Below are 54632 nucleotides of genomic sequence, written 5' to 3'. Positions count from 1 at the left end.
CGCTCGATGGTGCTGCTGCAGAACGACGGCAAGCTGCTGCCGATGACGGCGTCGGGCAAGAAAGTCTGGCTGTACGGCATCGATCCCGCCGTCGCGCGGCAATATGGCTATCAGGTCGTCGATACGCCGCGGGCCGCGGACGTGGCGATTCTCCGCGTGAGCACGCCCTATCAGACGCTGCACCCGAACTACATGTTCGGCTCGATGCAGCATGAAGGCAGTCTCGCGTTCGTCGACGGCAGTGCCGACTACGAGGCCATCAAGCAGGCCGCGCTCGCGCCGAAGTCGATCGTCTCGGTGTACATGGATCGTCCCGCGATCCTGACCAACGTGCAGGACAAAGCCACCGCGATCCTCGCGAACTTCGGCGTGACCGATGCCGCGCTGTTCGACGTGCTGACCGGGAAAGGCCAACCGCAAGGGAAGCTGCCGTTCGAGCTGCCGTCGTCGATGGCGGAAGTCGCGGCGCAGCGGGAAGACGTGCCGCACGATACCGCGCATCCGTTGTATCCGTTCGGCTTCGGCCTCTCGTATTGACGCGTTGCCGATGCCGGCCCGCTGACCGGGGCCGGCGTCGGCTAGGGCCGCCGGCTCGCGCCTTGCCGCTCGCTCGACGCGACGCGGTCGACCCAGCCCCGGTAGAACGCGCGGTACTTGAGCACGAGCTTGTCGTACTTGCTGTACGCGCCGCCGCCGTCCGGCTTCATCCCGTTCCAGATCTTGACGTCGTATCCCGCCGCCTGCCTGGTCTGCAGTCCGAACAGCACGTAGTCGATCGCGCGGCGCACGGGCCCGCCCGCCTTCCTGATCGAGATGAGCATGTGCATGACGTTCCTGCCGTCGCTCACCGGCGTCACACACTGGAGCAGCTTGTATTTGGCGTCTCCGTCCAGCGCGACGGTCATCACGCACCCGCCGGGGTAGCCGTCGAAGTGCAGGTTCATCTGCGACATGCTCAGGCCGAGCGCACGCGACAGCATGCCGAGGGGCCCGAAGTACCGGTTCACGGTGAAGTCGATCCCGGCGCCGAACCACGCGCCCGCCCGGGCCAGCGGCTCGACCTCCGGCCACGGGCGCCAGTCGTCGCAGAGCTTGAGTTCGAACGCCGAGATCGGCAGCGCGTGGACCGGGTGCGCGTGCTGCGCGTCGTAGAAGTTCTCGACGATCCGCAAGACCGCCGTCGTCGTCTCGAACGCGAAGTGCAGGTGCATGAAGTCGCCGTTGTCGACGTCGGCCGCGGCGATGTCGGGCAACGGGTGCAGCGGCTGCGGCGAGCCGTACCAGACCCACACGTAGCCGTACCGTTCGGTGGTGACCAGCGTCGGCTGGCGCGCGCCGCGCGGGACAGGCTCCAGCCGGTGCACCGCCTCGCTGTGGCCGGGAATGTGTACGCACTGGCCCTGCTCGTCGTACCGCCAGTGGTGAAACGGGCACTGGATGCACCCGTCCTTGACCTGCCCGTCGGCCAGGTTCGCGCCGAGGTGCGAGCAGTGGCGGTCCATCACCACGGCCCGCCCCATCGCGCCGCGCCACGCCACGCACGGCCGCCCGAACAGCGTCAGCTCCAGCGGCTTGTCCTTGAGGTCGTCCGAGCGCATCGCGACGTACCAGCTCGCGGCCACGCGCGTGGTCGCGTCGTACGCCCCCGACGGTTGCTCCCGGGCATCCGCTTGATGCAATTGAAATTGAACGTCGTCCATGGTCTCGTGGCAGTGTCGGCCGACTACTTCAGCGCCAGGCCGACGCGGGTGGTGACGTACGCCCTGAGCAGCGCGAACATCGGGTTGTAGTCGAAGTACTTTTTCACCTCGGCCGGCGCGCTGGTCTGCGTCCAGTGCAGCAGCTTCATCGCCGGCAGCAGGCTGTACTTCGAATTGTTGAGCTGCGGCTTGGCCCCGGTGATGCAGTACCCGAAGCCGAACATCGGCTTCGCGAATTCCCGTTCGTTGATGAGGACGTGAATCCGCGCGGCGGCCTCCCCGGCCGCCTTGCGCCCGGCGCTCACCGCTTCGACCTCGGCCTTGGCGTCGTTGAACAACTGGTAGTACCCCTCCATGTCCGCGCACAGGAAGCCGAGATACGGCGCGTTGTCGTCGAGGTGATCGAGGTCACGCTCGTTGCGCGATGCGCGGAACCTCGCGTGGGCCTGCACGAGCCGGAACTGCCCGAGGATCGTGCCGACCGCCCACAACCGGTGGAACGCGTCCCACAGCCGGAAGTCCGAGAACGCCGTGTAACAGCAGCTGACGAAGTCGTCGTTGTGATCCAGCAGCTTCTGCTGCAGGCGCTCGATGTACTCGAAGCGCTCGGGGGAGAAATCGTCGTCGCGCAGCGCCTTGATGAGGCGCGCCGCGAGCGCGTGAATGGTCACCGCGGTGTTCTCGAGCCCCCGGGAGAAGAGCGGGTCGATGAACCCGTTCGCGTGCAGCATCAGGCAGTAGCGGTCGCCGACGCACGCGCGCGACGAGAACTGCAGGCGATCGGTCTTGACCCAGTCGCGCACCGGCACGGCATCGCGAAACTGCGCGCCGATGCTCGGGAACCGCGCGAGGAATTCGTCGAACTCCTGCTGCGCGGGGATATCCGTTTTCGGGTAGACACGCGGGTCGAGCTGCAGGCCGACGCTCACCAGGTTGTTGGTCGACCGCGCGTGGTTGTTGAACGGAATCACCCAGAGCCAGCCGCCCTCGAACATGTGGTGCAAGGTCCCTTCGTGCCAGCGCCAGCGCTGCCCCTTGACCTTGAAGATGTCGTCGAACGGCTTGACCCCGAGCATGTGCGTGTAGAGGCTGCGCGAGTGCGTCTTGAAGCGGCACGGCTCTTCGCGGAGGTTGAACTTGGTCGCGAGCGGCGCGCGGGGCCCTCCGCAGTCGATCATGTACCGGCCCGTGAACCGTTCGCCCTGCGCGGTAGCCACCGCGACGCCGTCCTTGTCGGCGTGGTAGTCGGTCACGCTCGTCTTCTGGCGGACCGTACAGCCGTATTTGATGGCGGCCTGCAGCAGGTAGGCGTCGACGTCCTGCCGGTAATAATGGCTCTCCGGTCCCCACGGCAGCTCCGGAATGACGCACTGGGTGAACTCCTTCGGATCGTGCTCCTCGCCGGGCTTGTGGAACACGAAGCCGAAGTTGCGCTTGATGCCCGTGCTCGACGCGACGTAACGCTGCGTCGCATAGAACGACGTGATGTGGTCCAGCTCCGGAATGCCGTAGCGATCGGCGATGATGCGGTTCATCAGCGAGGTCTCGGGGATCGACGATTCCCCGATCGTGAACCGTGGGTGCGACGACTCCTCGATGATCAGGACACGAAACTTTTGTTTGGCCAGGATGGCCCCCATCTGGGTGCCGGACATGCCCGAACCGAGGATGATCACGTCGAAGTGGTGGTTATCGCGCTCGTTTGCAGTGCTCTTCTGAGTCATGGGGGCAAGCTCTCCTGGTGAGATGGAACACACGGCCAAGCACGTCAGGCGTCAGGCGTCTGGTATCAGGTCTCGGCGAGCGCGGCGTGGAGGCGGGACCGTGCGTCGCGCGTGAGCGTGAGCAGATCGCCGAGCATGCTGGGCGCGTACCCGCCGCTGCCGATCGTGGGGCCGGTTTGCCCGGCTGCGTACGTGCGCTCCGCCAATTTGAGGTGAGGCGCCCGGAAGTGCAGCAGGATCTCGAAGATCCGCTCGAGGGCCGCCAGCCCGGCCCCGACGGGCTCGCCCCGCTCGCGGGCCGCTTGCGCCTCGCCGAGCACACGGTCGACGAGCGCCTGCCTTCCGGCGAACCGGGCGTAGATCGCCCTGAACGCGGGAAGCACGTAGGGCAGGTACGTCTCCTTGAATTCCAGATAAGCCGGGTGGTCCGATTGCGATCCCCACAACACGTGCTCCAGCACGAAGAGGGGCATTTCCACGGCGCCGGGGCCAAGGTAGCTCCGGCCCCCGACACGAATCGGTTCGTAGAACGGGCGAAGCTCGTCGTAGAAGACTTGCGGCGAGATGAAGCGGTACGCGTAGACGATCGATTCGACCATTTTCTGCAGATGGGCCGCCAGCTCGACGCACCCTTCCTCGAACGCAGGCGAGCGCAGCGGCACGTCGTATAGCTCGACGGTCAGCGCGATGGCCGCCTCGAGGGACGCCATCGAGATGCGCACGCTCTCGAGCAGGTGCGCTTCGTCGCCGAGCCCGGTGTAGCTCCGCTGCGCGTCGGCCGTCGCGGGGTTCCAGACTGTCACATGCAGGAGCGTCTCGCGCGGCGGCAGGTCGGTCACACGTGCGAGGTCGAGCAGCACCGGCTCGAGCCCGGGCACCACGTCCACGGGCTCGTGTCCGTGCCGCTTCAGCGACCCCAGGAAGAACCCGATGTCGCGCATCGCGGCGGCGGCTTCGACGAAGCCCCAGCCGGACGGCACGCCGCGCGCCGGAAGAAACTCGCGCAGCAGGCCGACGATGCCGGGCACGTCGTTCCTGCGATTCAGGGCCGGCAGCTGCAGCACGAGCGCCCGCGCGCGCAGCGGATCGCACGCCGCCACCGCGGCGTGCGTGGCCGCGAATGCGCGTGCCCGGCCCAGGGCGCGCTCCACTACAGCGTCTCCGGCGCCGCGACCGGCCCGGGCTGGCTGCGAGCGCGCCCTGCCTCGCCGTCACGCAGCGACCGCAGGTAGTCGTAGTTCGTCGGCAGGCTCGCGCGCAAACGCTCGGCCTCGCGCCGGATGCGGGCGAACATCGCCTCGGCCTTGTCGACCGACGCCGGCCGGTGCTGCAGCAGCGGCAGCGAACGGTCGGGCAGCAGCCCCAGGCCGGCAAAGATGCAGTAGTAGTTGCCGTTCAGCCAGAAGTTCTTGAATTCGTAGTCGAACGTTTCGTAGTACGTCGCGTCGTCGAACGACGTGGTGGTGAGCGGCAGCCCCGCCTTGTAGCGTTCGACCTTGTCCTTGATGGCGTCCGAGAGCCGCAGGTCGTGCCGGTTCGCGCGCCAGAACGGCGTGTCGTCGCGCGACGCGGTGAAATAGTGCGCCTGGACGAAATCCCGGCAGTCGTCGAACATGTAGACGATCTCGGCGTTGAACGCGTCTCTCAACCGCGGATCGAACCCGGTGTCGGGGAAGTGCTTCACGAGCTGGTAAAGCGCCGCGTAGATGAAGTAGATCCCCGTCGATTCCAGCGGCTCCAGAAAGCACGACGACAACCCGATCGCGACGCAGTTGTTGACCCACGCCCGCCCGTTGCGCCCGACCCGGAACTTGATCTGGTTGAGCGGCTGCTTGTCGGACAGGCCCCAGAGGTTGAGGAAGTCGGCGGTGGCCTGGTCGCGCGACGTGAACTTGCTCGAGAACACGTAGCCGCTGCCGAACCGGCCCAGCATCGGAATCTTCCAGGTCCACCCCGCGTTCATCGCGATCGCGGACGTGTACGGTTCGATCCCCACGCGCGCATCGTCGTTGGGCACCGCGCTGGCGACCGCGCTGTCGCACAGCAGGTAGTCGGACATGTCGATGAAGGGCTCTTTCAGGGCCTGGTTGATCAGGAGCCCCCGCATGCCGGAGCAGTCGATGAACAGGTCCGCCTCCAGCGTCCGACCTTCCTTGGTGGACAGGCTAGCGATATCGCCGCGCTCGTTCAGGTGAACCTCCACGACCTCGTCGACCACGCGTGTCACCCCGCGCGCGACGGCCCAGCGCTTCAGGAAATCGGCCACCAGGTGCGCGTCGAAGTGCCATGCGTGGGGCATCTGGCGGGTGCCGTCGAGCAGGCACGGTGCCAGCCTGGCGTCGAGCGCCTCGGGCTGCGCGTAGCACGCGTACTCCATCGGCTGCTGGAAGCCCTGCTCCCGCTTGCGCAGCCAGTAATGGGTCAGCGGCACGCCGTCGCAGTTCGGCACGCTGCCGAACAGATGGTAGAAGTGATCGTCGCGCGAGCGGTCGGGCGACTTCCTCCAGTTCACGAACTTGATGGCGGACTTGAACGCGCCGTTCACCTGGGGCATCCACTCCCGCTCAGGTATCCCGAGGAAGTCGAAGAACACCTTCTGCAGATTCGGGATGGTCGCCTCGCCCACGCCGATCCGCGGGATCGCCTCGGACTCGATGAGCGTGATGTTTGCCTGCTGCTGGAGCGCCCGGACGAGGTACGAGGCGGACATCCAGCCCGCGGTGCCGCCGCCCACGATGACGATATTCTTGATCGGATGGCTCATGACGCGCTTCCCATAGGATTTGAAACCCGAATGGACATCTGCGAGGGTGCTCAATTGATCCACGTTTAGAATAGGCCGTCGATTAATTAAATCAAACTGGCATGTTTGACAGGATTTTTATTTGTTTTACCCGGGATTCCATCTCGCGATCCAGATACTGAATACGATGCGCATCGACAATAAATCACTTCATATTGAAAACAATATTTGTCAGCAATTTGATGGTTAGTGCATGACCATTGAATTATCCCCGTTTTTCGCCTCCCGGCCAGGCACATTGGCGCGCCGACATCACGTTATCGAATACGACCCCGCAAAAATTGCGCGCTTGAAATACGAATAAATTTATTTCGGCAAATTCGACCTGGAACCTTAAAATTTCCGGAGCAATTGCAATGACAATTTCAGATTCCCGGATTTTAATTTTGAGCGCGATAATTCATGTCATCGACTCACATATCGTGATAATCGAATGAAGCAATCGATCGCGGAGTTTCGCTATCTCAAACGCGAGGAACAAGAGTTGTCACTGACACTTTCCGCGACTTATGATGATCCGCACCAAACCAATCGCTGGAAAAACGAGGTTCACCCATGTTGACGTTGAGCCCCATGCTGAAGATGTCGTTCTACGCCGCAATCGTGCTGCTGGTACCCGGGCCGACAAACACGCTGCTGCTGTCCGCCGGGCTCAAGCTGAATCTGCGAGGTGCGTGCAGGCTGGTCGCGGCGGAGGCGTCAGGCTATGTGATCGCCATCACCGTATGGGGCTTTTTTCTCTGGTCGCTGGCGACGCAATATCCGTGGATCGTCAGTGTCGTCAAGTTGATCAGCGCCACGTTCATCTTCTACCTCGCGGTGAAGATGTGGTTCAAGGGCGCCGACTTCGACACCACCGACGCACCGCCGCTGGGGTTCCGAGGGCTTTTCCTCGCGACGTTGATGAATCCGAAGGCCTTGCTGTTTTCAAGCGCAATTTTCCCGGAGGCAGCGTTCAGGTCGCTCGAGATTTTCCTGACGTCGACAGGTGTGTTTCTGATCACGCTGGTACCGATCGGACTGCTGTGGTCCCGGTCGGGGCGGCTGCTGGTCATGAATCGTACTGAGGGTCGACTGGCTTCCATCGTGCTGCGGTGTTCCTCGCTCGTGTTGCTGACGTTCGCAGCAACGCTGGCCAGTTCCGTGCTCAATCGATGAGGGGGCGCGGCGCATTGTCGTGGCACCCATCGGCATGGATGCCGGGATCACCTTGCAGCGCGTTCACCAAATGCCTGACAGCGTTGCCCCGCGTTCGTCCTCGCTACGGCCGGCGTTGCGCCAAGGCTAAACGGAGGCCCACAACGGATCAGGCACGACCGCTACGGGCTTTGCGCATGCTTTCAGCTGCGACCTTGGACTCGTTCAGCAGCATCTCCGCCGCCTGCCAAGCCCTTGCGGCAGCGCGCGGATCCCCGATTGCGCGTGCATCCGCGGTCGCCCCGCTCAGCAACATCACGTACACGCCTGCCAGCTGACGGGCCCGGCGACGCGGAACGATCTCGGCGAGCAGTTGCTCCATGAGGGCCAGCAAGTCATCCCGATAGCGCACCGCCACGTCGGTCACCTTGGGGCAGGTCGCGCCAAACTCGGCCAGCGCACGCTCGAACAGGCAGCCCGCGAACTCCGGGCTGCTGAACCAGGTGCCGTACCAGTCGAATATTCCCTTCAGGCGCGCAGCGGCGTGCGGCATGGGGCCGAGCTTCGCCGCGATGCTCTCCATGATGAAGTTGTAGCGCTGTTCCAGCACGGCCTTGATCAGGTCGTCCTTGCTCGCGAAGTGATGGTAGAGCGTCATGCGGGCAACGTCCGCTTCGGCGATGATCCGGTCGATGCCGACCGGATGAAAACCATGGAGGGAAAACAACTCACCTGCCTTGTCGACCACCTGCTGGCGTTTGCTCGCGCGCATTCATGCATCTCCTGACTACAGGGCGGCATCTTAGCACCGCCGCCCGCACCGCTCCTTTCAGCCTGTCGGGCACGTCTGCCCCTTGCCGGATACCGGGTTGACCAGCATGCGCAACCGATCGCCGTCGGCGAACAGCGTCACCCGGGCAGGCAAGTATGGGTTTTGAAGCAGAAGGCCCTACGTGGGGAACGGATGCCGCAATGACCGCCGCGCGAAGCGGTTTCAGCAAGGCACCCGGCCGCCGCCCATCATGCACCATCGTTGCGTCTCCTGTGGCGGGGGTGCATACGGCAGTCCGGTCCTCGGATCGATGTTGTCATACTGCCCCATCGGGTGCCGAGCCCTCCAGGCGGCCTGCTCGGCATACTGTTGCTCGATCGCGGCGTGCTCTCGTGCCAGATCTGCCTTCTGCGCATCGTCCACTTTCTTCGTCATGGTCACGAGCCGGGCGAACTTGGGATCGCGAACATCCTGCAGCGGCGGAAACGGCGGCAAAGGCGGCATGACGAGCACCGGGCCGGTGTATTTCGGTATCGGCAATTTCGACGGCCGGCCAAAGTTCGCCGCCATATCCATCTCCCACAACGCAGCGCTCATTCCGAGCACGTGTTCGTAGTCGCGATTGACGACCGCCAGCGTGACCGGCCCCGACGGCGCCGGCAATGGCTGCAGCGAAGGGGGAAGCGCCTGTCGAGCCTCGGGGTAGATGATGCGGGCATACACGATGGCAGCGACGGAGTACTGCTGGAGGACCGCCTCGTATGCGTCCAGTATCTGCGCTCGACCATAGCCGTCGGGATTCTCGAACATCGGCTTGTATGCCAATACCTTCCGGCTATACAACGCGTTCGCATTCCGCTGCTCTGCGACAGCCTGTTGTTGAGGATCGGCCGGCGCGGACGCCGATAGCGGCGCACACCCCGAAAACACGCTGGCGACGACCAATAACCCGACTGTCGCGCAAACAGCCGCCGGGCGTTGACGCGACCTGTCAGCGGTCGCCCGGTTGACCCGGGCGAACAAAATAGTGGCTTTCTTGATGGCTTTTGTCTGCATGGCAGGGCGTCCGGAACGCGTGGTCATCTCGAGCTGGGTACTGATCGCGACTGCGAACGCGATGCTTCGCAGTCGAAACGAAAGCGGCACACAGCCGCGATTGGAGTTGAACATCAACCGGGCGCACATCGCACGAGGATGCCCCGAACGACATCAGCAACCGCGTATACGTAGGACATGCGCCGGTCGCATGGTGTGCGAGCACATCGTCGATTTCGGCTGTCGGTGTCACGGTGAAATGCCTGCCCAAACCATACTCGGCGCCCCTGCATCGGTTGGCATCCGGTCGGCACTCTGACGACGCAAGAAGAACGATATGACGAATGTATACTAGTCGATCTACTTTGACTAGAATCGCGATCAGCAAGACCGAGGCAATCGGCGCACGCACGACGGCCGCCGTGTTTCTACTTCTCGATATATTTTCCGATCCTAATATTTGGAAAATGAACACGTTTCACAAAAATGCTATTCGGCGGTTGATGCACGCCCGCAATGCCGGCAATCTGACGTTGATCACCGTCGGCGAGGGGGACTTCCCGTCTGTCACGGATTACGACGTCAAATGCCGCTGATCGCCTGTCACTGGCTGCGTCACCCGCGCCGCCGCGCAAACCAGGAGCGCGTCACGCAACGTCTGCCCATGCGATTCCCGCCCCCCATGTGGCGTGCGCTATCGGCCGGCGTCCTGCTGATCGGCCTGGGCGCGTGCCAGCGCGCCACGCCGCCCGCCAGCCCGACGACGGCCCCCGCCTCCGCGGTGTCGTTGTCGGCCGCCCAGGTATCGGAAACGGCCGCGGCATCGCCGTTGCAAACACTGTTGGGCGTATTCGGCGGGGCGAAGCCGGCAGCCTGGCCGGCGTTCGACAACCTGCCCGGCATGCAATGGAGCGACGCGAAGCCGCTCCGCAATCCGGACAGCCATTCCCCCGTGGCCACGCACTACCGTGGCGGCAGCACGCTGCTCGCCGGCTTCGGCGACGTGGATGTGCCGGACGGCAAGGTCGGCGAGGACGCCGGCGTCAAGACGGACAACGAAGGCCACGTCGGCGTCGTCCTCAATGGCAATGCGACCGCGGTCCTGTCGATCGCGCTGCGCAAGTTCTACCCGAGCGACGACACGCAGGACATCCTGCTGCGCCAGCTCGGCAGCCGCGCTACGGTCAGGCGCATCGCCGGCCGATGCGCGCTCGACTACGGCACCACTGCGCCGAACACGCAAAACAACGTGTTCTTCCGGGTCACCATCGCCAACGCCGCCGTGCCGGTGTTTGCGGAAACGTACGTCGAAGAAGAAGGCGGCAATCAGGGCCCGGGCGCAACGAACTTCGTGTTCTACCGCTCCCGGCCAGACCAACGTATCGCAAGCATGAAATGCAAGGGCGCCGACGCCTGAGCTGGAGCACGCGGGCGTCAGGGCATGCGCCCGAGCCGGGCATGCCAGCACCTGCCCGGCGCCGCAAATGCGGCCGCGCAGCGAGTTTCGAGTGCGTCACCGCCCATCCGGACTGCTGATCGAATGGAAGACATCGGCTTGAAGCCATCACTACACGGGGGGAAGCACCATCATGAATTCCGCACGCCTGCGCCTGACATTCCTTGGGCTCATGCTGGGTCTCGGCTGGCACCACGCCGCGGCTGCGGCCGGCTGCGAAGCCAATTTCAAGCGTGAAGCCGACACCGGTGCCGGCACACGCTTCTCGACGTTCGCCACAGTTCCGGGCCTGGACGCACGCAACGCCATCGCGCAACTCAAGCAGATTGCCGCGGGCGACGGCTTCCTGATCGGCGACGAGAACTACACCGGTTCGGCCGGCCAGCTGACGATACAGCAACAGCAAAGTGACCGCGCCCGCGGATTCGCCATTACGCTGACGGCCAATCAGGACACGAAAACCCTTTCCGTGGCGACGACGTTGCCCCCAGGCATGCAGGCAGCCCCCGAAACCATCCGGGGCGGCATGTGCGGCATGCTCGGCCGCGTCGACATGAGCCGTAACGCAGTGAGCACCGGCGTGGCGGCTACGGCGCCCGCGTCGCCCGGCGACGCCTTCCCGGCCGCGCCCGCCTTTACCACCTGCACCTACAACTTCCGCCCCGCACTGGATGGCGTCACCGGCCGCCACTACACCACCTGGCTGCCGATCAAGGCGCTGAACCCGGCCGACGCGGCTGCCCGGCTAACACAAGCGGCCACCGCAGCCAAGCTGGGCGTGACGTCGAACGAACGGCACGGCACGCTGACCGAAGTCACGCTCGTCCAGCCGCTCCCGGACCAGGGCGAGAAGCGCGCGTTCCCGATTCGCTTCATGCTGGAGGAGTCGCTGGGCGTGATCTCCGTGGTCGCCCGACTCAACCCGAAGCAGGAGATGGACGACGAAACACTGCGCAAGGAAATCTGCTCGCTCGTCGCGGCCGCCACCGCGGCGGCGCCGGGCGAATCGAAAGAGCCGCCGGCGCTGCCCCGCGAGCGTAAGCTGGAACGCTGGCACGCCGGCATCGACTGGCTGATCAACCGCGCCGTGGTGGCCGGCAAGTCCCTCGTGATCGTGCCCGCCATCAACCTCGACAGAAAGTACACCGGCGACGAAGCCGTCAACGAGAAGAAATGGGCATTCCGTACCGACGTGACCGCCACCACCATCTGGCAAAACAAGGCCAACGCCCGTGACGTGATACGCGTGGGGCCGGACGAACCCTTCACCGAAGTGGGGCTGCACGGCTATGTCTCGACCTTCGTGGCGGGCAACACGCAGTACTTCGTCTACATCGTCAATCCGGGTACCTACACGGTCGCCGGCAATACCTACGAGACGACCGCCGACACGATGTCGCAGCTCGGCACCCAGCAGAAGCCGGGGCGTTCGCCGCTGGGGCAGATCGCCTTGCTGCCCAAGAAGAACACCGACTTCATCCAGTCGCAGGAATGGTTCAACGCGCAGTTTCGTGACCGTGAGGTCACGGATACGTACTGCTCGTCGATCTTCGTCCAGGGCGGCGGCTGCGCATTCTGGGCGACGGAGAAGAGAACGGTGTCGGAGATGACCGAGCCCGCGGGATGGAAGACCGTCACCCGGGAGAAGTCCGTCGACGGGCTGGCGGTCTCGACCCGGCTCAAGCGCGAGTTTGCTTCGTTCAGCGTCGCGGCGGGCGAAGCCGTCGTGATTGACGGGCTGTACCCCACGCCGCCCAACGCGGACTACGACAAGCAAGCGTGCGAGATCGTCGGCGGCCAGATCCAGTGCGACCTGACGCGCTATACCCTCACCCGTATCCCGGCCGACATGGCGCACGTACAGGGGCTCGCATCCGACCCGGGGTTCTACCCGCGCGCCACGCGCATCCTGTCCAACGCCAGGTATCGCCCGCTCAAGCTCCTGGGCAAGCCGGGTGAACTTCGCTCGGTGTACGGTCAGGACTATTCTCTCGGCGTGCGTTGAGCGCACGCCCCGACCATCGTCATGGCCGCCAGGACTTGAAGCGCGGCCTGCCCCCTGAACAACCGGATCGGTACGCAAACCAGCATGAAACCCATCATCCAGCACGTCGCCTGCGTCGCCCTGCTCTTCACCGCAGCTTCCGCACATGCAATCGACTGCAAGAAGGCCAGCAACCGCGTCGAGCACACGATCTGTGCCGATGAACAGCTCAAGGCCGCCGATGCGGAAATGGGCAAAACCTATACGGCCGTCATGCAGCAGGCGGGCAACGATAGCGAATTGCGCGCGATGCTGGTACGCAGTCAGAAGCGCTGGCTCGCGGCGCGTGACAAGCGTTTCGCGGATCCGGTCGATTTTCCCGGCGCACCGAATGCCAAGGCCCTGCGTGCGAGCCTGCTCCAGGCGATCCGCCAGCGCACCGAGACCTTGAGCGAACGCGGCAAGGCCGCGCCGCGCCTGCTTGAAACGGCCCTTGCGCAGCGCACGTTTCTAACGCAATTCACGGGCGGCCCGTTCGCCGGATTCGAGACCCGATGCGACTTCCTGCCCCACGATGGCCAACTGAGCTATGGATGCTTCAGCGAACGCCGCTATCAGAACCATGACAGGATCTGCACGCTGCAGGACGATTGGGCGAGCGGCGGCTACTACGAGACGCGCCTGGTCGGCAACGTCGTCCAGGGCAGGCTGGAAACCGTTGCAGCATGCGGCGACAGCGCCGAGGGCGGCAGCCCGTGCCCGGATCCGGATGCGGATGAGCCGCGCAAGTCGGCCGCCGGCTGGAATCTCCATCCGGGCCGCCCGCCGTTGACGCCAACGGCCCTGCCCAAGCTGGACGCCGAAGCCGAACTGGGCACGGAAGACACGGGCTGGCTACGCGCCTGCCTGACCGACAGCCGCTACCCTCGCGCGGCACGCTGAGAACCGCGCGCATCGGGTGCGTCAGCGATGTTCATTCCCACGCGGAATCATGACATGCACGATTCCGCCGATGCGAAGCATTCGCTCGCACATGAACTGCCTATTTCCGCTCCTGTTGGCCATCTGGAGTGCGAAGCGCTCTCTTTACCTGTCGTCACCCGCCACAAGGATTCAGCATGATGCCGCCCCGAAGCAGCATTCCGGAATTTTCAGTCCGGCGCACCGTCAGCATGTTCGTCACGTGGGGGATCGTCGTGGCGGCATTGAGTGTATGCATCCCGTTTGGCAGCGTGCACGGACAGCCTGCTGACGCGACCACGCCGGACCCCGCCGGCAATTCGCCTACCGAATCCCGGACGCCGGCCAACCTGAGCGCGACGCAAGCGCTACAGCGCATGCTGGCGCTGATTCAGGCAAGCGGGCAGGTTACCGACATCACGCCCGAAACGGTACACCGCATCTTCGGCGTGCAGACCACGGCGATCGGCAAGGATCAGTTCGGCTATGGTCAACGCTTGCCGGGCAACTGGGCATTCAGTCTCCAGCGGGTGACGGTCGGTGATACCGGGCCGCGTGTGGACCTGATATTTGATCCGATTCCCGGTACGCAGGCCTCTCCGTTGACGGCATGTGAGCCCACTTTCGCTCAATTCACGCACGCACTGGAGTCCATGGGGTTCAGTCGCCACACCCATTACGGCGAACACGGCCGGTGGGTCTTCGATTCTTTCGAGCGGCCACGCATGGATATCAGGGTCTATCCGCTCAGCGCGCTCTCGGACAACGGCGAGCCGCTGGGTCCGGCCTGCGTGAAGGCGGTATTGGTGCGATAGGGCAAGCCGCGAGCGAACCGGCGCGCACCGTCAATTCGACGATCGGTGGTAGCTCGCGACATATCGTGCCTGCCCAAGAATGTTTCCATGCATCTGATAGGCAACGGCCGCCGGACTCGACGTCGGTTTCACGTCGACATGCGGAATCGACAGGGCGGATACCGTCACGACATATCGATGAGACTCACCTTGAGGCGGGCATGGCCCACCGTACCTGGACTCGCCGAAATCGGTCAGCGTCTCTAGCGCGCCCACCGGCATGAGGCGCGCATCTCCCGATGCACCTTTACGAATCGACGTTTCCGAAGGCGGGATATTGACGACTTCCCAATGCGTCCAGCCGAGCCCGCCGGTCGGGGCATCAGGATCGTACAGGGTGACGACGATGCTTCTGGTTCCCGGCGGAACGTGTGCCCACGAGACGCGAGGCGAGACGTTGTCGCCGCGGCATCCGAATCCGTTGTACACCTGAGCATTCGTGAACTGACCGTCATGGTCGAGATGGTCGACCGTTACGGTAAGCGGATCAGCAAAAGCAACTGCGGGCACGATTGCAAAAAGTACCGTGGAGCAGATACCCGATCGCAGAAAAATATCAAATCTCATGGCGCGATGCCAAGCCAGGTTCGGTGTGATGTTTCGTACGGCCAGGTTGACACCCGAGATGCAGTGCATGCAACGATCGTCGACGCGGATTCCGCGCTCGCACTTCAAACATGAGTCGCACCGATGACGTGCTCACCCTGGTGCCTGTGCGAGAGCCTGCGCGACAGATCCTAGGGTCATCGTGAATTCGGCAGTAGGTCGGCAGACAACATCAGCCTGTTGCGTGAAACAGAACAATCCGTGAACGCATGCCGGAACGGCTCGTCGCGCTGGCGGCACGCCATGGGCGCGCACCCGATCCGCAAGATCGATGCCCCCACCGGGCAGGCGGATTGCTCCTTGCATCGATTCCCGACAATCGCCCCGGAGACAACGATGCCGACCGACCTCAACCCGCCGCCGCCCCAGCGCCATCGGCTCGGCGAATGGATGGCCCGCGAAGAAGCGCACATGGCCGCGTTCCGCGAAAAAGTCGCGGCGGAGGCCCGCGCGCAAGCCGGCGACCGGCTGCGTACGCCGGCCGTGCAGGAACTCGCGCGGCTGTTCGACGACCACGCGGTGCTGCGCATGAGCCTGGTCCGCGCGATCGATGAAGCGGTCGAATCGGGCCGCCAGCTCGGCTATGCGTCGATCGGCGAGCTGATGACCGTCCTGGATCACCTGATGACCTACACGCCGCCGTTCAGCGACGCGAGCCTGATCGTGTGCCCGATCAATGCGTTTCTCGACTGGCCGATGTGCATGCCGTCGGGCCATGCGGTGTTTCGCGACGCCACCGTCAACGCGCATCTGCAGAACGTGCTGAACGTGTGGTGCGGCTTCCTTGGCGGCCCGCATTCGCGCACGCATCTCGACACGTCGGCGCCCGACGGCTGGTTCTGCGACGCGGCGCGCAAGCGCATCGGGCTGTCGCAGTTCCAGTATCGCGACGACCAGCCGCACGGCGGCTTCACTTCGTGGAACGACTTCTTCACGCGGCGCTTTCGCGAGGGCGAGCGCCCCGTCGCGTCGCCCGACGATCCGCACGTGATCGTCAGCGCATGCGAGGCCGCGCCATACCACGTCGAATCGAACGTGAAGCTGCGCGACCCGTTCTGGATCAAGGCGCAACCGTATTCGCTGCGCGACATCTTCACGCCGGCCCGGCTGTCGCTCGCCGAGCGCTTCGTCGGCGGCGACCTGTACCAGGCGTATCTGAGCGCGTACAACTACCATCGCTGGCACGCACCCGTGCGCGGTGTCGTCACGCATGCGTACCGCGTGCACGGCACCTACTACTCCGTCGTCGAGGCGGAGGGCCCCGACCCGGCCGGACTGAACGACTCCCAGGGGTACATGACGGCGGTCGCCACGCGCGCCGTGGTCGCGATCGCCTGCGACGATCCCGGCATCGGCACCGTTGCCGCCGTGTTCGTCGGCATGGGCGACGTATCGTCCTGCGTGATCGACGTCGTGCCCGGCCAGCGCGTCGACAAGGGCGACGAGATCGGTTATTTCCAGTTCGGCGGCTCGACCTGCTGCCTGCTGTTCGAAGCCGGCGTGATCGACCGGTTCGTGCCTGCGCCGCCGTTCGGCCACGACACCGCCGTCGTGAACGTCAATTCACCGGTGGCGATCGCTCGGTGAGTAGTCGCACGTGCGTCGGGCTCGCATGCTCGACGCACGCCGGCGGCGGTCGGTGCAATGTTTTCAACGCTTTGTAATGCCGCAGAACGTCGATGGAACGCCGGCCGGGGCGACACGACGGATGGCGTCGCCCGCCACGGGTCACGCCCGCTGCGGCGCCAGCGAATCGATCAGCGCGCCGTTGAAGGCGGGCAGGTCGTCCGGCTTGCGGCTGGTGATGAACGGGCCGTCACGCACGACCTCCTGGTCGACCCACTTGCCGCCCGCATGACGGATATCGTCCTGAAGGCTCGGCCAGCTCGTCATCGTGCGGCCTTCCACGAGGCCGGCGGACACGAGCAGCCAGCCGCCGTGGCAGATCGCCGCGATCGGCTTGCCGGCGCCGACGGCCGCCGTCACGAACTCGCGCGCGGCCGGCACCATCCGGATCGCGTCGCCGTTCACGACGCCGCCGGGCAGCACGACCGCGTCGTAATCGCCTTCGCGCGCATCGTCGAACGTGCGGTCGACCTTCACGCGCTTGCCCTTGTCGACGTGCCTGAAGCCCTGGATTTCGCCGGGCTTCTGCGAAATCACGTCGACCTGCGCGCCTTCGGCCGCAAGCGCACGCTGCGGTTCGACGAGTTCGGCTTCCTCGAAACCGTCGACGGCAAGAATCGCCACCTTGCAATGAACCAGCCTTCCGCTCATGAAGCCCTCCGTCAGTGACGCGGCACACGTCGTGCCGCGCCGGTCTTGCAGCAAGCGGCGTGCCGTTTCCGCCCACGGGGCGCACCCGCCGTCCGGGAACGATGTCGCGCGCCGGGCACGCGGATTTCCTGCATGCCAGGCCCGACGCCGTCCGGCCGGCGACCGCCGCAGGCGAGCCGTCAGACGGCCCTGCCCGCACGGCTACTGCAGGTGGCTCGCCGCATCCAGCATCGCGTCGGTCACTTCGATCGTGAGCGTCAGGCGCTCGTCCGTGTCGGGCAGACGGTCGAGCATCGCCTGCACCGTGTCGTGCAAGATCGCATGCACGCGCATCCGCGTGCCGTCGTCGAGCGCCGCATAGCGCTCCATCGTGTCGCTGTCGAGCGCAAGTTCGACCGCATGCCCCGCGTATGCGGGCGGCGCATCGGGCGCGAGCGCCCAGGTCGAATGGAACTTGATCCTGCCCGTCGCGACGTCGACATGCACCGTCGTATCGAGATCGTCCACCTCGATCGTGTCGCCGTCGATCTCGTCGATGTCGTCGTTCTCCCGCCTGTTCCGGGAATTGGATTGCATGATGTCCTCCTGTGTCGTGGCGGCGTGCCCGTCCCGGGAAACCTCGCCGCCTTCGTCGGCACGGCGCCGTCAATAACCGCTGGACCCCGCGCTGCCCGCCCCGCCGGCGCCGCCGCCGCCCGTGCCCGTCGACCCAGGCGAGCTGCCGTTGCCGGCGCCGGTGCCATTCCCAGGGCCATTGCCGGCGCCGCTGCCGCCCGCCCCCGCGCCGTTGGGGCCGCCGCCCGGCTTCACATGGCCGGCCGATCCGCTGTGCGAGCGGGTGCCTCGTGTCGCACCGTGCTGCTGCATGCGCGCGGGCGGCGGCGGCGCGGCCGTGTTGCCGTTGGTGCCCGGTGTGGACATGTCCATCGACGGATTCGGCGCCCCGGTGCCCTCGTCCGGGCGCTGCGAGTTCTGCGCCCAGGCGGCAGGCGCGGCCGCGATGATCGCGACAGCCGCGCACGCCAGCACGCGCGGCGCGACATACTTCGATTCGGATGCGGATTTCATGAAGTTTTCTCCCTGATTGAGACCACGTGACGGAAATTCCTGCCCTTTCCTTTCAGCAAGGCCCATGCCGCCACCGGTACGCGTGCCGGCTATCGTGTCGACATCCGTGATCGCACGCGTGATTTCCGCGAATCCGCCGATAAACGGGCACCACCGTCCGCAGTTTCAGCGCTGACGCATTCACGTTTCAGCGCCCAGCCGGGCGCGCATCGACGCGGTGATGCGCTGCCGCGCGTGCGCATAGCCTTCCCACGGATCACGCTTCAACGCATCGAGGCGTTCGCGCAGCGTGTCGATCGTCCATTGCGCACCGCCCGTCGTGTCGGGCACCTCGTCCCAGTCGAGCGGCACCGATACGCCCATGCCGGGCCGCGCGCGCACCGAATACGCGGCGATCGTGCTCGCGCCGCGGCCGTTGCGCAGGTAGTCGACGAAGATCTTGCCGCGCCGATGGCGCGGCCCCATCGTCGCCGTGAAACGGTCGGGCAGCGCACCCGCGACGTGCTGCGCCACCGCACGCGAGAAATTCTTCACGTCGTCCCAGCCCGCATGCCGCGTGAGCGGCACGACGACGTGCAGCCCCTTGCCGCCGCTCGTCTTGCAGAACGAGACGAGCCCCAGCTCGTCGAGCAGCCCGCGCACGAGCTGCGCGGCGTCGATCATCGCGCGCCACGGCAGCGCCGGATCGGGATCGAGGTCGAACACGATGCGATCCGGCCGCTCGATGTTCGACGCGTGCGCGTTCCACGTGTGCAGCTCGATCGTGCCCATCTGCGCGGCGCCGAGCAGCGCATCGACGCTGTCGATCAACAGCAGCGGCCCGTGGCCGGGATCGAGCCCTTCGTGCTGCGTGACGAACGGGATCTCGCGGCGCTCGGCATGCTTCTGGAAGAACAGTTCGCCGGCAATGTCGCCCGGTGCGCGCACGAGCGACACGGGCCGGCCCTTCAGGTCCGGCAGCAGCCACGGCGCGACCCATTGCCAGTAGTGCGCGAGGTCGATCTTGCGCGTGCCGCTTTGCGGATCGAGCACCCGATCGGGATGCGTGATGCGCACGCGGCCGACACGATCGTCGGCGGCCGCTCCCTGCGTGTCGCCGGAAGACGCGGACGATCGCGCGCCGCGCGTGCGACCGTGCGCCGTATCGGTATGCGGGGCACGCGGGGATGCGTCGTGCGCCGCGCGGGATTCGTTCATCGTTGCCTCCGTTTCGGTTGGCCGTGGCACTTCGCGGACGATCTGCCGCGCCGGCTTGTCTTCGCGCAGCGCGATGAACGCCGCCTGCCGCACGATGCCGTCGCTCGTCCATTCCGCGAATTCGCATTCGGCGACGAGCGTCGGCTCGACCCAGTGGACGCGCGTGCGGGACCGTTCGCGCGGCGGCGGATCGAACGGCGTCGCGCTGCGTTCGTGCTGGCGCAGCGTCGCCGCGAGCCGGTCAAGCAGACGCGTATCGAACCCGGTGCCGACCCGGCCGACATAGCGCAATGGCGCGGCGACATGGGACCGCCTGGGCCGCTTGCCGCCCGCGGCCGGTTCGTACACGCCGAGCAGCAGCGCGCCGAAGCCGTGCCGGCTGCCCGACGGCTCGGTATAGCCGCCGATCACGAACTCCTGGCGCCGCCGGCATTTCAGCTTGATCCAAGCGGACGAGCGGCCGCCGCGATAGCGTGACTCCGCGCGCTTGCCGATCAACCCTTCGAGCCCGGTATCGCACGCGCTCGCGATCAGCGACGCGACGTCGTCGCCGAGATCGGGCGAGTAGCGCAGCCGCGCGGGATCGCTGCCGGCGAGCAACGGTTCGAGTAGCGCGCGCCGCGCGGTGAGCGGCGCATCGCGCAGGTCGTATCCGTCGAGAAACGGCAGGTCGAACACGAACAGCGTCACCGCGTCCGAACGGCCCGCGCCGAGCGCGTTCTGCAGCGCCTGGAAATCGGGCAGCCCATGCTCGCCCAGGACGACGGCCTCGCCGTCGAGCCACGCGTTGTCGACGTCGAGGGCCGCAAGCGCGTCGCGCTGCACGCGCAGTTTCGGCGTCCAGTCGCGACCTTCGCGCGTCATCAGCGTGACATGCCGCCGCGCACCGCGACCTGCAATCCGCGCAAGAATCCGGTAACCGTCGAATTTCACTTCGTAGCGCCAATCGTCGTGAGCAGGCGGTGCATCGACGAGCGTCGCGAGTTGCGGCGTCACGCGATCGGGCAATGCTGCGCGCACCGCGCCTTCCACCTGCGACGGATCGATCGCCGTCGTGCGTGCCCCGCCGTCATGCGGCGGGTGGGCAGGCGCCGAGCGCGACGCCTGTGCCCGGCCGTCGTGCACGCTGCCCGGCTGCTGCGCGACGACATCGAAGCTGGCCGCATCGCGCGCGTCGTCGTCGCGCTCCTTGATCAGCAGCCATTGCTCCTGGCGCCCCTGCTGCCGCCCGCTGCGCACCAGTGCCCAGCCGCCGTGCAGCTTCGTGCCGTCGAGCCGGAACGTCAGCTTGCCCGCGCGGTAGCCGTCGCGCGCCCGGGCAATGCCGCCGTCGGGCGTCCACGTGCCCTCGTCCCACACGGCGACGGAGCCCGCGCCGTAATGGCCGGCCGGGATCTCGCCTTCGAACGACGCATATTCGAGCGGATGATCCTCGACGTGCACGGCCAGCCGTTTCACCGACGGATCGACGCTCGGCCCTTTCGGCACCGCCCATGACTTCAGCGTGCCGTCGAGTTCGAGACGAAAATCGTAGTGCAGCCGCCGCGCGTGATGCTCCTGGATAACGAAGCGCAGCGGCCTGGCCGTGCGCGCGGAGGATCGCGCCTGATGCGCGTCGTGCGCGCTCGCATCGGCATCCGCATGCGCGCGCCGCCGCCCGGGCGCCCCCGCGGGTTCCGGCGTCGCATCGAAGCGGCGCTTGCGGCGATAGGGTTCGAGCTTGCCGGCCATCGCGTCACCCTCCTTCCCGTGCCGTCACGCGGCGTGCTTGCGGCGCACGGCGGCCTTCTTCGCCGCGTGCGTGCCGGTCGCGCCGTGCTTCGCGGCCGCGCGCTTCGCCGGGGCATTCGCCGGCGTCTTCGCCGTGCGTTTCGCGGATGTCTTCGCCGCAGGCTTGCGCCGCGCGGCCGTCGCATGCGAAGGCGCGCGGGCATCCTCGTCGTCGTCCGTGCGTGCGGCACGTGCACCGCCGCCGCCCTTCAGGCTGCGCTTGAGCAGCTCGGTGAGATCGACCACGTTGGTCGCCGTGCGCGCCGTCTGCGCGGGCCGGTCCTCGATTTCCTCGACGCGGCCCGCGCGCACCTTGCGCTCGACCAGCTCGAGGATGTCGTCGCGGAACGTGTCGTGATACTCGTCGGGTGTCCACGAGCCCGACATGTCGTCGATCAGCTTCTTCGCCATCGCGAGCTCGCGCGCACTGACGCCCGCGCGCTTCGCGTCGACGGCCGGCACCGACAGTTCGTCGAGCGGCCGCAGTTCCTCCTGCCAGCGCAGCGTATCGAGCGCGAGCAGCGGCCCGACCGGAATCAGCGCGCCGAGATGCTGGCGGTCGCGCATCACGACGTGCGCGATGCCGATCTTGCCGCTGTCCTTCAGCGCGTCGCGCAGCAGCGCATAGACCTTCTCGCCCTTGCGGTCCGGCACGAGGTAGTACGGCGTGTCGAGATACAGGAACGACACGGCGTCCTCGTCGACGAACGTGACGATGTCGACGGTCTGCGTCGACTCGGGGTTCGCCGCGCGGATCTCGTCGTCGGTCAGCACGACATAGCGCTCCTTCTCGTACTCGTAGCCGCGCACGATGTCCTCGCGCGTGACTTCCTTGCCGGTGCGCTTGTTGATCTGCCGATAGCCGACCGGGTCCATCGAGCGCTTGTCGAGCAGCCGGAACGACGGCTTCACGGTGCGCGTGGCCGGGAACAGCTGCACGGGCACGTGAACGAGCCCGAAGCTGATCGCGCCCTTCCAGATCATGCGTGTCATCGATGTTCTCCTTGCGGCATCCGCCGCACGCGGCCGTCACGGCTTTCGGCAACGGCTGCGCCGCACGATGCTGACGTGGCCGTTACGCTCCAGGATCGCCGCGTCGACGTCCGACAGGTCGTCCGCGCCGAGCGCCTGACGCACGCTTTCACGGATGTCCGTCGGCGTGATCAGGGCCGCGCGCATCTGCGCGTCGTCGAAGCGGCCGTTGCGATACACCTCGCGCTCCGCGCCGACCAGCAGCCGCTCGAGGCGGCGCGAGCGCACGCAGGCCCAGCCGATCACGCGATGCAGCAGCGCGATCGCGAGCGACGCGGCCACCGTCGCGACGAACGGCGACGCACCGACCACCGCGCGGCTCAGGATCGCGCCGAGCAGGATGCCGACCACGTGGTCGAACGGCGAACGCTGGCCGAACGCGCGCCGCCCGGCGATGCGGATCAGCACCAGCGCGACCACGAACACGACGATCGCCCGCAGCACCATCTGCCCGGGGCCGAGCATCCGGCCCTGTCCGAACAGCGCGACGACGACGTCCATGATCGCGCGGCGCTAGGCCGGCAACTCGGCGGCCTGCTGCTCGCGTGCCCAGACGCGATGACGGCCGAGGTGGTCGGACAGGTCGTTCAGGACTGCGTCGAGATCGACGGCCTCCCCGACGCACACGCCTTCGGCCGGATCCGGCAGGTGCGCGGCGCTCAGCAATTGCCGCCCCGCCCCGACGGCCGCGATCGGCTTCAGGTGCTTGAACGCTTCGCGCACGAAATGCCGCGCGTCGGCGCTGTGCGCAAGGTCGCGACCGTCGCTGTCGCCGCCGCACACGAACACCGCGTCGAACATCACCGACGGCATGCCGGCCAGCGTCGCCTGCGGCACGATGCTGCCGATCGGCGCCAGCGTCGGCGCGACGATCGTCGGCACCGCGTGCGCGGCCTGCAGCGCATCGCGCACCTGCTGGACGAGCGTCTCGCTCGTCCCGGCGGTCGCGATCAGCGCGATCTTGCGCGACCGGATGCCGGGCTTCGAGCGGCCGATCAGGCTCAGCGCGGGCGAACGCTGCGCGACCGCCGGCGTCGCGCCTCCGTGCGACGCGGGCAGCCCGAGCCGTTCGGCCACCTGCGCGGCCAGCCCCGCGTCGAAGCGGGCGATCATGTCGTTGACCACCCGCTCGCGAATGTGCGGCTGCGTCACCTTGCCGAGCTCGAAGCAGTACGCGTCGCGGATATGCCGCTGCTCGATGTCGGTCATGCTCTGGTAGAACAGCGCGGGCTGCGAGAAATGATCGGCGAACGATTCGCTGCGCACGCGCACCTTGTCGCCTTCGAGCGGCTCGTGCACGGTCTCGAAGCCGCCGCCGGCCGGCGCGGGCGGCGTCTCGCGCGGCCAGCCGCCACTCGTCGAATTCGGTTCGTACGACGCCTGCCCGACGTTGATCGTCTGCCGGTGCATCGCGTCGCGCTGGTTGTTCGCGAACGGGCACACCGGCCGGTTGATCGGGATCTCGTGGAAGTTCGGGCCGCCGAGCCGGCTCAATTGCGTGTCGGTGTACGAAAACAGGCGCCCCTGCAGCAGCGGATCGTTCGTGAAGTCGATGCCGGGCACCACGTGCCCCGGATGAAACGCGACCTGCTCGGTTTCCGCGAAGAAGTTGTCGGGATTGCGGTTCAACGTCATCCGGCCGATGGGCCGCACCGGCACGAGTTCTTCCGGCACCAGCTTGGTCGCGTCGAGCAGGTCGAAGTCGAACTTGTCGGCATCGGCCGGATCGATCATCTGGACGCCGAGTTCGAACTCCGGATAGTCGCCGCGCTCGATCGCCATCCACAGGTCGCGCCGGTTGAAATCCGGGTCATGGCCGGCAATCCGCTGCGCCTCGTCCCACAGCAGCGAATACGCGCCGCTCACGGGCCGCCAGTGGAACTTCACGAAACGCACGGCGCCGGCGGCGTTCACAAAGCGGAACGTGTGCACGCCGAAGCCGTCCATCGCGCGGTAGCTCGCGGGCAGCGCGCGGTCGGACATCAGCCACAGCACCGTGTGGGTGGTTTCCGGCACCAGCGACACGAAATCCCAGAACGTGTCGTGCGCGGACGCGCCGGTCGGCATCTCGTTCGGCGCCTCGGGCTTCACCGCGTGCACGAAATCGGGAAACTTGATCGCATCCTGGATGAAGAACACCGGCATGTTGTTGCCGACGAGGTCGTAGTTGCCCTCTTCGGTATAGAACTTCACCGCGAAGCCCCGCACGTCGCGCACGGTGTCGGACGAGCCGCGCGGCCCCTGGACCGTCGAGAAGCGCACGTACACCGGTGTTTCCGCGGCCGGATCCTGCAGGAACGCGGCCTTCGTGTAGTCGGCCATCGGCTCGTACACGCGGAACACGCCGTGCGCGGCCGAGCCGCGCGCGTGCACCACGCGCTCCGGAATGCGCTCGTGATCGAAATGCGTGATCTTCTCGCGCATGATGAAGTCTTCGAGCAGCGACGGGCCGCGCGTGCCGCCACGCAACGTGTTCTGGTTGTCGGCGATCCGCACGCCCTGGTTGGTGCGCAGTGCCTCGTGGTCGGGCCGCGAACGGTGCTCGTCGAGCTGACGCGATTTCGCGCTGTCCTGCGGCTGGGCGGGCGGCGTCGTTCCGGATGAGGGGGAATGGGTCATCGATCAGGTCCTCGTGGCATTCGAAGGGGTATCCGCCATGCGTGCGCCGCGTTGCCGCGACCCGCACGGGCGGACAGCAGGAAAACCGGCGCGGCCGGGCGCGACCGCACCCGCCGGCCGGCGGTGGCGTCAGGGCGCGCGCAACGCCGCGTCGAGTTCGGCGCGCGTCACGTCGGGCGCCACGTTGCACTCGATCGCCGCATCCTCGACGCGCGGCTTGCGCGCATCCACCGCGCGCCGCGCGCTATCGCACAAACGGGTGCGCACGCGCAGCCGGCCGGCTGCGTCGAGCGATGCGTAGCGCGTGATCACGTCCGGATCGAACCGCAGGTCGACCGCGCAACGCCAGTCGCGCGCGCTTGCGTCGGCCGGCACACGCACCCAGGACACCTGGATCGTCAGCCGCCCGGACGCGTCGTCCGCGTGCACGACGACGGTCGATTCGGACGGAAACCCGTTCGCAAGCGCGTGCTCGAGTTCCGCGATGCGCTGCGACCGGTCGGGCGTGACGCTCATCGTCGGACGACGCCCAGCAGCAGCGTGACCAGGAAGATCACCACGAAGATGTAGAACAGGATCTTCGCGATCTCCGCCGCGCCGGCTGCGATGCCGCCGAACCCGAACACGGCCGCGATGATCGCGATGATGAAGAAGATGATGGCGTATCGAAGCATGGAACCCTCCTGGATGACAGCGGTCGCCGACGCGCGTCGGCGTCGATCAGGCGTCGTGCTTGTGTTTCGGTTTGCCGTGGGTCGGCGTGGAGGCCATTTTTTCGAGCTCCTTCTCGCTCATCGATTTGGCCATCGACTTCGAAGGCGGTTTGAGGTCCTTCATTTTCGTCTCGCCGCGCTTGGCCGACAGGGCGGCCCCGGCGGCGCGTTGCTGGGCCTGAGATTTTGCTGGCATGGTCGTGCTCCTCCTCTCGTGAATGCGCGCATCGCGGCAAGCGATGGTGCGCACGCGGTTGAACGCGGTGAACGCGGTTGAATCGCCTGGCCGCCTGGCCGCGTCGCCGCACCGCGGGCCGGCCGGCGGCATCGTCATCGCCCGGCGATCCTTCGTCACGGTGCAACGCGCAAGAACGATGCCTCGGCCGCGAGGCGCCCGGCGAACCCGGCCTCGAAAGCCGTCAGGCGATTCGATTCACGGTTGACCGTCTGCATCCCTCATGCATTGAGCGTGCCAGGTCGTCGAAGCGCGTCGGCTGTGGGTGCGCCCCGCGTGTCGCTGCGGGCGGGAGCCGCTTATTTACAAGCCGGCGGAAAGTTTTGGACACGCATTTCCGTAAGCCGGAAAGCATGTCGGGTCGTGACCAGTCATCGCTTCGCATCGATGCGATCGGACGGCGCGCCGCACGACGTACGCGGTCCCGCCCGCACGCCGTGGGTGATGTTGCGGTGCCGGGTCAGTACTGCATCAGCGGCGGCGTGCCCGGCAGCGGCCGGTCGCCCTGCGCATCGTTCGAGCCGGTCGACGGCCCGTCGGCCGCTTCGCCGCCGGCCGCGCCCTGCGGCATCACGGTGCCCGGCGACGGCCGCGTGGCGTCACGCGCATGCGCGTCGGGCATCGTCGTGGTCGACTGTGCGCCACGGCTGTCGGGTGGCGCCCCGCGAGTGCCGTAGGGGCCGTTCGCCGGTTGCGTGCAGGCGCCCAGCGCGCACGCGGCGGCACACGCCAGGATGCCCATGCGTATCGTCTGGATCGGGTTCATCGAAATCCTCCCTGTGCCCGGCGTCTCATAGCCGGTTGAAATGGAAATCGCCCGCGTAGGCGGTCGGGGTGCGACGCGCCATCATCGCGTCGAATTCCACCGCCACGCGCGTGAGCGCGCGGCGCTGCGATTCGATGCCGGCCTGCTCGAGCGCGGCGAACGCGTCGGCGTCGAACGCCACGGTCAGCGACGCAGGATGGCCGTCGACGCGAAAGCCGATATGCAGTGCGCCGACCGGCGCTTCCTCGATATGGAACGGCATCGCGTGCGCCTCGAAATGGCGGCCGAGCGTTTCGGCGATGTCGCGCAACACGCCGGGTTTCACGCGGATGCTCATGGCAATGCCTCTTTGCGCGTTCCCGATACCGCGCTCATCGGCGGCGTATGCACGGGCGGCTCGCGCTCGGGCGGCGCATGCCCCGGTGGATCGCCCTCGGGTTGCCGGTAAGGTTCAGGCAGGTCGGGGGGCACGTCGTCGGGATCGGGCGGTTCCGGATCCGGCCCGATGTCGGGCAGCGGCGGTTCGGGCCGCTGCAACCACTGCGTTGGGTCAGGTGTCATCGGCGCTCCTTCATGGCGGGGTCCGCGGGTCGGTAGCGGACGCGACCTTCGCCTGCCGAGGGCGCGCAAGCCGCATGCCGTCCTTCACGTCATCCGAAGGTCCGCCGCGACGCACACGCGGGCGACACGAATGGCCTGCCGTGCCTTCGCTACACCGTTCGCTGCAAATCTTGCAACGGCGCGGCTACGCGTCGTAAGCGGCCATCACTAGCCACAGCTCGCGGCCGTCGTCGTGCACCTGCGCGGCGAGCGCATACGGGTCGGACGGCTCGCACGCGCGCTGCAGCGCGAACCGCGCCGGCTCGGTCGAGCCGAACGCATCGCCGCCGAGCGGCCGCACGTCGGCCTTGCCTTCGAACATCCGGCGCTCGGGCCGGTAAATCAGCGGTTCATGCTTCCATTCGTTGAAATGGTTCTTCAGCGAATCGAATCCGCCGCCGCATACATTGACCTCGTAGCGCACGCCAGGTCGTCGTTTCGGAATCGTCATCGTGCCTCCCGCTCGAAGTGTGCGGGGCGGGCACCTTCCGTACCACGCGCCGCGGTCATCGCCTTCGTGGCAAGTTGCGTGCCGCCGAAGTCCGGCGCGAACCCCGCGCGTACCGGGCACGGCCGTTGCGGCAGGCACACGCCATTGGCATCGACACGGAGGCTCGCGATGAAGGATTCGACCCGGACCGGCCACGACGCGCCGGCACACGAACGGCAACCCGACCCGTCGCCGCCGCTCAAGCACCGCGACCGCGCGCGTACGCATCATTCGGAACGCCATATCGACAAGCAGCTCGAGGACACGTTTCCCGCGAGCGACCCGCCCGCGACCGGTGGCGTCACGCGCATCGAGCCGGACACGCCGCCCGGCACGCACGACGACGGGCCGTGGCAGGACAAGCGCGAACGCGGCGACGCATGAGCGCCTGCGGCATGCGGCTTGCTGATTCCGTACCGCCCGTTTCGAATCATTGAAGTACCGAACCCGAGAGGAGAAATTCATGCATCGCGTCAACGAAATCATGTCGCAGGACGTCGTGCACATCGCACCGACCGACTCGATCCGTCATGCCGCGCAACTGATGGAGCGCTACGACGTCGGCGCGCTGCCCGTGTGCGACAACAACCGGCTGATCGGGATGGTGACGGACCGCGACCTCGCGGTGCGCGCGATTTCAGCCGGCAAGCCGCCGGAGACGCGCATCCACGAAGTCGCGTCGGGCCCGATCGAATGGTGTTTCGACGACGATTCGCTGGACGAGATCCAGCACTACATGGCGGACGCGCAACTGCGCCGCCTGCCGGTCGTCGATCACGACAAGCGGCTGGTCGGCATGCTGTCGCTCGCGGACATCGCGACGCGCATGGCCGGCCCGGAGCGTGACGATCTCGCGAACACGCTCGAAGGCGTGTCGCAACCGAAGCAGACGTGACGGAGCGCTCGCCGCCCCGTCCCGACCACCCCGCGCGACCCGCAGGGCCCGCCCCGGGCACCGTCGCGCCACATGCAGCCTGGAGGAAACCATGCAGACTTCCGATCAAGGTCAGACCCGCATCATCGGCAAGGGCGCCGCAACGGCGGCCGGCCCTGGCCCCGACGTGATGGCGGCCGATACGCTCGAAGGTAACAAGGTCTATACGACCGATGGCGACGACGTCGGCAAGATCAAGGACATCATGCTCGACGTGCGCTCCGGCCGCGTCGCCTACGCGGTACTGTCGAGCGGCGGCATCCTCGGCATCGGCGACAAGCTGCACGCGATCCCGTGGAGCGCGCTCACGCTCGACACTGAGCGCAAATGCTTCTTGCTGTCGGTGTCGTCCGAGCGGATCCGCAACGCACCGGGGTTCGACAAGGACCACTGGCCGGCGATGGCCGATCCGCAATGGGCCGCGCCGCTGCACGAGTTCTACGGCAGCACACCGTACTGGAGCGCCGGCGACGAACTCGGGCTGACCGACCCGACCGAGGAACTCAACGACCCGCGCGCACGCGACCGTCACTGATCGCGCCGCCACGCGGCGCCGGTTCGCCGGCGCAGCCGCGTCGAACGCCCCGCCCGCGCGGGGCGTTTTTTCTTGCCGGGCGTCGCGACGGCGGCCCCGACGCGACACGCGCTACGCGCGATGCCGCAGCGCGTCGATCACGACGGTGAACGCACGCGACGCCGGGCGGCGGCTCGGGTAGTACGCGTGGTAGCCGGGAAAAACCGGGCACCAGTCCGGCATCACGATCCGCAGGCGGCCGCTGCGGACATGCTCCAGCACGATGTCCTCGGTGACGAACGCGATGCCGAAGCCGTCGAGCGCCGCCTGGACCATGTGCGGCTGCGTATTGCAGGTGATCCGGCCGTTCACGCGCGCCAGCACGTCGTTCCTGCCCTTCTTCAGCTCCCACGCATAGATGCCCTTCGCCGTGGCGAGCCGCAACGTGACGCAATCGTGATCGAGCAGGTCCTGCGGCTTCTTCGGCGGCTTGCGGCCGTCGAGATACGCCGGCGCCGCGACCATCGCCATCCGGACATCCGGGCTGATCCGCACGGCGATCATGTCCTTCGCCACCTGGTCGCCGTAGCGCACGCCGATGTCGTAGCGCTCCTCGACGATGTTCGACAGCCCGTAATCGACCGACAGCTCGACGCGAATATCCGGGTAGTCGGGCAGGACCTGCCTAAGTTTCGGCCAGATGACCGTATCGATCGGATGCTCGGTGGCCGTAATGCGCACCACGCCGGCCGGCTTGTCCCTGAAATCCGACAGCGCGGCCAGTTGCGCGGTGATCTCGTCGATGCGCGGGGCCACCGCCTGGAACAGCGCTTCGCCCGCGTCGGTCGTGGACACGCTGCGCGTCGTGCGCGTCAGCAGCCGCACGCCGACCCGCGCTTCGAGATCGCGGATGGTATGGCTCAGCGCCGACTGCGACACGCCGAGCCGCGTGGCCGCGCGCGTGAAGCTGCGCTCGCGGGCCACCGCGAGAAAGACGAGCAGGTCGTTCAAATTTTCGCGCGCCATGTCGAAAAGCTCCGGTCGGGACGGACGCCAATCGTAGCACCGCCGGCGGCGATTCATCAGTTTGGCTCATGAGTCCAAGCGTGCCGCGCTACTTAATCGATCCGCGGCGGCTCGCTAGACTGCGAAGCCATCGACCCGATGCGCCTCGGCAAAGCCCGGACGCTCGGACTCCCCCGCATACGGAGCCCACCTCATGACTACCCGCTTTCTCGCTGCCGCCGCCGTCGCCGCGCTTGCCGCATCCGGCCCACTGTTCGCGCAATCCGCACCGGGCCTGACACGCGAGCAGGTCCGCCAGGACATGCTGCGCTACGAGGCCGCCGGCTTCAATCCGGCGCGCATGAACCCGCGCAGCTGGGTCGACGATGCCCAGGCCGCCGCGGCCCGCGTGCACGCCGGGCGCGCCGACGACGCGCGCACGCAGCTCGCCGTGCACGGCGCCACGACGCGTTGCGACTGAGCGCGCGACCCACGTCTTGTTCCGATCCGGTTCCCGCCATGCCCTCCGTCTCCACGCCCGATCGCGGCACCGCACCTGACGGTGCGGCCGCGTGGGGCGCCGTCCTCGCGATGTCGCTCGGCGCGTTCGCGCTGGTCGCCTCCGAGTTCATGCCGGTCAGCCTGCTCACCCCGATTGCAGGTGACCTGCACGTCACCGAAGGCCAGGCCGGCCAGGCCATCTCCGTATCCGGCGCGTTCGCGCTGGTCACGAGCCTCTTCATCGCATCGCTCGCCGGCCGGCGCGATCGCAAGCCGTTGCTGCTGGTGCTGACACTGCTGACGATCGTGTCCGGCACGCTCGTCGCATTCGCGCCGAACTACGCGGCGTTCATCGCCGGCCGCGCCCTGATCGGCGTGGCGATCGGCGGCTTCTGGTCGATGTCGGCCGCCACCGCGATGCGCCTCGTGCCGGCACCGCACGTGCCGCGCGCGCTGGCGATCGTGAATGGTGGCAATGCGCTGGCGACCGTCGTCGCGGCTCCGCTCGGCAGCTTTCTGGGCGGGATCGTCGGGTGGCGCTGGGCGTTCTTCTGCGTCGTGCCGGTCGCCGCGATCGCATTCGGCTGGAAGCTTGTCAGCCTGCCGTCGATGCAGTCCGCGCCGCGCGGCACGTCGGCCAACGCGCTCAGGCTGCTGGCCCGGCCGCCGGTCGCGCTCGGCATGGCGGCGGTCAGCGTGTTCTTCATGGGCCAGTTCACGCTGTTCACCTACCTGCGCCCCTTCCTCGAAACCGTCACGCACGCAGGCACCGTCACACTGTCGCTGATCCTGCTCGTGATCGGCGTCGCGGGCTTCGCGGGAACGGTCCTGATCGGCGGCGTCCTGGAACACGGGCTCTACCGGACACTCGTGGCCACGCCGGCACTGATGGCCGCGATTGCGGTAGCGCTGACGCTCTTCGGCGGCTCCACGGCGGCAACCGCCTGCCTGCTCGGCGCATGGGGCCTGCTCGGCACCGCGGCGCCGGTCGGCTGGTGGACGTGGCTCGCCCGTACGCTGCCGCACGATGCGGAAGCCGGCGGCGGCCTGATGGTGGCGGTCGTGCAACTCGCGATCGGGCTCGGCGCGACGATCGGCGGCATGCTGTTCGACCTGCACGGCTACCGCGCGACCTTCGCGATGAGCGCGGCACTGCTCGCGTGCGCCGGCGGCCTGGCCGTCGTCGCGGGCAGGTCCGCCGCGCGCGCCGCCACGCGCACCGGTGGTTGATGCCTGCGCCACCCCGCCCCGGCGGCGTTTTTACAAGCGCCGTGTAACCTCCCCGTCCCGCTGCGCGCGGCCGCTCGCCGCATCCAGGTAGCCGAGCAGCCGATGCGGCGTCAGCGGCTTCGCGCAGTGCGCGTCGAACCCGGCTTGCTTCGCCGCCTCGCAATCGCGTTGCGACGCGAAGCCGCTGCACGCGACGAGCAGCATGTCGCCGGTGTGCGGATCGCCACGCAGCCGCGCCGCAAGCTGCAGCCCGTCGAGGCCCGGCATCGCGATATCGAGCACGACCGCGAACGGCTGCCAGTCGCGCGCGATCGCGCAGACGGCGAACGGATCGACGGCAACGCGGCATTCGAAGCCGCGCGCCTCCAGCAACAGGCGCAGCGCATCGGCCGCGTCGCGATAGTCGTCGACGATCAGCACGCGATGCGACCGCGCCGGCACGCTGTCGGGTGCGCGCCATAGCAGCACGTCGTCCGCGGCCGGATCGTCGCCGGAATCGGGAAGCATCGCGTTTCTCCTGTCGTTGACCTCCGCCTCCACGCAAACCACGCGCCCGTCTCGGCCGATGCGGAACGGCGGTTGCTGCACAGGTCGAATCGTCGTACCGGAGCCATTCATGTGCGTGACGCTGCGCTTTCCTTTCCGTTCCGCCCCGCTTGCATGGGCGACCTGCCGCGCCACGTGCCGCACGGGCGTCGTCACATGACGCGCCGGACGCCGCCCGCTGCCGACGATGCACCGGCGACACTCGACGCGTGCCGCCGCTGCGCGCTGTGGGAGCATGCGACCCAGCCGGTGCCCGGCGCCGGCCCCGTCGACGCGACGATCATGCTGGTCGGCGAGCAGCCGGGCGACCAGGAGGACCGCAACGGATTGCCGTTCGTCGGCGCGGCCGGGCGCATGCTGGACCGTGCACTCGATGAAGCCGGGATCGAGCGCGCGCAGTGCTATCTGACGAACGCGGTCAAGCATTTCAAATGGGAGCCGCGCGGCAAGCGGCGGCTGCACAAGACGCCCGCGCAACGCGAGGTGGCCGCGTGCCGCTACTGGCTCGAGCGCGAGCTCGACGCGGTACGGCCACGCGTCATCGTCGCGCTAGGCGGCACCGCGTTGCGCGCGCTGCTGCAAGACAACGATGTGACGCTGGAGGCCGCGCGCGCACCGATTCGCACGGCGGAAGGCCGGCTCGTCGTCGCCACCTTTCACCCGTCGTACGTGCTGCGCACGCGCGGCGCCGATTCGCGCGAGCACGCGTACCGGACGCTCGTCGACGCATTGCGCACCGCATCGCGCCTGGCCGGCGAACCCGACCGCGATCGGAATCGCGACAGCCGGCACGGCGCAAGGGAAGACACCCGATGAGCGCGCCGGGCGACGACGCGCAGCCGGCCGCGGGCGCCGCGCCGCGCACCGCGACACCGTGGTACCGGCGGCTCGGCCCCGGCCTGCTCGCGGGGGCGTCCGATGCCGATCCGAGCAACATCGCGGTCTACGCGCAGGCCGGCGGCCAGTTCGGCTTCAACATGCTGTGGATGATCGTCGTCACGCTGCCGATGATGGTCGCCGTGCAGCTCGCGTCGGCGTTCATCGGCCGCCGCAACCGCGCGGGCCTCGTCGCCGCCATCCGCGAGCACTTCTCCGACCGGCTCGCCAAGACGCTGATCGTGATGGTCGCGATCGTCAACGTCGTCAACGTCGGCGCCGATCTCGCGGCGATGGGCGACGCGACCGCGCTCGTCGCGGGCGGGCACAGCTACTGGTATGCGCCGTTCTACGGGCTCGCGTCGCTCGCGCTGCAGATGACGCTGTCGTACGAGCGCTATGCGCGCTGGCTCAAATGGATGACGCTCGGCCTGATCGCCTATGTGCTCGAACTCGGCTTCGTGCAGATCGACTGGCGGGGCGTGATGCATGCGATCGTGCTGCCGCAGATCGAATTCACGCACGCGTATGCGACGACCACGGTGGCCGTGCTCGGCACGACGCTGAGCCCGTACCTGTTCGTGTGGCAGGCCGCGCTCGAAGTGGAGGAAACGGCATCCGGGCAACGCGACACGCGCCGCGAGACCGAGCGGCGCGTCACCTTCGACACGTGGTTCGGCATGCTCGTCACGAACGCGGTGTCGTTCTGCATCATGGTGGTCGGTGCCGCCGTGTTCTTCGCGCACGGCCGGCACGACATCGGCACCACCGCGCAAGCCGCCGAAGCGCTGCGGCCGATCGCCGGCGAAGCCGCGTTTCTCGTGTTCGCGTTCGGCATCGTCGGCTGCGGGCTGCTCGCGATTCCCGCGTTCGCGGGCAGCGCCGCGTACGGCTGCGCGGAAGCGTGGCGGTTCCGCGAAGGGCTGAACGAGCCGGTGCGGCGTGCGCCTGCGTTCTATGCGGTGCTGGCGCTGTGCGTGATCGTCGGCATCGCGATCTGCGTGAGCCCCATCGATCCGATCAAGGCGCTGTACTGGAGCGCGGTACTCAACGGTATCGCGGCGGTACCGATGCTCGTGCTCGTGATGCTGCTGTCGCACCGGCGCGAGGCGGCCGGACAACCCGGCAGCGGCATCGTGTCGAAAGCGTTCGGCTGGCTGGCGGTCGCGCTGATGGCGGCATCGGTCGTGACGATGGTCGTCGACCTGCTGACCTGAACCGCTGATCGCGCGCGCGACTTTCATGGAGCCGGGCCGACCGCATCGCGGCCAGGCCCGGCCCGTCGCGATTACATCATCTTGCCGCGCGAACGTTCGGCGCGCGCCGCCTCGGCCGCCGATTCGACCTTCTTCACTTCTTCCGGCGGCGGCAGCACTGCCTTGAAGCCCATCGACGCGATCCACATCTCGCGCGCCCAGCCGCGCGTGTGATACAGGTGATGATCCTCGTCGGCCTCGACCTCGTCGTGCGCGTCCTTCAGCGTCTTCGCGGCGTCGCCCGACAACTGGTCTGCCGCATAGCCGATCAGCTCCCAGTTCAGGTGATCCTTGGTCTCGGCGAGCACCACGCACTCGGCCGCGACGACCTGCGCGACAGCCGGGTCGGCCTGCTTCCGGGCTTGCTCGATCGTATGCGCGAGCGCCTTCCCGATGGCCGCCACCCCGCTGCGGCCGGGTGTCTGCGTGTCGGGGTCCATGCCGAACGTCTCGAACACCTTGCGCAGCACCTCCTGGTGATGCAGCGTCTCGCGGTGGTACTTCTCCCATTCCTTGTGCAGATCCTCGTCGGTCGCGCATTGCAGCGCGGCTTCATAGATCTTCGCGCCGCCAAGCTCGGTTTCGTATGCCTGGCAGAGCAATTCGAGGATGCCTTCATGCTTCGGTTGCCGATGGGCCATGACTGAGTCTCCAAAAAGACGGGCCGCACGCGCGGCCCGGGGTTGAACGGGCACGCGTCAGTGCGTGCCCACCTTGCGTTCGAGCGCCTGCGCCATGCTCAGGTGATGCCGCAGCGTCGGCAGCGTGGTGCTCGCGAACTCGCGCAATTGCGGATCCCGCCCGTTGCGCGCCTCGCCTTCGAACAGCGCGACGGCCTTGCGGTGCGCCTCCGGGCCGACCGCCGCGACGTACGCGACGTCGAAGTCCCGGCCCTGCTTGCCGCGCAGCGCCTCGACGTCGGGGTCCTGGATCTGTTCGACCTGCGGCTTCATGCCCTGGCGCGCGGCAATCTCGGTCAAGCGCGCATTCGCCTTGCCGTGATCCGCCACCATGCGCTGCGCGAATGCGCGCACGTCCGGCGACTGCGCCTGCCTCAACGCGAGCTGGCTCGCCTGCACTTCGGCCTTGCCGGCAATGGCGGCCTTGTCGACGAATTCCGCGTCGCCGCCTTGCGGCGCTTTCGCGATCATCGCGTCGCCCGCGCCCGACGACGGGTTGATCACGCCGCCCGGCACATGTGAATTCGATGCGGGCGGCTCGCTCGGCATCTGCGCGCGGGCGAACCCGCCGGCGGCGAGCACGGCCGCGGCGAACACCGCGATCGTCCAGTTGGGTCGTTTCATGGGCTTCCTCCTTGCATTTGGCGAGAGACGGCCATCAGCCGCCGACGATCGAGCCGCCGTTCGGATGCAGCGTCTGCCCGGTCATGTAGCTCGCGCCTTCCGACGCGAGCAGCACGTAGCAGCCGATCAGTTCGTCCGGCTGCCCCGGCCGCTTGAGCGGCACGTTCGCGCCGAACTTCGCGACCTGCTCGGCGGTGAACGTCGATGGAATCAGCGGCGTCCAGATCGGTCCGGGCGCGACCGCGTTGACGCGGATGTCGCGTTCGGCCAGTTCCGCCGACAGCGACCGCGTGAATGCGACGATCGCGCCCTTGGTCGCCGAGTAGTCCGGCAGTTTCGGATTGCCGTGATACGCGGTCACCGACGCGGTGTTGACGATGCGTCCGCCGTGCTTCATGTGCGGCAGCGCGGCCTGCGTGCAGAAGAACATCCCGTACACGTTCGTGCGGAACGTGCGTTCGAGCTGTTCCTCGGTCACGTCCTCGATGCCCGGGCGCGGATGCTGTTCGCCCGCGTTGTTCACGAGCACGTCGAGCCGCCCGAGCCGCTCGACCGTGCGCGCCACCGCGTCGTGCGCCTGCCGGCGATCGCCGACGTCGCACCTGATCGCCTCGCAACGCCGGCCGGCCTGCTCGATCAGCTGCTTCGTATGCGCGGCGTCGTCCGACTCGTTCAGATAGACGATCGCGACGTCCGCCCCTTCCTTCGCGAAGCCGATCGCGACCGCGCGGCCGATCCCGCTGTCGCCGCCCGTCACGAGCGCGACCTTGCCGGCGAGCTTGCCGCTGCCGACGTAATCGGCCGCCAAGTCGCGCGGCTCCGGATGCATGTCGCGCTCGGTGCCCGGCTGGTGGTCCTGCTTCTGCGGCGGTGGTGTCTGTGCGGTAGTCATGGGTTCGTTCCTCCCTGAACGGTGTCGTCAATCGCTCGCAAGCGGCGTGCCGCGCACGGCGGCGCCGTCATCGCGCGTGCAACGCTGCGAACGGGCGTAAAAAATTCAGTGCTGATTGGCGCCCGATGCGGGCTCGCCGGGCCGGCGTACCGGATCGAAGTCACGCCACTCGCCGTCCTGCCAGTCGCCCTCGACCCGCTCGATCGACGACGCACCGGTCGCGCGCAGCACGTCTTCCGCGGTAGTCGCGGTGTCGGGCGCCACGCGCACCGCGAGGATCACGCCGGTTTCGCTCTGCGCGAGCGTGCCCTTGCCCTCGGCCGGCTCGCCGCGCATGCGGCCCAGCGCGCCGCCGAATGCGCCTAGATACGCGCCGGCCAGCGCGGCGGCGGCCGGCACGAACCAGTAGCGCACGCCGATCGCATAGACGAGCAGCCCCACGACGATGCCGATCACCACCCCGCGGATCGCGCCGATCATCGCGCCGCGCCCGCCCGGCTTCGCCGCCGTATCGGCATAGACGTCGCCGCCGATCGGAAAGCGCGCATGCTGTCCGCCGGGATTCAGGAAGAAGATCGATACGTCATCCGAACCGAACGCGCGCTCGTACAGGTGACGCGCCCCACCTTCCGCTTCGTCGAACGTCGTGAAGCGGCCTGCGACGATCATCGCCATGGTCGTGCTCCTTGTGACGGGGGTGGCGCCGCGTGCAACCGCACGCGGCGCGACGGGGCGGCGCTCACATCAGCCGGCCGAGTTCCTTCGACACCGAGGCCGGTGTGCCGTATTCGCGATCGGGAATGCGGCGAAGCATGTCGATCACGCCGGGGTCCGCATGCGAGCGTTCCGCGCACTCGATGACCGCCGACTTGCTGGCCGGATAGTCCATGCCCTTCAGGGCCTTCTGCACGTCGATCGGGCTCGGCGCCTTGCCGTGGCCGCCCTGGTGGCCGCCCTTGTCATGGTCCTGCTGCGTGCGCTCGCCTTCGTGCGCGCGCGAGTGGCTGTATTCGTGGCCCGTATGTTGTCGGGATGTCATGAAACCCTCCTTGGAGATGAACGAAATCACGTCGACGCGCGGCGCGCACGCGCCAGCGCGGCGACCACCAGCGCCGCCGCACCGAGGGCGACCGCCCCCGCCACCTTCGGCCGCTGAACCACCGTGTTGTAGGCGCAACCGCGCAGCACGGGCCCGTCCATGCCTTCGCGCTCGTGCAGTGCGTGGCGCGGCTCGTACAGCGCGTTGTCGTCGCGCGGGCGGGCGGGGCGATCCGTGCGCTGGCTGCGCCAGAACAGCCGGGACGCAATGCGATCGAACAGGCGCGGCGCGTGATACGCGCTCGCCGACGTGAACTTCGCCGCGCCGCCCACGAACAGCGTGCGGCGCGGATGCGCGGCCGCGAACAGGATCGCGTCGGCCACCAGTTCCGGGTCGTAGATCGGCGGCGGCAGCTTCGCCTCGACGTTCATGTAGTTTTTCGCGTGCATCACGAACATCGTGTCGATCGCGGCCGGCTTGATCAACGTCACGGACACCGGCAGATGGTCACCCTCCATCTCGAGCCGCAGCGAATCCGTAAAGCCCTTCACCGCATGCTTGGACGCCACATACGCGCTCTGCAACGGCACCGGCGCGTCGGACGCCTCGCTGCCCATGTTGATGATCGCGCCGCCGTGAAAGTCGTTCTTGCGCCGGAAGTGGTCGGCCGCGACGAGCGAGCCATGCACGACGCCCCAGTAGTTGGTGTCGAACAGCTTGCGCTGGTCGTCGAGCGGCACCGCGGAAGCCGGGCCGAAGATCGATACGCCGGCATTGTTGATCCACGTGTCGAAACCGCCGTAGGTCTCGACCGCCTTGGCGGCCGCGCGCTGCAGGTCTTCAAGATTGCCGACGTCGCCCGCGACCGCCACCGCGAGATCGCCATGCTGGCGAAGCTCCTCGCACAACGTGTTGAGCGCGGCTTCATTCCGCGCGAACAGCACCAGCTTCGCGCCGCGGCGCGCGGCCTTGCGCGCGGTGACGAGACCGATGCCGCTCGTCGCGCCGGTGATCACGATCGTCTGCTCGCCGACCGGTTTGAGCATGCAATTCATGGCTGGACTCCTTGTGCGGCGCGGCCGCGGTCACTTGGCCCGGATCGTCAACTGATCGCGCACGTCCTGTACGCCGTCGACCTGCTTCACGACGCTGACGGCCTGCGTGCGCTGCGCCTCCTCGGGCACACTGCCGGTGAGCGTCACGATGCCGCGCCGCGTCTTCACGTGGATGTCGCCGGACGACAGGCCGTTCGTCCCGACCAGCTCGGCCTTCGCCTTGGTCGTGATCGTCGCGTCGCGGATCTTCGTGCCGGTCGTCGAATGCGTCGACGCCGACGTCGACGCGGCACTGTCGTCACCGGCGGCGAGCGCGTTCGGCGCGATCACCGCGCACGCCGTGGTGGCGGCGATCGCGATCGCCATGCCGGCGCGCATCGCGTTGCGACGACGGAACCCCAGGGAACGGGCTTGCAGCGGAAATGCCTTCATCGTGACCTCCTTTCGTCGAGCCGGGATTGCCGGCGGGTGAACGGGACAGCGCAAGTCGCGTGCCGCGCCGCCCGTGCGGCGCAGTCGCGGGTTCTCCCGATCAGACGCCCTTTCATCCAACCCGTTGTAATTTTTTCGGTATCCCGACCGGCGGCTTCGCGGGCAATGCACCGGGTACGCCGCTTGCCGAACCACCGGCAACGGTGGCCCATCCACGCGGCCCCGATACCGGGAGCAACACCATGCAAAGAATCGCGTTGATCAGTGAGCACGCATCGCCGCTGGGGGTGATCGGCGGCGTCGATGCCGGCGGGCAGAACATCTATGTCGCGAACGTCGCGAAGCAACTGGCCGAGCGCGGCCTCGACGTCGACGTCTACACGCGCTGCGACAATCCGCACCTGCCGGAAGTCGTGCCGATCGGCACGCGCATGCGCGTGATCCACGTACCGGCCGGACCACCGACCGACGTGCCCAAGGAGCGGCTGCTGCCGTACATGGTCGCGTTTGCGGACGGCATGGTCGCGCGCATGCGGCGCGAACCCGACCCGGTCGACGTGATGCACGCGAACTTCTTCATGTCGGGCGACGCGGCATTGCGCGTGAAGCGGCAGCTCGGCATCCCGCTCGTCACGACCTTCCATGCGCTCGGCCGCGTGCGCCGGCTCCATCAGGGCGACGCCGACGGCTTCCCCGATGCGCGCTTCGCGATCGAGGACACGCTCGCGCGCCGCTCGGACCGCGTGATCGCCGAATGCCCGCAGGATGCGCTCGACCTGACGACGCACTATCGCGCCGACGCCGCGCGCATCGAGATCGTGCCGTGCGGGTTCGACGTGCAGGAACTCAGGCCGACGCCACGCATCGACGCGCGCGCACGGCTCGGCTGGCCGCAGGATGCGTTCGTCGTGCTGCAGCTCGGCCGCCTCGTGCCGCGCAAAGGCATCGACACGGTGATCGACGCGCTGGCCCGTATGCCGCGCGACCCGCGACGGCCGACCCACCTTTATATCGTCGGCGGCAGCCAGGCCACGCCCGACCCGGCCCGCGACCCGGAACTCGCCCGCCTCGCCGGGCTGGCGCACGACCTCGGGATCGCCAATCGCGTGACCTTCGTCGGCCGGCGCGACCGCGACACGCTGCACCTGTACTACAGCGCGGCCGACGTGTTCGTCACGACCCCGTGGTACGAGCCGTTCGGCATCACGCCGGTCGAGGCCATGGCCTGTGCGACGCCGGTGATCGGCAGCAACGTCGGCGGCATCCGCACGACGGTGGACGACGGCGCGACCGGCTATCTCGTGCCCCCGCGCGATCCCGCCGCGCTGGCCGCGCGGCTCGTCCAGCTACGCGCGCAACCCGAGCTCTGCACGGCGCTGGGACGCGCCGGCTACCTGCGCGCGCATCGTTTCTACACATGGAAAGGCGTGGCCGACCGGCTCGTCGACATCTATCGCGACGTCGCCCGCCCACGACGCGCCGGCGCGTCGGCCGGCACCGGCCACCGCACGCCCGTCTCGATCACACAGGGCGCGCTCGCCCATCGCAAGGAGAACGCATGATGAAGGGCCATGATCGCAAACGCGTGCTCGTCGCCGGCGGCGCCGGCTTCCTCGGCTCGCATCTGTGCGAACGCCTCGTGTCGGACGGCCACGACGTGCTGTGCGTCGACAATTTCTACACGGGCGCGAAGGACAACATCGCGCACCTGCTCGACGCGCCGACCTTCGAGCTGATGCGGCACGACGTGACGTTTCCGCTCTACGTCGAAGTCGACGAGATCTACAACCTCGCGTGCCCCGCGTCGCCCGTCCACTACCAGCGCGACCCCGTCCAGACGACCAAGACGAGCGTGCATGGTGCAATCAACCTGCTCGGTCTTGCGAAGCGCGTGAAGGCGCGCATCCTGCAGGCGTCCACGAGCGAGGTGTACGGCGACCCCGACGTCCATCCGCAACACGAGCAATACTGCGGCCGCGTGAACCCGGTCGGCGTGCGCGCCTGTTACGACGAAGGCAAGCGCTGCGCGGAAACGCTGTTCATGGACTATCACCGCCAGTACGGCGTCGACGTGCGGATCGCCCGCATCTTCAACACGTACGGCCCGCGCATGCATCCGGCCGACGGCCGCGTCGTGTCGAACTTCATCACGCAGGCACTTGCCGACGCGCCGTTGACCGTCTACGGCGACGGCAGGCAGACGCGCTCGTTCTGTTACGTGGACGACATGGTCGACGCGCTGATCCGGCTGATGAACGAGCCGGGCGACGCGAGCGAGCCGGTCAATCTCGGCAGCGACGCCGAAATCGCGATGCTCGACATCGCGCGCGAAGTCGTGCGGATCGTCGGCGCGACGGTCGCGATCGAGTTCCGGCCGCTGCCGTCCGACGATCCGCGCCAGCGGCGGCCGAACCTCGATGCCGCGCAGCGGCGCCTCGACTGGCGCGCGACCACGCCGCTCGCCACCGGGCTCGCGCGTACCGTGCGGTACTTCATTCATCGGCAGGCCGCGCATCACCCGCCCGGCGATCTCGTGCGCAGCACGCAAATCGCGTCGCACCTGCTCGCGCAGGTCGATATGCCGCGCCGCCCGGCACCGGCGCAGTGACGACGCCGGCGCATTCGGCGCGCGACGTCCGTCAGTCGTCGCGCTTCGTCACGTGCATGATCTTGTGCGCCAGTTCGCGCACGTCGACGGGCTTGCACAGATAGCCGTCGAAGCCGGCCTCGAGTGCACGGCGCTCGTCCGCCAGCCCCGCGTGCGCGGTGACGGCAAGCACGCGCAGGTTCCGCGTGTCGCCGTGGCCGTCGCCGTCGCCGGCGCCGTGCCGGAGCGCATCGAGCAACCAGAAGCCGTCTCCATCCGGCATCGCGAGATCGGACAGCACGACGGTGGGCTGCAGGGCGGCGGCCATCGCGAGCGCTTCGCGGCCCGACGATGCGACCGTGACGGCCGCGCCGAACGTCGTCAACGCGGCCGTCAAGCTTGCGCGCGTCGTCGCATCGTCGTCGACGATCAGGATCCGCTGCATCGCGAGCCCGAGTGACGCCGGACGATCGCCCGCCTGTGCGAATCCCCACGCCATCGCACCGGCCGGCTGCCAGTCGGCCGGCAGCCGCACCGTGAACGTCGAGCCGAGATTGCGGCCCGCGCTTTCGGCCGTCACGGTGCCGCCGTGCAGCTCCGCGATATGCCGCACGATCGACAGCCCCAGGCCGAGCCCGCGCTGCGACGACGCGGGCGAATCGTCCGCGCGACGGAACATGTCGAAAACGTACGGCACGAACTCGGGCGCGACCCCCTGCCCCGTATCGGCCACGGTCAGCACCGCGTGCGTGTCGTTGCGCGCCAGCCCGACGTGCACGCTGCCGCCGCCCGGCGTGAACTTGAGCGCGTTCGACACGAGGTTCGACAGCATCTGCCGCAACCGTTCGGCGTCGCCGGACACGACGAACGTGCTGGGCCCGCAAGCGAATTCGAGCATGACGCCGGCCGACGACGCAGCCGTCTGGAACGTGCCGACCGAGTCGGAGAACAGTCGCGCGATGTCGACCGGCGCCGCGTCGAGCCGCAGCTTGCCGGTCGCGAGCGACGACGCATCGAGAATGTCGCCGACCATCCGCGTGAGCGAGCGCGCGCTGCGGTCGATCGCATCGATCGCCTGACGCTGCAGCGCGTGGTCGACCGAATTGCGCAGCACCTCGACCCAACCGTAGATCACGTTCAGCGGCGTGCGCAGTTCGTGCGACACCGTGGCCAGCAACTCGTCCTTCAACCGGTTCGACGTGTCGGCCTGGTCGCGCGCATCGCACGCCCCCTGCAGCGACCGCTTCGCGCGCAGATCATGCCGGCGCTGCGCACCGGTCTCGTGCAGCGTGAGCGACAGCGCGAGCGCCGCGCGCACGTCGCCACGCAACCGGCGCGCCGACACGGTCGCGCGAAACCGCCGGCCGTCGCGCCGCACGCACAGCAGTTCGAACGGCCCGACCGCGTCGATCAGGTTGTCGAACGATTCGGCGAACGGGTTGCGCCGCAGCCAGCGCATCGCGACCAGTGTTTCGAGCGAACGGCCGCGTGCGTCGTCTTCGTCGTAGCCGAAAATCCGCTGCGCGGCCGGATTCCAGCTGATGATGCGGCCCTCGCCGTCGACGCCGACGATCGCGTCGGGCGATGCGTCGACGACCGCCTGCTGAAGACGCGACGCATCGACCCGCGCGCGGTCCGCGCTGGCGTCGCGCACGATCATCACCGCGCCGTCGATGTTGCCGTGCACGTCGCCGAGCGGCGACGCCACTTCGACGACCGGTACCGGATCGCCGCCCTCCACCGCCTGCAGCCAGTGCCGGTCGGACGTCGCGTGGGCGCCGCCGAGCGCGCGTTCGAGCGGGGTCGTCGGCACGCGGCGGCCCTCGTGGTCGACGATCCGCAGCACGTCGCGCGCGGGTCGCCCCGCCGCGTCTTCCGGCCGGCAGCCGACGAGCTCGGCCGCAGCCGCGTTGAGGTAGGTGAGCCGGCCGTTCGCGTCGGCCGCGATCACACCGTGCGGCAGTGCGTGCAACACGGCTTCGAGCCGCTGCCGCGCGGCCGCCTCGCGCCGGCGCGCACGATCGTTCGTGATCCGCGTATTGCGCAGCATCGCCGCGAGCGCGCAGACGAGCACGCCGACCAGCATGAACGTGCCGAGCTGGACGAGCCGGCCCGAGAGCGGCGCCGTATAGGCCGCCGGATCGGACAGGAACAACGTCCACACGAGGACGCCGCTGACCACGGTCGACACGATGCCGAACAGGAACGACGTCGCCCAGGCCGCGGCCGCGAGCAACGGGTAGTACAGCACGAACGGCAGGTTCACGCCGCCGAAACGGATCGCGAGCGCCTGCAGCACGGTCGCGATCGCGACCAGCATCGTGGCCATGACGTAATTGCCAGCGCGCGGTCGGGCCATTTCAATCATCGCGCACGCTCCTGCGTCGAGAGCCAAGATGCGCTCGGCAAACGCCGGCCGGGCACGATGCCTGCTGGCACATGACGCCGCCCAGTTGGCAACTCACCCACGGAGATCACCTCATGACGCATGCGCCGACACGCTGGCTCGTCATCTCGCCGCATCTGGACGACGCCGTCTTCAGTTGCGGGCGCCTGCTCGCGGCAGCACCCGGTTCGATCGTCGTCACCGTATTCGCCGGCATTCCGCCGCGCGATACGCCGGCACCGCCGTGGGATCGGCGAGCGGGCTTCGATCGCGCCGACGAAGCCATGCACGCGCGCCGCGACGAGGACCGTCGCGCACTCGCCCACCTCGACGCACGGCCGGTCTGGCTCGACTTTCTCGACGATCAATACGGCAGGCCCGCCGCATCGGCCGCGATTGCCGCGCGTGTGGCGACGGAGATCGACGCCCATGCCGGGTTCGGCGTCCTCGCGCCGGCGGGCCTGTTCCACCGCGACCATCTGCAAGTGCAGCAAGCCGCGCTGTCGCTGCTGGATCGCGCACGCGCGTCGCACGACGCGGCGCGCCAGTGGCGGTTCTACGAGGACGTCCCGTACCGCCGGATCGCGGGGCTGATGGCCGCTCGAGTGATCGGCTGGCGCGAGCAAGGCTGGATCGCCCATCCGGCCGGCGCGCCGGCCCGCGACCACGCGCAAGGCATCGCCGCCAAAACCGCCGCGGTGGACACCTACGCGAGTCAGGTTGCGTTGCTCGAGCCTCATATGCGCGCCGACCTCCGTGAACCCGAAACATACTGGCGGCTCGAATGCGACGTTACGTTCGCGTAACACCCGCGCGCACCGTTCTGCCGCCGGCCGAACCGCGCGTGACCGCCATCGTGCTGACGTACAGACGACCGACCGGTCTCGCGCACACGCTCGCGCGGCTCTCGTCGCTGCCCGACCGGCCCGCCATCGTCGTCGTCGACAATGCGGCGCAAGCCGACACCGCCGCCCTGATCCGCCACCGCTTTCCACACGTCGCACTCGTGCATGCGCCCGCCAATCTCGGCGCGGCCGGCCGCAACCTCGGCGTCGCCGTCGCCCGCACGCGCCACGTCGCGTTCTGCGACGACGACACCTGGTGGGCGCCCGGTTCCATCGAGCAAGCTGCGAACCTGCTCGACGCGTATCCGCACGTCGCGGCCGTCACCGCACGCGTGCTCGTCGGCGCCGACCAGCGCGAAGACCCGACCTGCCGCCTGATGGCCGACAGCCCGCTCGATGCGCCCGTCACGCTGCCCGGCCGCCCGATCCTCGGCTTGCTGGCCGGCGCGACGGCGTTCCGGCGCGATGCGTTCGTGAACGCAGGCGGCTACCATCCGCGCTACTTTCTCGGTGGCGAGGAAGCGCTGCTCGCGCTCGACCTGTACCGCGCCGGCGAGTGGCTCGTCTATGCGCCGTGCCTGACGGTCCATCATCACCCGTCGACGCAGCGCGACTCGCTCACACGGGGCCGCGTCACCGCCCGCAACGCGGTATGGACGGCCTGGCTCAGGTGGCCGGCCCCGGCCGCGCTGCGGCAGACCGTGCGGCTGCTGCCGCGCCTGTGGCGCGACCGCACGCTGGCGCGCACGTTCGCGGGCCTGGCGTGGATCCTGCGGGAGCGCCGTGCGATCCCGCCGCACGTGGAACGCATGCGCCGCCAGCTCGAGCGCGATGCGCGTCGGGATGCGTGCGACGGAGCATGATCGCGGCGGCATCATCAGGAATCCGGTTTTCCCGCATCGTCATCCAGTTGCGCGAGCCGGTTATAGATCGTTTTCAGGCTGACGTCGAGCACCTCGGCCGCCTGCGCCTTCACGCCGCCGCATTGCGCGATCGTGCCGAGGATCAGCTTGCGGTCGACTTCCTCGAGCGGCGTGCCGAACGGCACCGTGACGCGATCATCATGCGAATCGACCATGCTCGACAGTTCGTCCATGATCGGCGGCGGCAGCGTATCGATCACGTCCGCGTCGCTGAAGATGCTCGCGCGCTGCACGAAATTGCGCAGCTCGCGCACGTTGCCGGGCCATGCATAAGTCTTCAGCGCGTCGCGCGCGGCCGCCGAGAAACGCAATGTGCGGCCGCTTTCCTCGTTGTAGCGCTGCAGGAACGCTTCGGCGAGCATCGGGATGTCGTCGCCGCGCTCGCGCAGCGACGGCAGCGGGATCGGGAACACGTTGATCCGGTGGAACAGGTCGGGCCGGAGCTTGCCGTCGGCCATCGCGGCTTCCGGATCGCGGTTGGTCGCCGCGACGATGCGCACGTCGACGTCGATCTCGCGCGTCGAGCCGAGCCGCGTGAGGCGCCCCGTCTCGAGCACGCGCAGCAGCTTGACCTGCGACTCGAGCGGCATCTCGGTGATTTCGTCGAGAAACAGCGTGCCGCCGTCCGCGCGTTCGAAGAAGCCCTTGTGCTGGCGCTCCGCACCCGTGAAGCTGCCGCGGTCGTGGCCGAACATCTCGCTCTCGACGAGGTTCGCGGCGATCGCGCCGCAGTTCACCGCGAGGAACGGGCCGCGCCGGCGCAGGCTCAGGTCGTGCACCGTCTGCGCGGCCAGCTCCTTGCCGGTGCCCGATTCGCCCGTCAGCAATACCGACGCCTCTGTGCGTGCGACCCGGCCGATCGCGTCGTAGACGGTCTGCATCGCGGGCGAGCTGCCGAGCATGCGGCCGAAGCGCCCTAGGCGCTGAAGCTCCGAGCGCAGTTCGGCGATCTCTTCATGCAGCGCGGTGGTGCGCGGCACGCGCGCGAAGATGCTGTTCAGCCGCTGCATGTTCAGCGGCTTCACCAGGTAGTCGGTCGCGCCGCGCCGCAGTGCGTCGATCGCGGTTTCGAGGCTCGCGTGGCCGGTGGTCAGCACCATTTCGCAGTGCGCGCGCTTCGGCAACGCATCGAAGAGATCCATCCCGTTGCCGTCCGGCAGCACGAGATCGCACAGCACGAGATCGGGGGTATGCGTCGAGACGAGCGTGCGCGCTTCTTCGAGCGTCGCGGCCGTATCGCACGACAGCTGCTGCGTGCGTGCGAGCGTCGCGAGCATGGTGCGTGTATCGGCATCGTCTTCGACGATCAGGACATAGGGCATCGAAGCTCCTCGTGAAGCGGCCCGACACCTGCATGGCCGGAACCGCGACGGACGCGCAGTGCAATGTATTCGCCTGCTTCGAGGCGGCACGCGCTGCGCATGATCGGATGGACAAGCGTTCCTGCCCGGGATGCAACGCTTAGCAGTATAGAAGAAGGGTGTCGCTCATTTTCCGTCGATCGAATAAATCTATCCGGCCGCGCGGCCCGCATTGCCAGATTCAATGTCTTACCGTCGGTATAAAAGGTATGCTCGATACCGAAAACGTGACGCATGCCACGTCATTTTTTCACCTGGTCTCGACGCATTCGGTCAATCTTCCCGTTCGATCACACACCATGTCGAAATCCGTCGATGACGGCGCGCGGCTCTTCGGCCGCTCGCGTACGATCCAGACCTTGTTGTTGAAGGTGTCGCGCGTGGCCGCGACGCGCGTCGGCGTGCTGATCGTCGGCGAAAGCGGCGCGGGCAAGGACATCGTCGCGCGGCTCCTGCACGACATGAGCCCACGCCGCCGCGGGCCGTTCGTTCCCGTCAATTGCGGCGCGATTCCTCACGACATTGCGGAATCGCATCTGTTCGGCCACGAGAAAGGCAGTTTCACCGGTGCCGTTGCCCAGCATGTCGGCATGTTCGAGGCCGCGCGCGGCGGCACGCTGTTTCTCGACGAGATCGCCGAGATGCCGGCCGAGCTGCAGGTCAAGCTGCTGCGCACGCTCGAATCGAACACGATCGTGCGGGTCGGCGGCCACGAGTCGATCCCGCTCGACGTGCGTATCGTCGCCGCCACCCATCACGACCCGGTCGAGGCCGTGCGCAGCGGGAGGCTGCGCGAAGACCTGTTCTACCGGATCGCGACGGTCGCGCTGCACGTGCCCGCGCTCCGGCAGCGCGAGGACGACGTCGACGATATCGCGCTGCAGATCGTCGAGCGCCTGAATGCGCGGCACCGCACGAGAAAGCGGCTGTCCACGCAGGCGATGAAGGCGTTGCGCGCCTATACGTGGCCCGGCAACGTGCGTGAGCTGCGCAATACGCTCGAGCGCGCGTTCATCCTCGCCGACGAGCAGATCGAACTGCAGTTGCCGCGCCGTGCGCCACCGCGCGACGAATATCGTCACAACGCGATCACGCTGCATATCGGCACGACGCTCGCGCACACGCAGCAGCGCTTCATCGTCGCATCGCTGCGGCATTTCAACGGCGACAAGCCGCGCACCGCAAAAGCGCTCGGCATCAGCCTGAAGACGCTGTACAACCGGCTCGCGCTGCTGCCCGAGCATGAACGGGATGCGTTTCGCGGAACCGGCACGTCGAACGTGCCGAACGTGCCGAACGTGCCGAACCCGCCCGACGCTCCGGCTCCCTGAGCCCGCGCGCCACGCGTGCGACTCACGTCGCGACGTCGTGCAACGCGGCGTCCCAGTCGCGCACGAACCGCTCGATGCCGAAGCGCTCGTACGCGTCGCGCCGCGCGGCGGCGCCCCACTCGCGTGCGAGCTCGGGATCGCGGATCAGCATGCGCATCGCATCGACCAGCACGGCCGGCCGCGTATCGGCCATGCCGTTGCGCCCACTCCGGACGAGCAGCGCCATCTCGGTCGTCGCGAACGCGACGATCGGCATCCCGATCATCATCGCCTCGATCACCGCGAGCCCGAGGCTCGTATAGCGGATCGGATTGAAGAAGAACCGGTAGTGCGACAGGAAGTGCGGCAGTGCCGGGTTCGGCACCTCGCCGATCCCGCCCAGCTCGGCCGAGCCCATCCCGACCAGTTCGAGCGGCACGCTGTGACGCACCGCCTCGAACAGGTCGGCACCCAGGCGACGGCCCCGGCGCGCCAGGTTGTTCACGACCGTCACGCCTTTCGGCAACGTCCCGCGATATTCGACGTTGTCGGGCATCAGCACGCCATGCTCGATCACACGCGTCGGCGTCACGCCGTTGTCCCACATCAGCGCATTGAACGGCGTCACGTGCACCAGCAGGACGTTCGGATCCTGCACCGGATGCAGCGTATCGGTCGGATGCCCGCGCGGCGGATCGTGCTCGACGAACAGGGTCGGCAACGCACGCTGGTCATCGCTCAGCAGGAACATGCGGTCGTGCTCGTAATGGCGCTGATGCTGGTACAGCACGCAGTCGAATGCGGTGTCGCGCACGCACTCCGCCGGCACCTCGTGCACGTTGTCGCCCCAAGGCAGGTGCCCGACGCGGCCCGCATAACCGGGCGGATCGTGCGGCTTCGTCACGATGAAAAAATCGTGCGGCGCCTGCGACAGGTAATACAGGTAGTTGCCATGCACGTGCCAGGTCAGCACGCGCAGCCGCTTACGTGACATGACGCCTCTCCTCCGCAAGCAGTTCGCCCGCCCGCTCGGTCACGTCGCCGACGCCGATCGCCATCGCGCATTCGTGCCCGTACGGGCACGTGTCGAACATGCACGGCCGGCACGCCGGATAGTTCGCGAGTACACGATGGCGCGCGCCGTCGAGCGGCGCCCAGCGGGCCGTGTCGCTGCCGCACGCGACGACCACGCTCGGCGTGCCGAGCGCCGCCGCGACGTGCGATACGCCCGTGTCGTTGCACAGCAGCAGCCGTGCGCGTCCGATCAGCGCGGCAAGCGCGCCGAGCGGCGTGCGGCCGCACAGGTTCACGCAGGGCCGCGCGAGATGCTCGGCAAACGCACCGGCCAGCGCCAGTTCCGCGCGCGTGCCGGTCAACACGATCTGCCAGCCGTCGTCGGCGAGCTGCCGGGCGGCGAGCGCAAAGCGCTCGACCGGCCAGCGCCGCGACGCCATCCGCGCACCGGGATGCACGATCACGTAGCGCTCCGGATCGAGCGCATGCTCGTCGCACAGCACGTGCCACAGCGCATAATCCAGGCCGCCGAGCGGGAATTCGAGGTAGTCGCCGCAATCCGCATAGCCGAGCGCGCGCATCAGCGCCAGGTAACGCGTGACTTCCCGCTCGTCGTCCCGCCACACGAGCGTATGGTCGAGCCGGGTCGCGCCGCCGTCGGCCGGCATGAAGCCGGCGGTGCGCGTGGCCCCGAGCGATGCGACGATCGAGTTGGTGCACGTGCCGCTGCCGTGCAGCTGGATCGCGAGGTCGAAATCCCGCGCACGGCACTCGGCGACGAACGCTTCACGGGCGGCCGCGTCGGGCACCGGTTGTTCGCCGAGCCCCGGCGCGCCGGGAAACGCGATGAAACCGTCGATGTAGTCGGAGAAGCGCGAAGCAAACTCACGCGCCCACGGCAGCCCGATCAGCGTGATCCGCGCGTCGGGCTCGCCGCGCCGCAGCGCGCGCAACGCAGGCACCGCGCACAGCATGTCGCCGAGCTGCAGTGCACGGAACACCGCGATGCGCGCCGGGCGCGGTACGCGCTCGAAATCGGCAGGTTCGGTCGTCATAGGAACAGGACCCTGAAATGAAGCGCGCCGCGCATGCGCCAGTACAGCGACACGGGCGGAATCGCGATGGACGTGACGATCATCTCGGCAACATGCGACAGCGTGAGCTGCGTGCCGCGCAAGCGCTTCACGCAGAACGCGGCGGTAATCACGCCCCAGACCGCCACGCATGCCGCGCCCGGCGCCGGCCACCCGGCCGCGAAGCACGCGATCGCGCCGACCACGGCGAGCACCGCCGCGTAGTAGTGCCACGGCGGCGCCGGCCGGATATGGCGGCGGTAGGTCGCGCGGTGCTTCTTGTACAGCAGCGCGTCGAAGTAGACCTTCGACTGCTGGCCGATGCTCGCGCCCCACCGCGCGGGGCGTACCGGATGCACGATGCACGCCGCGTCGGCGTCGACGATCGGCCCGAAGTGTTCGCGCAACGCGAACATCAGGTCCGCGTCCTCGCGCCATGCGCGCGTGAAGCGTTCGTCGAAGCCGCCGACACGTTCGAGCGCCGCGCGCCGCACGAAGCAGTTCGCGGTCGCGAATTCCGCATACGCGAGGCCGGCCGCGTCGCGTTCGTAGTCGGTCGGCAGCGGCCGCAACGGCACGTCGATGCGGCCCGCTGCGGCGGACGCGGACGGTTCGGCGAGCAACGCGGCCGTGCCATGGCGCAGCCACGCCGGATCGGGAATCGTGTCGTCGTCGGTGAACGCGATCAACGCGCCGCACGCGCTGCGCCAGCCGACGTTGCGCGCACCGGCCGGCCCCTGCGTGGCGGGCGCGGTCATGTAGCGGATCGCCGGCACGTCGGTCACGCGCGCACGGCACCGCTCGACGACAGGCCGCGCGCTGCCGTCGGAATCGTCGTCGACCACGACGATCTCGTAGGCGGTGGGGTCGAACACCTGCGCGCACAGCGCGTCGAGGCAGCGCTCGAGCAGGTCGGGCCGCCGGTAGGTCGGCACGACGACCGACACGACCGGCGGCCGTTGCGTGTCGCGCGCGTTCATCTCGGTTTCTCCAGCAGGAACGAACCGATCACGAGCGCGTCGAGCGGCGAGGTCCAGAAGCATTCGAGCGCGTCGCGCGGCGTGCAGACGATCGGTTCGCCGCGGGTATTGAACGACGTGTTGACGAGCACCGGTACGCCGGTGAGCGCGTCGAACTCCGTCAGCAACGCGTGCAGCAGCGGATGCTGCGCTTCGTCGACGGTCTGCACGCGCGCGGTGCCGTCGATATGGCGCACGGCCGGAATCGTCGCTTCGGCGCCGGGCGCGACGTCGTACACGAACAGCATGAACGGCGCGCGCAGCGGCGTGCGCCGTCCGCCGCGGAACCAGTGATGCGCCTTGCTTTCGAGCACGACCGGCGCAACCGGGCGAAAGTCTTCCCGATCCTTGATCTTGTTGAGCTTGTGCTGCATGTCCGGGTCGGTGGGCGACGCAAGGATCGAGCGTGCGCCGAGCGCGCGCGGGCCGAACTCCATGCGCCCCTGGAACCAGCCGATCACGCGGTTCGCCGCGAGCAGCGCGGCCGTTTGCGCGGCGACGTCGGCCAGCCGCCGGTACGGCAACTGGGCGTCCTTCAGGAACGCCTCGATCGCGTCGTCGCCGTAGGACGGCCCGAGATACGCATGGTCCATCCGCCATGCGCCGCGCTCGCCGCGCATCCGGAAGTCGGTCCACAGCGCCGCGCCGAGCGCGGTGCCGGCGTCTCCGGCGGCGGGCTGCACCCACACGTCGTCGAACGGGCCGCGATCGCGGATCTTCGCGTTCATCACGCAATTCAGCGCGACGCCGCCCGCCATCGCGAGCTGCCGCTCGCCGGTGGCGGCGGCCAGCCAGTCCACTGCCTGCAACGTCGTTTCCTCCAGCACGAGCTGCAACGCATGCGCGATATCGCAGTGATGCGGCTCGATCGGGCCGCCGCGTTCGCGCGGCGGGCCGAACAGCGCGACGAGGTCGCCGTCGAGGATCGCGTAGCGCCCGTCGCCGTCGTAGCGCACCAGCTCGCGCATCGCGTCGGCGAACACCGGCTTGCCGTAGGACGCGAGCGCCATCACCTTGTATTCGTCGGACGAGTGCAGGAAGCCGAGGTAGCGCGTCACGCGTTCGTACAGCAACCCGAGCGAATGCGGCAGGTTCACCTGGCCGAGCCGCCGGTACGACCGGCCGTCGAACGCGCCGTAGCTCGTCGTTGCACGCTCGCCGCGCCCGTCCATCGTCATCACCGCGCAGCGCTCGAAAGGCGCCGCCAGAAATGCGCTCGCCTCGTGTGCGAGATGGTGCTCGACGAAATGCCAGCGGAACGGGCCGTCGTGCGTGACGCCGCGAAAACGCCGCTGCAGGTGGTGCGGCGCACCGCCCGCGAGCTGGCGCGGCGCATTCACGATCGACGACAGGAACAGCGGATGCCATGGCGACGCGCCGCCGTTGCGCGGCGCGTGGGCCGACGGCGCAAGCGGCAAGGTCAGCGACGGCTCGGCCGCTTCGCGATCGAGCTCGAACCACGGATCGTACGAGTACGCGACGTGGTCGACGTCCGCGAGCACGATGCCGGCTTCCGCGAGACAGTAGTCGATCGCATGGTAGGGCAGCTCCCAGGTCGAGAACGGTACCGGGCGCTTCGCGTGCTTCACGTGCGTGAAGCGCTCGTCCTCGGCGGCCGCGATCACGACGCCGTCGCGCACGAGGCACGCGGCGCTGTCGTGAAAGGCGGCGTTGATGCCGAGCGTATGGATCGGTTCGGTCATGCGTCAGCTCCTCGTGATGGCGGGTGCGAACGGAATCACGTTCGAGGTGCTTGCCTCGACCGGTCCGTCGCACTGCATGGCGGCCCGCACGGCCGCCCGCCGCGCATGGCGCATGCGGCCGCGCAGCAGCGCGTGCACGGCTGCGACGGCATCGTCGACGCTCACCTCGCGCAGGCACGGATGGCCGGGTTGATCGCACACGCTGCGATAGCAGTTGCGGCATGGCACGTCGACGTTCAGCACCCGGTGCGGCACCCGCCAGGGCGTGTGCTGCGGATTGGTCAGCGCATAGAGATCGACCACCGGCGTGCCGAGCGCGGCCGCGAGATGCACCGGGCCGGAATTGTTCGACAGCAGCAGGTCGGCCGTCTCGATCAGCGCGCCGAGTTCGCCAAGCGACAGCGCGCCCGCCAACGGCACCGCGCGCGGGCCCGCGCGGGCGCACACCGCGTCGACCAGCGCGCGCTCGCTGTCGCTACCCGTCACCGCGATGCCGTCGAACAGCGGCGCGACGCTCGCGGCCACCTCGCCGAAGCGCTCGGCCGGCCAGCGGCGCGACGCCGCACTCGCGCCCGGATGAACGACGAGCCAGCGCGCCGATGGCGCGCCCGGCCGGCGCAGGCCGCCGATGCGCTGCAACGTGGCCCCCAACCGCGCAGTGACCGCATGCCGCGCCGCATCGCCCGGCTCGAACGCCATCCGCCAGTTCGACGTCGTGGCGCCGACCGCGCGCACGAGCGCAAGCTGGCGCGCCACCTCGTGCCGCACGTGCGACTCCGGTTCGCTTTCCGGCACGCGGTCGGTGAGGAGTTCATAGGGTTTCTCGCGGCAATGCGCGAGCCGCAAAGGAATGCCCGCGAGCCAGCACATCATGGCGGCGGGCAGCGGGTTCTGGCTATAGACGGTGAAGATCACGGCCGCGTCGAAACGGCCGGCCAGCAGCCGGTCGATCATGTCGAGATCGGCGACCGGGTCGCCGCGCGCGTCGGGGTGCTTGACCCATGGCGCATCGTAGGTCCACACGTCGTC

At 68.0% G+C, this 54632-nt stretch carries 58 protein-coding genes (2 of these 58 only partly in view); 21 read left to right on the top strand and 37 right to left on the bottom strand.

From position 1 onward, the window contains the following. On the top strand, positions 1–537 hold the 3' portion of the coding sequence (locus FFS49_RS11025) for a glycoside hydrolase family 3 N-terminal domain-containing protein (RefSeq protein WP_105815580.1). The gene continues 1479 nt to the left of window position 1, outside the view; 537 of the gene's 2016 nt are visible here — the last part of the coding sequence; the start codon falls outside the window, past its left edge; the stop codon is at positions 535–537. A 41-nt stretch (positions 538–578) separates the two neighbouring features. On the opposite strand, the gene FFS49_RS11020 is transcribed toward FFS49_RS11025, so the two are convergent. The 4 genes from FFS49_RS11020 to FFS49_RS11005 all read right to left on the bottom strand — a co-directional run bounded on the left by FFS49_RS11020 (position 579) and on the right by FFS49_RS11005 (position 6188). Then, positions 579–1700 carry a Rieske 2Fe-2S domain-containing protein gene (locus FFS49_RS11020; RefSeq protein WP_039371244.1) on the bottom strand — a complete coding sequence of 374 codons (1122 nt, stop codon included), beginning with the start codon at positions 1698–1700 and terminating at the stop codon, positions 579–581. 23 nt (positions 1701–1723) lie between these two features. Next, on the bottom strand, positions 1724–3424 hold the full coding sequence (locus FFS49_RS11015) for a tryptophan 7-halogenase (RefSeq protein ID WP_105815579.1): 1701 nt from the start codon (positions 3422–3424) through the stop codon (positions 1724–1726). Positions 3425–3489: 65 nt separating this feature from the next. Then, complete coding sequence (locus FFS49_RS11010) at positions 3490–4575, bottom strand: monodechloroaminopyrrolnitrin synthase PrnB family protein (RefSeq protein ID WP_105815578.1); 1086 nt, start codon at positions 4573–4575, stop codon at positions 3490–3492. After that, positions 4575–6188 (bottom strand): tryptophan halogenase family protein, encoded by a 1614-nt coding sequence (locus tag FFS49_RS11005; protein ID WP_105815577.1) that lies wholly within the window; start codon positions 6186–6188, stop codon positions 4575–4577. The genes FFS49_RS11010 and FFS49_RS11005 overlap by 1 nt, the downstream gene beginning before the upstream one ends. Positions 6189–6782: 594 nt before the next feature. On the opposite strand from FFS49_RS11005, the gene FFS49_RS11000 reads away from it, so the two are divergent. Continuing rightward, entirely contained in the window at positions 6783–7385 is a 603-nt protein-coding gene (locus FFS49_RS11000) for a LysE family transporter (protein WP_105815576.1), read from the top strand. 148 nt (positions 7386–7533) lie between these two features. On the opposite strand, the gene FFS49_RS10995 is transcribed toward FFS49_RS11000, so the two are convergent. Further along, a complete protein-coding gene (locus tag FFS49_RS10995; protein ID WP_105815575.1) occupies positions 7534–8136 on the bottom strand; it encodes a TetR/AcrR family transcriptional regulator in 603 nt (200 codons plus the stop codon). 222 nt (positions 8137–8358) lie between these two features. Continuing rightward, complete coding sequence (locus FFS49_RS10990) at positions 8359–9306, bottom strand: hypothetical protein (protein WP_224755702.1); 948 nt, start codon at positions 9304–9306, stop codon at positions 8359–8361. Positions 9307–9515: 209 nt separating this feature from the next. Between FFS49_RS10990 and FFS49_RS10985 the strand changes: the two genes are divergently transcribed. The 6 genes from FFS49_RS10985 (at position 9516) to FFS49_RS10965 (ending at position 14386) form a co-directional block, all read left to right on the top strand. After that, positions 9516–9767, top strand: coding sequence for a hypothetical protein (locus tag FFS49_RS10985; protein ID WP_105815574.1), 252 nt, complete (start codon positions 9516–9518; stop codon positions 9765–9767). After that, positions 9758–10588 carry a hypothetical protein gene (locus FFS49_RS10980; protein ID WP_137909919.1) on the top strand — a complete coding sequence of 277 codons (831 nt, stop codon included), beginning with the start codon at positions 9758–9760 and terminating at the stop codon, positions 10586–10588. The genes FFS49_RS10985 and FFS49_RS10980 overlap by 10 nt, the downstream gene beginning before the upstream one ends. Before the next feature lie 172 nt (positions 10589–10760). Further along, positions 10761–12632 (top strand): hypothetical protein, encoded by a 1872-nt coding sequence (locus FFS49_RS10975; RefSeq protein ID WP_105815572.1) that lies wholly within the window; start codon positions 10761–10763, stop codon positions 12630–12632. An 84-nt stretch (positions 12633–12716) separates the two neighbouring features. Further along, positions 12717–13553, top strand: coding sequence for a lysozyme inhibitor LprI family protein (locus tag FFS49_RS10970; protein WP_105815571.1), 837 nt, complete (start codon positions 12717–12719; stop codon positions 13551–13553). A 54-nt stretch (positions 13554–13607) separates the two neighbouring features. Then, complete coding sequence (locus FFS49_RS42920) at positions 13608–13733, top strand: hypothetical protein (protein ID WP_258181713.1); 126 nt, start codon at positions 13608–13610, stop codon at positions 13731–13733. Continuing rightward, positions 13730–14386, top strand: coding sequence for a hypothetical protein (locus FFS49_RS10965; protein WP_105815570.1), 657 nt, complete (start codon positions 13730–13732; stop codon positions 14384–14386). Before FFS49_RS42920 ends, FFS49_RS10965 begins: the two co-directional genes overlap by 4 nt. Before the next feature lie 30 nt (positions 14387–14416). Here the strand turns inward: FFS49_RS10965 and FFS49_RS10960 are convergent, their stop codons facing one another. Further along, positions 14417–14992: a YbhB/YbcL family Raf kinase inhibitor-like protein gene (locus FFS49_RS10960; protein ID WP_105815569.1), complete on the bottom strand. Its 576-nt coding sequence runs from the start codon at positions 14990–14992 to the stop codon at positions 14417–14419. Between the two features lie 375 nt (positions 14993–15367). Between FFS49_RS10960 and FFS49_RS10955 the strand changes: the two genes are divergently transcribed. Further along, positions 15368–16618 (top strand): phosphatidylserine decarboxylase family protein, encoded by a 1251-nt coding sequence (locus FFS49_RS10955; RefSeq protein WP_105815568.1) that lies wholly within the window; start codon positions 15368–15370, stop codon positions 16616–16618. 141 nt (positions 16619–16759) lie between these two features. Here FFS49_RS10955 and FFS49_RS10950 read toward each other — a convergent pair whose 3' ends face one another. The 14 genes from FFS49_RS10950 to FFS49_RS10885 all read right to left on the bottom strand — a co-directional run bounded on the left by FFS49_RS10950 (position 16760) and on the right by FFS49_RS10885 (position 27759). Continuing rightward, positions 16760–17308 (bottom strand): type 1 glutamine amidotransferase domain-containing protein, encoded by a 549-nt coding sequence (locus FFS49_RS10950; RefSeq protein WP_039371378.1) that lies wholly within the window; start codon positions 17306–17308, stop codon positions 16760–16762. 201 nt (positions 17309–17509) lie between these two features. Further along, a complete protein-coding gene (locus tag FFS49_RS10945) occupies positions 17510–17884 on the bottom strand; it encodes a DUF3022 domain-containing protein (RefSeq protein WP_105815567.1) in 375 nt (124 codons plus the stop codon). Positions 17885–17953: 69 nt separating this feature from the next. Then, positions 17954–18376: a hypothetical protein gene (locus FFS49_RS10940; protein WP_105815566.1), complete on the bottom strand. Its 423-nt coding sequence runs from the start codon at positions 18374–18376 to the stop codon at positions 17954–17956. A gap of 180 nt (positions 18377–18556) precedes the next feature. Then, positions 18557–21304, bottom strand: a complete 2748-nt coding sequence (gene ligD, locus FFS49_RS10935; protein ID WP_105815565.1) for a DNA ligase D — start codon at positions 21302–21304, stop codon at positions 18557–18559. A 24-nt stretch (positions 21305–21328) separates the two neighbouring features. After that, positions 21329–22336: a Ku protein gene (locus tag FFS49_RS10930; RefSeq protein ID WP_105815564.1), complete on the bottom strand. Its 1008-nt coding sequence runs from the start codon at positions 22334–22336 to the stop codon at positions 21329–21331. A 36-nt stretch (positions 22337–22372) separates the two neighbouring features. Further along, positions 22373–22876 (bottom strand): YetF domain-containing protein, encoded by a 504-nt coding sequence (locus FFS49_RS10925; protein ID WP_039371286.1) that lies wholly within the window; start codon positions 22874–22876, stop codon positions 22373–22375. Between the two features lie 12 nt (positions 22877–22888). Then, positions 22889–24994, bottom strand: a complete 2106-nt coding sequence (katE, locus tag FFS49_RS10920; protein WP_105815563.1) for a catalase HPII — start codon at positions 24992–24994, stop codon at positions 22889–22891. A 129-nt stretch (positions 24995–25123) separates the two neighbouring features. Next, entirely contained in the window at positions 25124–25510 is a 387-nt protein-coding gene (locus tag FFS49_RS10915) for a DUF3022 domain-containing protein (RefSeq protein ID WP_105815562.1), read from the bottom strand. Next, positions 25507–25668 carry a DUF1328 family protein gene (locus FFS49_RS10910; protein WP_006767422.1) on the bottom strand — a complete coding sequence of 54 codons (162 nt, stop codon included), beginning with the start codon at positions 25666–25668 and terminating at the stop codon, positions 25507–25509. Before FFS49_RS10910 ends, FFS49_RS10915 begins: the two co-directional genes overlap by 4 nt. Before the next feature lie 46 nt (positions 25669–25714). Beyond that, the gene (locus FFS49_RS10905; protein WP_047852964.1) at positions 25715–25903 is read right to left on the bottom strand and encodes a DUF3008 family protein; all 189 of its coding nucleotides are present in this window, start codon (positions 25901–25903) and stop codon (positions 25715–25717) included. Between the two features lie 499 nt (positions 25904–26402). Further along, positions 26403–26708, bottom strand: a complete 306-nt coding sequence (locus FFS49_RS10900; protein ID WP_105815561.1) for a hypothetical protein — start codon at positions 26706–26708, stop codon at positions 26403–26405. Positions 26709–26733: 25 nt separating this feature from the next. Next, positions 26734–27045 (bottom strand): hypothetical protein, encoded by a 312-nt coding sequence (locus FFS49_RS10895; RefSeq protein ID WP_105815560.1) that lies wholly within the window; start codon positions 27043–27045, stop codon positions 26734–26736. Then, a complete protein-coding gene (locus FFS49_RS10890; RefSeq protein ID WP_105815559.1) occupies positions 27042–27269 on the bottom strand; it encodes a hypothetical protein in 228 nt (75 codons plus the stop codon). Before FFS49_RS10890 ends, FFS49_RS10895 begins: the two co-directional genes overlap by 4 nt. Before the next feature lie 184 nt (positions 27270–27453). Further along, on the bottom strand, positions 27454–27759 hold the full coding sequence (locus FFS49_RS10885; RefSeq protein WP_105815558.1) for a hypothetical protein: 306 nt from the start codon (positions 27757–27759) through the stop codon (positions 27454–27456). Between the two features lie 168 nt (positions 27760–27927). On the opposite strand from FFS49_RS10885, the gene FFS49_RS10880 reads away from it, so the two are divergent. The 3 genes from FFS49_RS10880 to FFS49_RS10870 all read left to right on the top strand — a co-directional run bounded on the left by FFS49_RS10880 (position 27928) and on the right by FFS49_RS10870 (position 29267). Beyond that, complete coding sequence (locus tag FFS49_RS10880) at positions 27928–28182, top strand: hypothetical protein (protein WP_039371313.1); 255 nt, start codon at positions 27928–27930, stop codon at positions 28180–28182. A gap of 79 nt (positions 28183–28261) precedes the next feature. Beyond that, positions 28262–28693 (top strand): CBS domain-containing protein, encoded by a 432-nt coding sequence (locus FFS49_RS10875; protein ID WP_039371315.1) that lies wholly within the window; start codon positions 28262–28264, stop codon positions 28691–28693. 91 nt (positions 28694–28784) lie between these two features. Continuing rightward, the gene (locus tag FFS49_RS10870; protein WP_039371318.1) at positions 28785–29267 is read left to right on the top strand and encodes a PRC-barrel domain-containing protein; all 483 of its coding nucleotides are present in this window, start codon (positions 28785–28787) and stop codon (positions 29265–29267) included. 111 nt (positions 29268–29378) lie between these two features. Here the strand turns inward: FFS49_RS10870 and FFS49_RS10865 are convergent, their stop codons facing one another. Beyond that, positions 29379–30272, bottom strand: a complete 894-nt coding sequence (locus FFS49_RS10865) for a LysR family transcriptional regulator (RefSeq protein ID WP_105815557.1) — start codon at positions 30270–30272, stop codon at positions 29379–29381. A gap of 193 nt (positions 30273–30465) precedes the next feature. On the opposite strand from FFS49_RS10865, the gene FFS49_RS10860 reads away from it, so the two are divergent. Together FFS49_RS10860 and FFS49_RS10855 are read left to right on the top strand one after the other, a co-directional pair. Beyond that, positions 30466–30732 (top strand): DUF4148 domain-containing protein, encoded by a 267-nt coding sequence (locus FFS49_RS10860; protein ID WP_105815556.1) that lies wholly within the window; start codon positions 30466–30468, stop codon positions 30730–30732. A 38-nt stretch (positions 30733–30770) separates the two neighbouring features. After that, entirely contained in the window at positions 30771–31982 is a 1212-nt protein-coding gene (locus tag FFS49_RS10855) for an MFS transporter (protein WP_105815555.1), read from the top strand. A gap of 30 nt (positions 31983–32012) precedes the next feature. Here the strand turns inward: FFS49_RS10855 and FFS49_RS10850 are convergent, their stop codons facing one another. Next, positions 32013–32489: a response regulator gene (locus FFS49_RS10850; protein ID WP_105815554.1), complete on the bottom strand. Its 477-nt coding sequence runs from the start codon at positions 32487–32489 to the stop codon at positions 32013–32015. 195 nt (positions 32490–32684) lie between these two features. Here FFS49_RS10850 and FFS49_RS10845 point away from each other — a divergent pair, with 195 nt between their 5' ends. After that, positions 32685–33344, top strand: coding sequence for a UdgX family uracil-DNA binding protein (locus FFS49_RS10845; RefSeq protein ID WP_105815671.1), 660 nt, complete (start codon positions 32685–32687; stop codon positions 33342–33344). Then, on the top strand, positions 33341–34621 hold the full coding sequence (locus FFS49_RS10840; RefSeq protein WP_105815553.1) for a divalent metal cation transporter: 1281 nt from the start codon (positions 33341–33343) through the stop codon (positions 34619–34621). Before FFS49_RS10845 ends, FFS49_RS10840 begins: the two co-directional genes overlap by 4 nt. 71 nt (positions 34622–34692) lie before the next feature. Here the strand turns inward: FFS49_RS10840 and FFS49_RS10835 are convergent, their stop codons facing one another. The 7 genes from FFS49_RS10835 to FFS49_RS10805 all read right to left on the bottom strand — a co-directional run bounded on the left by FFS49_RS10835 (position 34693) and on the right by FFS49_RS10805 (position 39382). Then, positions 34693–35301, bottom strand: coding sequence for a DUF892 family protein (locus FFS49_RS10835; RefSeq protein ID WP_039371335.1), 609 nt, complete (start codon positions 35299–35301; stop codon positions 34693–34695). Positions 35302–35358: 57 nt separating this feature from the next. Further along, entirely contained in the window at positions 35359–35964 is a 606-nt protein-coding gene (locus tag FFS49_RS10830) for a DUF4142 domain-containing protein (RefSeq protein ID WP_105815552.1), read from the bottom strand. Between the two features lie 34 nt (positions 35965–35998). After that, entirely contained in the window at positions 35999–36856 is an 858-nt protein-coding gene (locus tag FFS49_RS10825) for an SDR family oxidoreductase (protein WP_039371341.1), read from the bottom strand. Between the two features lie 105 nt (positions 36857–36961). Continuing rightward, positions 36962–37531: a hypothetical protein gene (locus FFS49_RS10820; protein WP_105815551.1), complete on the bottom strand. Its 570-nt coding sequence runs from the start codon at positions 37529–37531 to the stop codon at positions 36962–36964. Positions 37532–37595: 64 nt separating this feature from the next. Further along, positions 37596–37895: a DUF2795 domain-containing protein gene (locus FFS49_RS10815; protein ID WP_039371385.1), complete on the bottom strand. Its 300-nt coding sequence runs from the start codon at positions 37893–37895 to the stop codon at positions 37596–37598. A 26-nt stretch (positions 37896–37921) separates the two neighbouring features. After that, complete coding sequence (locus FFS49_RS10810; RefSeq protein ID WP_105815550.1) at positions 37922–38950, bottom strand: SDR family oxidoreductase; 1029 nt, start codon at positions 38948–38950, stop codon at positions 37922–37924. Positions 38951–38980: 30 nt separating this feature from the next. After that, complete coding sequence (locus tag FFS49_RS10805; protein ID WP_105815549.1) at positions 38981–39382, bottom strand: BON domain-containing protein; 402 nt, start codon at positions 39380–39382, stop codon at positions 38981–38983. A 242-nt stretch (positions 39383–39624) separates the two neighbouring features. On the opposite strand from FFS49_RS10805, the gene FFS49_RS10800 reads away from it, so the two are divergent. Further along, complete coding sequence (locus FFS49_RS10800; protein WP_105815548.1) at positions 39625–40944, top strand: glycosyltransferase family 1 protein; 1320 nt, start codon at positions 39625–39627, stop codon at positions 40942–40944. Further along, positions 40944–41990, top strand: coding sequence for a UDP-glucuronic acid decarboxylase family protein (locus tag FFS49_RS10795; protein WP_039371388.1), 1047 nt, complete (start codon positions 40944–40946; stop codon positions 41988–41990). The genes FFS49_RS10800 and FFS49_RS10795 overlap by 1 nt, the downstream gene beginning before the upstream one ends. Before the next feature lie 31 nt (positions 41991–42021). Here FFS49_RS10795 and FFS49_RS10790 read toward each other — a convergent pair whose 3' ends face one another. Next, on the bottom strand, positions 42022–44337 hold the full coding sequence (locus FFS49_RS10790; RefSeq protein WP_105815547.1) for a PAS domain-containing protein: 2316 nt from the start codon (positions 44335–44337) through the stop codon (positions 42022–42024). A gap of 113 nt (positions 44338–44450) precedes the next feature. Here FFS49_RS10790 and FFS49_RS10785 point away from each other — a divergent pair, with 113 nt between their 5' ends. Both FFS49_RS10785 and FFS49_RS10780 read left to right on the top strand, forming a co-directional pair. Further along, complete coding sequence (locus FFS49_RS10785; RefSeq protein WP_105815546.1) at positions 44451–45161, top strand: PIG-L family deacetylase; 711 nt, start codon at positions 44451–44453, stop codon at positions 45159–45161. Continuing rightward, positions 45140–46063 (top strand): glycosyltransferase, encoded by a 924-nt coding sequence (locus FFS49_RS10780; RefSeq protein WP_105815545.1) that lies wholly within the window; start codon positions 45140–45142, stop codon positions 46061–46063. The genes FFS49_RS10785 and FFS49_RS10780 overlap by 22 nt, the downstream gene beginning before the upstream one ends. A gap of 14 nt (positions 46064–46077) precedes the next feature. Here FFS49_RS10780 and FFS49_RS10775 read toward each other — a convergent pair whose 3' ends face one another. Continuing rightward, positions 46078–47445 (bottom strand): sigma-54 dependent transcriptional regulator, encoded by a 1368-nt coding sequence (locus FFS49_RS10775; protein ID WP_105815544.1) that lies wholly within the window; start codon positions 47443–47445, stop codon positions 46078–46080. 338 nt (positions 47446–47783) lie between these two features. On the opposite strand from FFS49_RS10775, the gene FFS49_RS10770 reads away from it, so the two are divergent. Then, positions 47784–48815: a sigma-54 dependent transcriptional regulator gene (locus FFS49_RS10770; RefSeq protein WP_105815543.1), complete on the top strand. Its 1032-nt coding sequence runs from the start codon at positions 47784–47786 to the stop codon at positions 48813–48815. Positions 48816–48837: 22 nt separating this feature from the next. On the opposite strand, the gene FFS49_RS10765 is transcribed toward FFS49_RS10770, so the two are convergent. The 5 genes in view from FFS49_RS10765 to FFS49_RS10745 are tightly spaced (at most 3 nt apart) and all read right to left on the bottom strand, a layout consistent with a single transcriptional unit that may run on beyond the window. Continuing rightward, the gene (locus tag FFS49_RS10765; RefSeq protein ID WP_105815542.1) at positions 48838–49788 is read right to left on the bottom strand and encodes a glycosyltransferase; all 951 of its coding nucleotides are present in this window, start codon (positions 49786–49788) and stop codon (positions 48838–48840) included. After that, positions 49778–50863 (bottom strand): glycosyltransferase family 9 protein, encoded by a 1086-nt coding sequence (locus FFS49_RS10760; protein WP_105815541.1) that lies wholly within the window; start codon positions 50861–50863, stop codon positions 49778–49780. Before FFS49_RS10760 ends, FFS49_RS10765 begins: the two co-directional genes overlap by 11 nt. Beyond that, positions 50860–51861 carry a glycosyltransferase family A protein gene (locus FFS49_RS10755; RefSeq protein WP_105815540.1) on the bottom strand — a complete coding sequence of 334 codons (1002 nt, stop codon included), beginning with the start codon at positions 51859–51861 and terminating at the stop codon, positions 50860–50862. Before FFS49_RS10755 ends, FFS49_RS10760 begins: the two co-directional genes overlap by 4 nt. Then, complete coding sequence (locus FFS49_RS10750; RefSeq protein WP_105815539.1) at positions 51858–53603, bottom strand: carbamoyltransferase C-terminal domain-containing protein; 1746 nt, start codon at positions 53601–53603, stop codon at positions 51858–51860. Before FFS49_RS10750 ends, FFS49_RS10755 begins: the two co-directional genes overlap by 4 nt. A gap of 3 nt (positions 53604–53606) precedes the next feature. Then, a protein-coding gene (locus FFS49_RS10745; protein ID WP_105815538.1) for a glycosyltransferase family 9 protein crosses the window boundary here: on the bottom strand, positions 53607–54632 show its 3' portion. It continues 177 nt past the right edge of the window; 1026 of the gene's 1203 nt are visible here — the last part of the coding sequence; its start codon lies beyond the right edge, outside the window; it ends in the stop codon at positions 53607–53609.

Origin of the sequence: Burkholderia sp. 4NA327C6 (assembly GCF_005502655.1) — a bacterium.
Lineage (GTDB): Bacteria > Pseudomonadota > Gammaproteobacteria > Burkholderiales > Burkholderiaceae > Burkholderia > Burkholderia contaminans.
Note: the sequence above shows the minus strand (reverse complement) of the source record. Positions and strands in the feature narration are given on the sequence as shown.

Excerpts from the sequence above, each read along its gene's own strand:
- FFS49_RS11020 (WP_039371244.1), bottom strand. The coding sequence starts at position 1,700 with ATGGACGACGTTCAATTTCAATTGCATCAAGCGGATGCCCGGGAGCAA.
- FFS49_RS11015 (WP_105815579.1), bottom strand. The coding sequence starts at position 3,424 with ATGACTCAGAAGAGCACTGCAAACGAGCGCGATAACCACCACTTCGAC.
- FFS49_RS11005 (WP_105815577.1), bottom strand. The coding sequence starts at position 6,188 with ATGAGCCATCCGATCAAGAATATCGTCATCGTGGGCGGCGGCACCGCG.
- FFS49_RS11000 (WP_105815576.1), top strand. The coding sequence starts at position 6,783 with ATGTTGACGTTGAGCCCCATGCTGAAGATGTCGTTCTACGCCGCAATC.
- FFS49_RS10995 (WP_105815575.1), bottom strand. The coding sequence starts at position 8,136 with ATGCGCGCGAGCAAACGCCAGCAGGTGGTCGACAAGGCAGGTGAGTTG.
- FFS49_RS10990 (WP_224755702.1), bottom strand. The coding sequence starts at position 9,306 with ATGTTCAACTCCAATCGCGGCTGTGTGCCGCTTTCGTTTCGACTGCGA.
- FFS49_RS10985 (WP_105815574.1), top strand. The coding sequence starts at position 9,516 with ATGTATACTAGTCGATCTACTTTGACTAGAATCGCGATCAGCAAGACC.
- FFS49_RS10980 (WP_137909919.1), top strand. The coding sequence starts at position 9,758 with ATGCCGCTGATCGCCTGTCACTGGCTGCGTCACCCGCGCCGCCGCGCA.
- FFS49_RS10975 (WP_105815572.1), top strand. The coding sequence starts at position 10,761 with ATGAATTCCGCACGCCTGCGCCTGACATTCCTTGGGCTCATGCTGGGT.
- FFS49_RS10970 (WP_105815571.1), top strand. The coding sequence starts at position 12,717 with ATGAAACCCATCATCCAGCACGTCGCCTGCGTCGCCCTGCTCTTCACC.
- FFS49_RS42920 (WP_258181713.1), top strand. The coding sequence starts at position 13,608 with ATGCACGATTCCGCCGATGCGAAGCATTCGCTCGCACATGAACTGCCT.
- FFS49_RS10965 (WP_105815570.1), top strand. The coding sequence starts at position 13,730 with ATGATGCCGCCCCGAAGCAGCATTCCGGAATTTTCAGTCCGGCGCACC.
- FFS49_RS10960 (WP_105815569.1), bottom strand. The coding sequence starts at position 14,992 with ATGAGATTTGATATTTTTCTGCGATCGGGTATCTGCTCCACGGTACTT.
- FFS49_RS10955 (WP_105815568.1), top strand. The coding sequence starts at position 15,368 with ATGCCGACCGACCTCAACCCGCCGCCGCCCCAGCGCCATCGGCTCGGC.
- FFS49_RS10950 (WP_039371378.1), bottom strand. The coding sequence starts at position 17,308 with ATGAGCGGAAGGCTGGTTCATTGCAAGGTGGCGATTCTTGCCGTCGAC.
- FFS49_RS10945 (WP_105815567.1), bottom strand. The coding sequence starts at position 17,884 with ATGCAATCCAATTCCCGGAACAGGCGGGAGAACGACGACATCGACGAG.
- FFS49_RS10940 (WP_105815566.1), bottom strand. The coding sequence starts at position 18,376 with ATGAAATCCGCATCCGAATCGAAGTATGTCGCGCCGCGCGTGCTGGCG.
- ligD (WP_105815565.1), bottom strand. The coding sequence starts at position 21,304 with ATGGCCGGCAAGCTCGAACCCTATCGCCGCAAGCGCCGCTTCGATGCG.
- FFS49_RS10930 (WP_105815564.1), bottom strand. The coding sequence starts at position 22,336 with ATGACACGCATGATCTGGAAGGGCGCGATCAGCTTCGGGCTCGTTCAC.
- FFS49_RS10925 (WP_039371286.1), bottom strand. The coding sequence starts at position 22,876 with ATGGACGTCGTCGTCGCGCTGTTCGGACAGGGCCGGATGCTCGGCCCC.
- katE (WP_105815563.1), bottom strand. The coding sequence starts at position 24,994 with ATGACCCATTCCCCCTCATCCGGAACGACGCCGCCCGCCCAGCCGCAG.
- FFS49_RS10915 (WP_105815562.1), bottom strand. The coding sequence starts at position 25,510 with ATGAGCGTCACGCCCGACCGGTCGCAGCGCATCGCGGAACTCGAGCAC.
- FFS49_RS10910 (WP_006767422.1), bottom strand. The coding sequence starts at position 25,668 with ATGCTTCGATACGCCATCATCTTCTTCATCATCGCGATCATCGCGGCC.
- FFS49_RS10905 (WP_047852964.1), bottom strand. The coding sequence starts at position 25,903 with ATGCCAGCAAAATCTCAGGCCCAGCAACGCGCCGCCGGGGCCGCCCTG.
- FFS49_RS10900 (WP_105815561.1), bottom strand. The coding sequence starts at position 26,708 with ATGAACCCGATCCAGACGATACGCATGGGCATCCTGGCGTGTGCCGCC.
- FFS49_RS10895 (WP_105815560.1), bottom strand. The coding sequence starts at position 27,045 with ATGAGCATCCGCGTGAAACCCGGCGTGTTGCGCGACATCGCCGAAACG.
- FFS49_RS10890 (WP_105815559.1), bottom strand. The coding sequence starts at position 27,269 with ATGACACCTGACCCAACGCAGTGGTTGCAGCGGCCCGAACCGCCGCTG.
- FFS49_RS10885 (WP_105815558.1), bottom strand. The coding sequence starts at position 27,759 with ATGACGATTCCGAAACGACGACCTGGCGTGCGCTACGAGGTCAATGTA.
- FFS49_RS10880 (WP_039371313.1), top strand. The coding sequence starts at position 27,928 with ATGAAGGATTCGACCCGGACCGGCCACGACGCGCCGGCACACGAACGG.
- FFS49_RS10875 (WP_039371315.1), top strand. The coding sequence starts at position 28,262 with ATGCATCGCGTCAACGAAATCATGTCGCAGGACGTCGTGCACATCGCA.
- FFS49_RS10870 (WP_039371318.1), top strand. The coding sequence starts at position 28,785 with ATGCAGACTTCCGATCAAGGTCAGACCCGCATCATCGGCAAGGGCGCC.
- FFS49_RS10865 (WP_105815557.1), bottom strand. The coding sequence starts at position 30,272 with ATGGCGCGCGAAAATTTGAACGACCTGCTCGTCTTTCTCGCGGTGGCC.
- FFS49_RS10860 (WP_105815556.1), top strand. The coding sequence starts at position 30,466 with ATGACTACCCGCTTTCTCGCTGCCGCCGCCGTCGCCGCGCTTGCCGCA.
- FFS49_RS10855 (WP_105815555.1), top strand. The coding sequence starts at position 30,771 with ATGCCCTCCGTCTCCACGCCCGATCGCGGCACCGCACCTGACGGTGCG.
- FFS49_RS10850 (WP_105815554.1), bottom strand. The coding sequence starts at position 32,489 with ATGCTTCCCGATTCCGGCGACGATCCGGCCGCGGACGACGTGCTGCTA.
- FFS49_RS10845 (WP_105815671.1), top strand. The coding sequence starts at position 32,685 with ATGACGCGCCGGACGCCGCCCGCTGCCGACGATGCACCGGCGACACTC.
- FFS49_RS10840 (WP_105815553.1), top strand. The coding sequence starts at position 33,341 with ATGAGCGCGCCGGGCGACGACGCGCAGCCGGCCGCGGGCGCCGCGCCG.
- FFS49_RS10835 (WP_039371335.1), bottom strand. The coding sequence starts at position 35,301 with ATGGCCCATCGGCAACCGAAGCATGAAGGCATCCTCGAATTGCTCTGC.
- FFS49_RS10830 (WP_105815552.1), bottom strand. The coding sequence starts at position 35,964 with ATGAAACGACCCAACTGGACGATCGCGGTGTTCGCCGCGGCCGTGCTC.
- FFS49_RS10825 (WP_039371341.1), bottom strand. The coding sequence starts at position 36,856 with ATGACTACCGCACAGACACCACCGCCGCAGAAGCAGGACCACCAGCCG.
- FFS49_RS10820 (WP_105815551.1), bottom strand. The coding sequence starts at position 37,531 with ATGGCGATGATCGTCGCAGGCCGCTTCACGACGTTCGACGAAGCGGAA.
- FFS49_RS10815 (WP_039371385.1), bottom strand. The coding sequence starts at position 37,895 with ATGACATCCCGACAACATACGGGCCACGAATACAGCCACTCGCGCGCG.
- FFS49_RS10810 (WP_105815550.1), bottom strand. The coding sequence starts at position 38,950 with ATGAATTGCATGCTCAAACCGGTCGGCGAGCAGACGATCGTGATCACC.
- FFS49_RS10805 (WP_105815549.1), bottom strand. The coding sequence starts at position 39,382 with ATGAAGGCATTTCCGCTGCAAGCCCGTTCCCTGGGGTTCCGTCGTCGC.
- FFS49_RS10800 (WP_105815548.1), top strand. The coding sequence starts at position 39,625 with ATGCAAAGAATCGCGTTGATCAGTGAGCACGCATCGCCGCTGGGGGTG.
- FFS49_RS10795 (WP_039371388.1), top strand. The coding sequence starts at position 40,944 with ATGAAGGGCCATGATCGCAAACGCGTGCTCGTCGCCGGCGGCGCCGGC.
- FFS49_RS10790 (WP_105815547.1), bottom strand. The coding sequence starts at position 44,337 with ATGATTGAAATGGCCCGACCGCGCGCTGGCAATTACGTCATGGCCACG.
- FFS49_RS10785 (WP_105815546.1), top strand. The coding sequence starts at position 44,451 with ATGACGCATGCGCCGACACGCTGGCTCGTCATCTCGCCGCATCTGGAC.
- FFS49_RS10780 (WP_105815545.1), top strand. The coding sequence starts at position 45,140 with ATGCGACGTTACGTTCGCGTAACACCCGCGCGCACCGTTCTGCCGCCG.
- FFS49_RS10775 (WP_105815544.1), bottom strand. The coding sequence starts at position 47,445 with ATGCCCTATGTCCTGATCGTCGAAGACGATGCCGATACACGCACCATG.
- FFS49_RS10770 (WP_105815543.1), top strand. The coding sequence starts at position 47,784 with ATGTCGAAATCCGTCGATGACGGCGCGCGGCTCTTCGGCCGCTCGCGT.
- FFS49_RS10765 (WP_105815542.1), bottom strand. The coding sequence starts at position 49,788 with ATGTCACGTAAGCGGCTGCGCGTGCTGACCTGGCACGTGCATGGCAAC.
- FFS49_RS10760 (WP_105815541.1), bottom strand. The coding sequence starts at position 50,863 with ATGACGACCGAACCTGCCGATTTCGAGCGCGTACCGCGCCCGGCGCGC.
- FFS49_RS10755 (WP_105815540.1), bottom strand. The coding sequence starts at position 51,861 with ATGAACGCGCGCGACACGCAACGGCCGCCGGTCGTGTCGGTCGTCGTG.
- FFS49_RS10750 (WP_105815539.1), bottom strand. The coding sequence starts at position 53,603 with ATGACCGAACCGATCCATACGCTCGGCATCAACGCCGCCTTTCACGAC.